Annotated in this window: 52 protein-coding genes, 1 other RNA gene and 1 pseudogene (1 of these 54 cut by a window edge); 17 read left to right on the forward strand and 37 right to left on the reverse strand. The window is 34.9% G+C overall.

Going from position 1 to position 57,671, the window contains the following annotated elements; translation table 11 throughout:
- Positions 1–46: 46 nt before the first annotated feature.
- From TYM08_RS13725 to TYM08_RS13735, 3 genes are all read right to left on the reverse strand, one after another.
- Positions 47–682, reverse strand: a complete 636-nt coding sequence (locus tag TYM08_RS13725; RefSeq protein WP_422379717.1) for a class I SAM-dependent methyltransferase — start codon at positions 680–682, stop codon at positions 47–49.
- 75 nt (positions 683–757) lie between these two features.
- Positions 758–1,411: a DUF6998 domain-containing protein gene (locus TYM08_RS13730; protein ID WP_422379718.1), complete on the reverse strand. Its 654-nt coding sequence runs from the start codon at positions 1,409–1,411 to the stop codon at positions 758–760.
- Between the two features lie 78 nt (positions 1,412–1,489).
- A complete protein-coding gene (locus tag TYM08_RS13735) occupies positions 1,490–1,660 on the reverse strand; it encodes a hypothetical protein (RefSeq protein WP_422379719.1) in 171 nt (56 codons plus the stop codon).
- 225 nt (positions 1,661–1,885) lie between these two features.
- Here TYM08_RS13735 and TYM08_RS13740 point away from each other — a divergent pair, with 225 nt between their 5' ends.
- Positions 1,886–3,157: a hypothetical protein gene (locus TYM08_RS13740; protein WP_422379720.1), complete on the forward strand. Its 1,272-nt coding sequence runs from the start codon at positions 1,886–1,888 to the stop codon at positions 3,155–3,157.
- A gap of 315 nt (positions 3,158–3,472) precedes the next feature.
- Here the strand turns inward: TYM08_RS13740 and umuC are convergent, their stop codons facing one another.
- The 3 genes from umuC to TYM08_RS13755 all read right to left on the reverse strand — a co-directional run bounded on the left by umuC (position 3,473) and on the right by TYM08_RS13755 (position 6,552).
- A complete protein-coding gene (gene umuC / locus TYM08_RS13745) occupies positions 3,473–4,735 on the reverse strand; it encodes a translesion error-prone DNA polymerase V subunit UmuC (protein WP_422379721.1) in 1,263 nt (420 codons plus the stop codon).
- A gap of 4 nt (positions 4,736–4,739) precedes the next feature.
- Positions 4,740–5,174: a translesion error-prone DNA polymerase V autoproteolytic subunit gene (gene umuD / locus TYM08_RS13750; protein ID WP_422379722.1), complete on the reverse strand. Its 435-nt coding sequence runs from the start codon at positions 5,172–5,174 to the stop codon at positions 4,740–4,742.
- A 646-nt stretch (positions 5,175–5,820) separates the two neighbouring features.
- Positions 5,821–6,552 (reverse strand): sterol desaturase family protein, encoded by a 732-nt coding sequence (locus tag TYM08_RS13755; protein ID WP_422379723.1) that lies wholly within the window; start codon positions 6,550–6,552, stop codon positions 5,821–5,823.
- Between the two features lie 192 nt (positions 6,553–6,744).
- Here TYM08_RS13755 and TYM08_RS13760 point away from each other — a divergent pair, with 192 nt between their 5' ends.
- The gene (locus tag TYM08_RS13760; RefSeq protein ID WP_422379724.1) at positions 6,745–7,929 is read left to right on the forward strand and encodes a serine hydrolase domain-containing protein; all 1,185 of its coding nucleotides are present in this window, start codon (positions 6,745–6,747) and stop codon (positions 7,927–7,929) included.
- Positions 7,930–8,120: 191 nt separating this feature from the next.
- Here TYM08_RS13760 and leuA read toward each other — a convergent pair whose 3' ends face one another.
- On the reverse strand, positions 8,121–9,833 hold the full coding sequence (leuA, locus tag TYM08_RS13765; protein WP_422379725.1) for a 2-isopropylmalate synthase: 1,713 nt from the start codon (positions 9,831–9,833) through the stop codon (positions 8,121–8,123).
- Positions 9,834–10,127: 294 nt separating this feature from the next.
- Here leuA and TYM08_RS13770 point away from each other — a divergent pair, with 294 nt between their 5' ends.
- Both TYM08_RS13770 and TYM08_RS13775 read left to right on the forward strand, forming a co-directional pair.
- Positions 10,128–10,595 carry an Lrp/AsnC family transcriptional regulator gene (locus TYM08_RS13770; RefSeq protein ID WP_422379726.1) on the forward strand — a complete coding sequence of 156 codons (468 nt, stop codon included), beginning with the start codon at positions 10,128–10,130 and terminating at the stop codon, positions 10,593–10,595.
- Positions 10,596–10,769: 174 nt separating this feature from the next.
- Positions 10,770–11,018, forward strand: coding sequence for an Lrp/AsnC ligand binding domain-containing protein (locus TYM08_RS13775; RefSeq protein WP_425325070.1), 249 nt, complete (start codon positions 10,770–10,772; stop codon positions 11,016–11,018).
- Positions 11,019–11,489: 471 nt separating this feature from the next.
- On the opposite strand, the gene TYM08_RS13780 is transcribed toward TYM08_RS13775, so the two are convergent.
- Together TYM08_RS13780 and TYM08_RS13785 are read right to left on the reverse strand one after the other, a co-directional pair.
- Positions 11,490–13,028 carry a M12 family metallopeptidase gene (locus TYM08_RS13780; RefSeq protein ID WP_422379727.1) on the reverse strand — a complete coding sequence of 513 codons (1,539 nt, stop codon included), beginning with the start codon at positions 13,026–13,028 and terminating at the stop codon, positions 11,490–11,492.
- Between the two features lie 486 nt (positions 13,029–13,514).
- On the reverse strand, positions 13,515–14,330 hold the full coding sequence (locus TYM08_RS13785) for a hypothetical protein (protein WP_422379728.1): 816 nt from the start codon (positions 14,328–14,330) through the stop codon (positions 13,515–13,517).
- A gap of 327 nt (positions 14,331–14,657) precedes the next feature.
- Between TYM08_RS13785 and TYM08_RS13790 the strand changes: the two genes are divergently transcribed.
- Complete coding sequence (locus TYM08_RS13790; protein WP_425325071.1) at positions 14,658–14,906, forward strand: Lrp/AsnC ligand binding domain-containing protein; 249 nt, start codon at positions 14,658–14,660, stop codon at positions 14,904–14,906.
- Positions 14,907–14,964: 58 nt separating this feature from the next.
- Here the strand turns inward: TYM08_RS13790 and TYM08_RS13795 are convergent, their stop codons facing one another.
- From TYM08_RS13795 to TYM08_RS13805, 3 genes are all read right to left on the reverse strand, one after another.
- Positions 14,965–16,167, reverse strand: coding sequence for a hypothetical protein (locus TYM08_RS13795; RefSeq protein ID WP_422379729.1), 1,203 nt, complete (start codon positions 16,165–16,167; stop codon positions 14,965–14,967).
- A 94-nt stretch (positions 16,168–16,261) separates the two neighbouring features.
- Positions 16,262–16,783 (reverse strand): endonuclease V, encoded by a 522-nt coding sequence (locus TYM08_RS13800; RefSeq protein WP_422379730.1) that lies wholly within the window; start codon positions 16,781–16,783, stop codon positions 16,262–16,264.
- A gap of 782 nt (positions 16,784–17,565) precedes the next feature.
- A complete protein-coding gene (locus tag TYM08_RS13805) occupies positions 17,566–19,317 on the reverse strand; it encodes a protein adenylyltransferase SelO (protein ID WP_422379731.1) in 1,752 nt (583 codons plus the stop codon).
- A 284-nt stretch (positions 19,318–19,601) separates the two neighbouring features.
- Here TYM08_RS13805 and TYM08_RS13810 point away from each other — a divergent pair, with 284 nt between their 5' ends.
- Positions 19,602–19,778: a hypothetical protein gene (locus TYM08_RS13810; RefSeq protein ID WP_422379732.1), complete on the forward strand. Its 177-nt coding sequence runs from the start codon at positions 19,602–19,604 to the stop codon at positions 19,776–19,778.
- Here TYM08_RS13810 and TYM08_RS13815 read toward each other — a convergent pair.
- The 10 genes and pseudogenes from TYM08_RS13815 to TYM08_RS13860 all read right to left on the reverse strand — a co-directional run bounded on the left by TYM08_RS13815 (position 19,740) and on the right by TYM08_RS13860 (position 29,818).
- The gene (locus TYM08_RS13815; RefSeq protein WP_422379733.1) at positions 19,740–20,051 is read right to left on the reverse strand and encodes an ISAs1 family transposase; all 312 of its coding nucleotides are present in this window, start codon (positions 20,049–20,051) and stop codon (positions 19,740–19,742) included. The two genes, TYM08_RS13810 and TYM08_RS13815, sit on opposite strands and share 39 nt — an antisense overlap.
- Positions 20,052–20,668: 617 nt before the next feature.
- Positions 20,669–21,589, reverse strand: coding sequence for a transposase (locus TYM08_RS13820; protein ID WP_422379734.1), 921 nt, complete (start codon positions 21,587–21,589; stop codon positions 20,669–20,671).
- A 551-nt stretch (positions 21,590–22,140) separates the two neighbouring features.
- Positions 22,141–25,740: a DUF2339 domain-containing protein gene (locus TYM08_RS13825; RefSeq protein ID WP_422379735.1), complete on the reverse strand. Its 3,600-nt coding sequence runs from the start codon at positions 25,738–25,740 to the stop codon at positions 22,141–22,143.
- A 303-nt stretch (positions 25,741–26,043) separates the two neighbouring features.
- Positions 26,044–26,763: a spermidine synthase gene (locus TYM08_RS13830; RefSeq protein ID WP_422379736.1), complete on the reverse strand. Its 720-nt coding sequence runs from the start codon at positions 26,761–26,763 to the stop codon at positions 26,044–26,046.
- Between the two features lie 198 nt (positions 26,764–26,961).
- Positions 26,962–27,591, reverse strand: coding sequence for an alpha/beta fold hydrolase (locus TYM08_RS13835; protein ID WP_422379737.1), 630 nt, complete (start codon positions 27,589–27,591; stop codon positions 26,962–26,964).
- Positions 27,592–27,611: 20 nt separating this feature from the next.
- Positions 27,612–28,088: a GNAT family N-acetyltransferase gene (locus tag TYM08_RS13840; RefSeq protein WP_422379738.1), complete on the reverse strand. Its 477-nt coding sequence runs from the start codon at positions 28,086–28,088 to the stop codon at positions 27,612–27,614.
- Positions 28,089–28,262: 174 nt separating this feature from the next.
- Positions 28,263–28,580, reverse strand: a pseudogene (locus TYM08_RS13845) (DUF6693 family protein).
- Between the two features lie 94 nt (positions 28,581–28,674).
- Positions 28,675–28,845, reverse strand: coding sequence for a hypothetical protein (locus TYM08_RS13850; protein ID WP_422379739.1), 171 nt, complete (start codon positions 28,843–28,845; stop codon positions 28,675–28,677).
- A 59-nt stretch (positions 28,846–28,904) separates the two neighbouring features.
- Positions 28,905–29,039 (reverse strand): hypothetical protein, encoded by a 135-nt coding sequence (locus TYM08_RS13855; RefSeq protein WP_422379740.1) that lies wholly within the window; start codon positions 29,037–29,039, stop codon positions 28,905–28,907.
- Between the two features lie 68 nt (positions 29,040–29,107).
- Positions 29,108–29,818 carry an MBL fold metallo-hydrolase gene (locus TYM08_RS13860; protein ID WP_422379741.1) on the reverse strand — a complete coding sequence of 237 codons (711 nt, stop codon included), beginning with the start codon at positions 29,816–29,818 and terminating at the stop codon, positions 29,108–29,110.
- Positions 29,819–29,949: 131 nt separating this feature from the next.
- Here TYM08_RS13860 and TYM08_RS13865 point away from each other — a divergent pair, with 131 nt between their 5' ends.
- Both TYM08_RS13865 and TYM08_RS13870 read left to right on the forward strand, forming a co-directional pair.
- The gene (locus TYM08_RS13865; protein ID WP_422379742.1) at positions 29,950–30,321 is read left to right on the forward strand and encodes a winged helix-turn-helix transcriptional regulator; all 372 of its coding nucleotides are present in this window, start codon (positions 29,950–29,952) and stop codon (positions 30,319–30,321) included.
- Between the two features lie 121 nt (positions 30,322–30,442).
- On the forward strand, positions 30,443–30,766 hold the full coding sequence (locus tag TYM08_RS13870) for a hypothetical protein (protein WP_422379743.1): 324 nt from the start codon (positions 30,443–30,445) through the stop codon (positions 30,764–30,766).
- A gap of 10 nt (positions 30,767–30,776) precedes the next feature.
- Here the strand turns inward: TYM08_RS13870 and TYM08_RS13875 are convergent, their stop codons facing one another.
- Positions 30,777–31,394, reverse strand: a complete 618-nt coding sequence (locus tag TYM08_RS13875; protein WP_422379744.1) for a hypothetical protein — start codon at positions 31,392–31,394, stop codon at positions 30,777–30,779.
- A 607-nt stretch (positions 31,395–32,001) separates the two neighbouring features.
- On the opposite strand from TYM08_RS13875, the gene TYM08_RS13880 reads away from it, so the two are divergent.
- Positions 32,002–32,241 (forward strand): hypothetical protein, encoded by a 240-nt coding sequence (locus TYM08_RS13880; RefSeq protein WP_422379745.1) that lies wholly within the window; start codon positions 32,002–32,004, stop codon positions 32,239–32,241.
- A 253-nt stretch (positions 32,242–32,494) separates the two neighbouring features.
- On the opposite strand, the gene TYM08_RS13885 is transcribed toward TYM08_RS13880, so the two are convergent.
- The 3 genes from TYM08_RS13885 to TYM08_RS13895 form a co-directional block, all read right to left on the reverse strand.
- On the reverse strand, positions 32,495–33,307 hold the full coding sequence (locus TYM08_RS13885) for a DUF4261 domain-containing protein (protein WP_422379746.1): 813 nt from the start codon (positions 33,305–33,307) through the stop codon (positions 32,495–32,497).
- Positions 33,308–33,745: 438 nt separating this feature from the next.
- On the reverse strand, positions 33,746–34,180 hold the full coding sequence (locus TYM08_RS13890) for a hypothetical protein (RefSeq protein ID WP_422379747.1): 435 nt from the start codon (positions 34,178–34,180) through the stop codon (positions 33,746–33,748).
- A gap of 58 nt (positions 34,181–34,238) precedes the next feature.
- Positions 34,239–34,742: a hypothetical protein gene (locus TYM08_RS13895; protein WP_422379748.1), complete on the reverse strand. Its 504-nt coding sequence runs from the start codon at positions 34,740–34,742 to the stop codon at positions 34,239–34,241.
- A 722-nt stretch (positions 34,743–35,464) separates the two neighbouring features.
- Here TYM08_RS13895 and sohB point away from each other — a divergent pair.
- Both sohB and TYM08_RS13905 read left to right on the forward strand, forming a co-directional pair.
- On the forward strand, positions 35,465–36,496 hold the full coding sequence (gene sohB / locus TYM08_RS13900) for a protease SohB (RefSeq protein ID WP_422379749.1): 1,032 nt from the start codon (positions 35,465–35,467) through the stop codon (positions 36,494–36,496).
- A gap of 5 nt (positions 36,497–36,501) precedes the next feature.
- Positions 36,502–37,923, forward strand: a complete 1,422-nt coding sequence (locus tag TYM08_RS13905) for a protein adenylyltransferase SelO (protein ID WP_422379750.1) — start codon at positions 36,502–36,504, stop codon at positions 37,921–37,923.
- 286 nt (positions 37,924–38,209) lie between these two features.
- Here TYM08_RS13905 and rnpB read toward each other — a convergent pair.
- The 3 genes from rnpB to TYM08_RS13920 form a co-directional block, all read right to left on the reverse strand.
- Positions 38,210–38,570, reverse strand: an RNA gene (gene rnpB / locus TYM08_RS13910) — RNase P RNA component class A.
- Positions 38,571–38,659: 89 nt separating this feature from the next.
- Positions 38,660–39,349: a sensor histidine kinase gene (locus TYM08_RS13915; RefSeq protein WP_422379751.1), complete on the reverse strand. Its 690-nt coding sequence runs from the start codon at positions 39,347–39,349 to the stop codon at positions 38,660–38,662.
- Positions 39,342–41,015 (reverse strand): response regulator, encoded by a 1,674-nt coding sequence (locus tag TYM08_RS13920; protein ID WP_422379752.1) that lies wholly within the window; start codon positions 41,013–41,015, stop codon positions 39,342–39,344. The genes TYM08_RS13915 and TYM08_RS13920 overlap by 8 nt, the downstream gene beginning before the upstream one ends.
- A 103-nt stretch (positions 41,016–41,118) precedes the next feature.
- Here TYM08_RS13920 and TYM08_RS13925 point away from each other — a divergent pair, with 103 nt between their 5' ends.
- The 3 genes from TYM08_RS13925 to TYM08_RS13935 all read left to right on the forward strand — a co-directional run bounded on the left by TYM08_RS13925 (position 41,119) and on the right by TYM08_RS13935 (position 43,688).
- Positions 41,119–42,315: an NAD(P)/FAD-dependent oxidoreductase gene (locus TYM08_RS13925; RefSeq protein ID WP_422379753.1), complete on the forward strand. Its 1,197-nt coding sequence runs from the start codon at positions 41,119–41,121 to the stop codon at positions 42,313–42,315.
- A complete protein-coding gene (locus TYM08_RS13930; RefSeq protein ID WP_422379754.1) occupies positions 42,315–42,929 on the forward strand; it encodes a 1-acyl-sn-glycerol-3-phosphate acyltransferase in 615 nt (204 codons plus the stop codon). Before TYM08_RS13925 ends, TYM08_RS13930 begins: the two co-directional genes overlap by 1 nt.
- Before the next feature lie 189 nt (positions 42,930–43,118).
- Positions 43,119–43,688, forward strand: a complete 570-nt coding sequence (locus TYM08_RS13935) for an ElyC/SanA/YdcF family protein (RefSeq protein WP_422379755.1) — start codon at positions 43,119–43,121, stop codon at positions 43,686–43,688.
- A 191-nt stretch (positions 43,689–43,879) separates the two neighbouring features.
- Here TYM08_RS13935 and TYM08_RS13940 read toward each other — a convergent pair whose 3' ends face one another.
- Positions 43,880–44,647 (reverse strand): EAL domain-containing protein, encoded by a 768-nt coding sequence (locus tag TYM08_RS13940; protein WP_422379756.1) that lies wholly within the window; start codon positions 44,645–44,647, stop codon positions 43,880–43,882.
- Positions 44,648–45,912: 1,265 nt separating this feature from the next.
- Between TYM08_RS13940 and TYM08_RS13945 the strand changes: the two genes are divergently transcribed.
- Both TYM08_RS13945 and TYM08_RS13950 read left to right on the forward strand, forming a co-directional pair.
- A complete protein-coding gene (locus TYM08_RS13945; protein WP_422379757.1) occupies positions 45,913–47,529 on the forward strand; it encodes a hypothetical protein in 1,617 nt (538 codons plus the stop codon).
- A 461-nt stretch (positions 47,530–47,990) separates the two neighbouring features.
- Entirely contained in the window at positions 47,991–48,245 is a 255-nt protein-coding gene (locus TYM08_RS13950; RefSeq protein WP_422379758.1) for a hypothetical protein, read from the forward strand.
- A gap of 46 nt (positions 48,246–48,291) precedes the next feature.
- Here the strand turns inward: TYM08_RS13950 and TYM08_RS13955 are convergent, their stop codons facing one another.
- From TYM08_RS13955 to TYM08_RS13975, 5 genes are all read right to left on the reverse strand, one after another.
- A complete protein-coding gene (locus TYM08_RS13955; protein WP_422379759.1) occupies positions 48,292–49,725 on the reverse strand; it encodes a hypothetical protein in 1,434 nt (477 codons plus the stop codon).
- Positions 49,726–52,089: 2,364 nt separating this feature from the next.
- Positions 52,090–52,245 carry a hypothetical protein gene (locus TYM08_RS13960; RefSeq protein WP_422379760.1) on the reverse strand — a complete coding sequence of 52 codons (156 nt, stop codon included), beginning with the start codon at positions 52,243–52,245 and terminating at the stop codon, positions 52,090–52,092.
- A 152-nt stretch (positions 52,246–52,397) separates the two neighbouring features.
- Positions 52,398–53,615, reverse strand: a complete 1,218-nt coding sequence (locus tag TYM08_RS13965; protein ID WP_422379761.1) for a cellulose binding domain-containing protein — start codon at positions 53,613–53,615, stop codon at positions 52,398–52,400.
- A gap of 582 nt (positions 53,616–54,197) precedes the next feature.
- Positions 54,198–54,731 (reverse strand): hypothetical protein, encoded by a 534-nt coding sequence (locus tag TYM08_RS13970; RefSeq protein WP_422379762.1) that lies wholly within the window; start codon positions 54,729–54,731, stop codon positions 54,198–54,200.
- Between the two features lie 19 nt (positions 54,732–54,750).
- The gene (locus tag TYM08_RS13975; protein ID WP_422379763.1) at positions 54,751–55,200 is read right to left on the reverse strand and encodes a hypothetical protein; all 450 of its coding nucleotides are present in this window, start codon (positions 55,198–55,200) and stop codon (positions 54,751–54,753) included.
- Positions 55,201–55,368: 168 nt separating this feature from the next.
- On the opposite strand from TYM08_RS13975, the gene TYM08_RS13980 reads away from it, so the two are divergent.
- Positions 55,369–56,139 (forward strand): glucosaminidase domain-containing protein, encoded by a 771-nt coding sequence (locus TYM08_RS13980; RefSeq protein ID WP_422379764.1) that lies wholly within the window; start codon positions 55,369–55,371, stop codon positions 56,137–56,139.
- 57 nt (positions 56,140–56,196) lie between these two features.
- Here TYM08_RS13980 and cobW read toward each other — a convergent pair whose 3' ends face one another.
- Together cobW and cobM are read right to left on the reverse strand one after the other, a co-directional pair.
- The gene (gene cobW, locus TYM08_RS13985; RefSeq protein WP_422379765.1) at positions 56,197–57,267 is read right to left on the reverse strand and encodes a cobalamin biosynthesis protein CobW; all 1,071 of its coding nucleotides are present in this window, start codon (positions 57,265–57,267) and stop codon (positions 56,197–56,199) included.
- Between the two features lie 175 nt (positions 57,268–57,442).
- Positions 57,443–57,671 carry the end of a precorrin-4 C(11)-methyltransferase gene (gene cobM, locus TYM08_RS13990; protein ID WP_422379766.1) on the reverse strand. Its footprint extends 560 nt past the window's final position, so 229 of the gene's 789 nt are visible here — the last part of the coding sequence; its start codon lies off the right edge, out of view; its stop codon occupies positions 57,443–57,445.

Below are 57,671 nucleotides of genomic sequence, written 5' to 3' on the forward strand. Positions count from 1 at the left end.
ATAACGTAAAAGATATTTAATAATGCCAGCGAATGCGTCACAAGCATCAAACTCGACGACTCACAATCGCCAACCAAGGCTGCTGCTCTAAAGGTAAACCTTGAGGGCGATAATAGTGACTCAATACTTCAAAACCCGCTTCATTCAAACAGGCACTCGCCTCTTCAAACTCAATATAATTACCATAACGCCCATTATTCATACCCTCACCACTACCACGTGGATTAGAGCTAAACAAAATTCCACCTGGTTTTAAACTGTCTTTTATTTGAGTCAATACGTTAACCAACGATTGTTTAGGCACATGAAACAACGACGCATTGGCAAACACGCCATCAAATTGATTTCGAGGTAAATCCAACTCTAAAAACGACTGATTTAGAATCTCACAACCTGTCAATTCACGCGCCATGTCACAAAATTCAAGACTGCCATCAAGCCCCACAACCCTGTGACCTAACGATTTAAAATAACTTACATCTCGACCCGGTCCACAGCCAAAATCTAATATGTCTAACTTTGCGCCCGCATCAAACTGAGTCAACAACGCTGCGTAGTTTTGCGTCACATCATGATCTTTTGTGCCCTGCCAGAATGATTGTGCATTTTGGTTGTAATGACTTAATGTAGTTTGGCTCACCATATTAAGCTGGCTGTCTGAGAGTGTGAGTGTCTTTTTCATAAGTTCTCTAAAATAAGGTACAGATTAAATATTGTCATTAAACAGTTCTATGAGTTGCTGTAACGTAACGCTTTATTAAACAATGGAATTAATGATGATACTTCCTAAAGTACGAGTATTATGTTTATTCCCATTTGCGTTTAAAATTGAAACATTTAAAAAAGAAGCTATCTCTCTTAACACCGGCTTAGCAGGAATCATCATTTCGTCATTTTTATAAACAACAATACTGCCATTTTCATGTTCAACTAACTTATAATTTTTATATTTTGCTTCTTTTACAACTGGTATATTTTCTAAATCAATATTCTTTCTGTCGCTTTTTAAGAGTTTGCTGTAAGCAATTTTATCTTTATGCATCAGCGCTTTAGCGTTATCAATTGAAGCATCAAGTAATACTTCAATTTCAAGATCTTCGTTAATTCGCATAATCATTACACGATCAACAAATTCAAGAGTATTTGAATTAAACTTAGCACTGCCTCCTGACGTCATTGCTGTCGTTTTGACACTTATGCGTTCACCAATACTTGAAACTACGTCATATCCTTTTTCATTAGTATTGGGCGCCATCTGACCATTGGTAATAACACAGGAATACAATTCACCAATACGACCTACTAAATGTCTTATTTCTGTGGCAGCAATCCCAAACACCTCTACCTCTTGTTGTAGCATACTAAGGTTATTTGCAAGAGATTGAATGGTTTGCATCTGATTTAAAGCCATGTTTATTTATTCCTAGAATGATAATCAATGTTTAACTTGTCATGCACATATATGAGTACGAGTTCAGTAATCATTGTTTTAATCGTTCTTTTCGATACTGATCGTTATGTTTTTACTTGTTCCAGCAAACCATTTTTGTACATACAAAGACCCCACAATTGGCGCTTTGCCTTCTTCGGGTACTTCTTTATAACGTACGCTGTTTTTGGTTTCTTTTTCGAACTCGAATTTTACTTTTGTTTGGGACATGGTTGCTCCTGTTAACTACTTGTCGTTTTAATGCTTGTTATGATTAGAGGAAATTAAGAATTGGATAATACCATTCAATATTTAGCATAACCATATAGAGTTTGATAACGATTTAAGGACACTATATCATTCATCGAAATAATTATTTTTACAGCACACAAACAAGTCAGCATCACATTAATAGCAATCTGCATTGTTTACAAATAACTTCCATAGGACATCAACATGAGTGGTATTGATTCAGCATTTGCACATTTAAAGTTTTACACCCTTTATATCCAGCCTAATAATATGAGCATGTCTTATTTCGAACCCAATGCCCATACAGAAGCCACGCAACAACTGTTAGAAGTGAGCATTCCTTTTGTAAAACTAATTAATGCATGGCTGACCACTCAAAATATTGAATTAACCTGTGATACTCAGCCTGAATGTTTAACCCAGATTGATCTTACTGAGTGTATTCAAACATTGAGTCAAGACATTCAACTTGGCGGTCAATTTAAAATCAATTTAAAAAGCCAAACACCAATAGATGCTGAACAGACTAATTCGTTAGCCGTAGATTTATGCACTTATATTCAAAACAATTATTCAAAACTAATACAAAGTGATGGCGGTTATTACCAACTCAATGACTATTACGTAAAACCAAAAGCAGTGTCTAAGCAATTCAACTCATTTAATATGACAACCATATCCTATTGGATTTCAACGGATTTAAAAGAAGCTTGGAATCTACAAGTCCAGCAAAATATTGAGCGATCAAGTGAATTTATTAGTACAATCATTAATCAGCTAAAAGAAAGATTATCAATCAAAATTTGTGCACAGATGGATGAAACGCTGACAAGTGTCGAGCAAAAAGATTGGTTAAGTTTTGACTGTTACTTTGAAAACATCAATGTCAGCGGATATTTTAATGAAATATCGGATTATTTTTGGCAAGACTTTCGCGAGCTAATTGCACATAAAATCAATCAAGGAGCTTACGACAATCACATTATTCAATCATTACCACAAACGACGATCGACTATTTTAAAAACAACAAAGATCAAATTATTTTGTCTCCCAAGCAAAGAATAGAATTAAGATCGAATCTTGTCATGCTTAAGCAGAATTTTTCCGACACGTTTAAACCCTTTGATATCGAAGCCAACTTTAATATCAATACCGACATTGAATATATGGAGTATTTACAATATTTCATTAAGTTTTCAGATCACATAAATAACATGACAGCCTTCGACACTGAATTTGGTAATAAGCTAAAAACACACAATGTTAAAAGCATCAGTTTAATGCCATTAACAACTTTAAGCTCATTAGCCCACCCTTTTACAATGAGGGCAAGTTATGAAATACAGATCAACCAATCAACTTACTCTACAAGCCCGATTGATTTTCATAATGATTTGGAACAAGGTTTATTTGAACATTTTAAAACATCCGTAGAAAAATGGATTGATATAGAAAAAGTAAAAAGTATTCACTGATATTCATAGATTTTGGCGTTGTACTTTCCATTACACATTACAAGTTTTCTACTGTAATGATATTGTAAATATTTAATTTTAAAAAAATAGATACTAAAAAAATAGACACTAAAAAAATTAAATTATTATTATCCATGCTAAATTATTAATTTACAGCAACAAAGTTTTTGTTACTGAGTGCATTCAAAATTTTATCAATTGAGTTGCTGTTAAATACGTTTTGACTGTTATTTTAAAAATATTAATGCCTGTGGTTATCTTAATGAAATATCCGTCTACTGTATTGATTTACACCTTTCTTATTTTGTTTTCTATTTAACGCACCCAAGCCAAGTCACTCCATCTTGTTGTGTACGCAGGGGAAAGCATTTGCTGTTTCATGCTCCAACCTTTTTGTAATCCTTCTGCGGCAAAGCTTACTTTTCCAATGCCTGTTTGATTAATTTCATCTAATACTTTCATCAAATTTGGGTGGCGTGTTTTTTGCGTAGTAGGCTCAAACAAATCTTCTTGGTGAATCACTTGTCCATAAAAATCGCAAATCATCACCCCTGCTTTGGCATAACGATATCCATCACGCCAAATTCTGGGTAATAGTTGACTAACCAATTCAATAAAATCTCGTGTATCGTCACTGGCAATTTGCAGTTTTCCTGTAATGGAATTGGCGTATTGTTTGTCGTTTTTAGAAAGTGCGCTGGTACGTAACGAAATACTGATCACTTTTGCGCTTTGTTTTTCTTGGCGTAATTTTTCTACTGCTCTTACGGTATAACTGCACATTGCTTCGCGCATAGATTGATAATCCAATACACGTTCACTAAACGAGCGACTGCATATTATTTGTTGTTTCGTATTAGGCACCTCATCAAGCTTGAAACACACAATACCGTTTAATTCTGATATGGTTTTTTCGATATTCACTGAAAATATTTTTCGCATCAATTTAGGATCACTATCGGCTAAATTTTTTGCAGTATAAATTCCAATATCGTTAAGCTTTTTTGATATTTTCCGCCCGACTCCCCACACATCTTTCACCGCAACCAAAGCCAATAATTTTTGAATTCTTTTTTGGCTGTCAAGGTATACCACTGATTTTGTAGCCGGGTATTTTTTAGCAGCATGGTTAGCTAATTTTGCCAATGTTTTAGTCGGTGCGATTCCTACGCAAACAGGTAACCCTACGTGTTTATAAACGGTGTGTTTAATTTGCAAACCAAACTCGGTGATGTCACTATTTTTTTCAAACCCGTTTAAATTTAAAAACGCTTCATCAATGGAATACACTTCTACTTCACAGGCCAGCTCTTCTAAAGTTTGCATCACTCGTGCTGATAAATCCGCATACAATGGATAATTTGAAGAAAAACACACAATACCGTGTTTTTGAATAAGGTGACGCAACTTAAAAACCGGTTGCGCCATGTTTATATTTAATGCTTTTACCTCCGCCGAACGCGCAATAATACAACCGTCGTTATTTGAAAGTACCGCTATGGGTGTGTACTTTAAATCGGGACGAAACAATCGCTCACAAGAGGCATAAAAATTATTGCAATCTACCAACGCAAACATATTGTTATTGCTTAACTAAATTGCGTAACACATTTGTGACCACGCCAAATATTTCTAAATCCGCCCCTTGTGGAATCACAATTGGGCTATATTTTTTATTACGCGGCATTAACTTTAATACAGGTTTTAAACACAGCTGTTTAACAGTGAGTTCGCCCTCAAATCCAGCAATCACAATTTGGTTATGTAACGCGGTTAATGATCGATCCACCACAAGAATATCCCCCGTATAAATACCAGCCTCAATCATTGAATCCCCTTGCACACGCACAAAATACGTAGAAGCAGGATGCTCAATGCAAAGCTCATTTAAATCCAATCTTTGTTCAATATAATCTTGAGCAGGCGATGGAAAACCTGCAGATATACGCTCTAAAAACATTGGCAATTTTAACGCAGGCAAAGACGAATCCGCCCTGCCAAGTACCCAGACACTCATACTTGCCCCTTTTTACATATACTGGATGGATATACAGTATATATTCTTTTTTAGGATTTGCACCAGAGATTTTGTCAATTAATGTGAACAAACTTTAGTTGTATCCATTCAACACAATCCGTAATTACTCAAATTGTGCTCGCCATGATGCTTAGTTGATCAAGTGCAGCACAGCCTAATACTCATCTTTGCTCATTTCAAAAAGCGCAAGTAAGGACTCAGGATGTTGATACAATTGCACTGGCAAGGCTCTTTATTATGCTTCTGGGGTGCTGGATTTTTTGAGAAAAACGATTGTGACCTACTCTTATTGATAATCGCTATATTTACAATGCATAGATGATACGTGCTCGGGATGCATTTTTTTAGTGAGGTATGAGGTCGAGATTTGAGCTCGTTGTTTTTAAAAAGAATGCTAACTGCCTTCGTCATTTTCAACTGATTTATCGTTGGAGATCCAGCGGCTTTTGTTTGTGCTTGATGGTTAAAAGTGGCTGCTTTTTTATCCATTCTACTCGTCATCTTCATCGGCTTAATCGTTGGAGATCCAGTGGCTTTGGTTTGTGTTTAATGATTAAAAGTGGATATCCTTTTTGGTTTTATTTTAGGTTTACTAAGCAGAGTAATCTAACAGCTGAATTAACGATTACTTATATTTTGTTTTAAATAACCGATCTAACAATTGATTAGTAAATCCATAATTTTTATTACCAAGTTCATGATGATATTGATGAAACTTAGTAAATACATTCAAGTGATTAACAATTTTCACTTTAAAGTAAAAATCAAAATTTGAATGAATCATAATACTAAACACCATCCCAATAATATGTAAAGTCAAAGCTACACCTAAGCTCAAGGAAAACATAAACATAAAAAGTGGTGCACTGCAGGCAATTAAAAAAGCCTCAATAGGATGTACACTATAGGCAGTCCAAGGTGTGACTGTCATTGAACGATGGTGAACACCATGCGCCTTTCTAAAGGGTTTGAAATGCAATACTCTGTGAACAAAATAAGAATACACTTCATAAAACACTGAAAACATCACGACTTGCAACACAAAATCTATTATTGAGCTTGGCCAAACATCTACGTGCCATATTCGAGTTAACAAACTTAAAGCAGCAAAAATAAAACAAGCCAACATTCCATTTTTAAACTCAAATTTCTTTTGGCCATCTTTTAACGGACGCTTATCAATGTATTCACCAAACCCGACTGCTTTATTTAAATAGTGTGTGAGCCAAGTAATGCAAAGCGCGCAGATGATAAACACCCCCATATTCACCAGCGTCGACATAGCCAAAGCAATCAGCCAATGTGTATGCACCCAAAAGTTTAATAGCTGATTGATTGTTGATAGAATTGTTTGCATGCTTATTTACTTGTCTTATTAAGGAGTAAGGTCTAAAGGGTATGATAAACCTTCATTAGGATTGTGCAATGGTCTGTGTTAAATGTCATGTACTTTTGAATCAGTTGCTGTCATCTACGTTTTAACTTATTCTGAGACTACAAATCGATCTACACTGGTCGATAAACAAAGTATAAACAGGAGCTTAATACTATGAATTTTCAATTAAAAAATTTAAAAAAGCAGTCGTTATTAAAAAAGACACTGATTTCATTTGGTTTATTAGGCTGTATTTTAGGTGCACAGGCACAAAATCAATTACCTAACTTTAAAAGTGAATTTGGAAAAATAACAGGTGATATGCCCGGCTGTGCTGTGGGAATTATCCTTGACGGTAAATTAATTCATGAACAGTATTACGGTATGGCCAATATCCAGTACAACGTGTTAAACGATAAAAAAACCCAATTTAATATGGGCTCAATCAGTAAACATATTACTGCAGCGGTAATATTCAGATTAGAAAAAGATGGCGTAATAAACACAAACGACACGCTAATAAAATATTATCCAGATGGCCCAGCATGGTTTGATAAAATCACTTTATCTCATTTGATTGAACATAAAAGTGGTTTACCCGATTATGTAAATGATCCAGTGATGACTACAGAGTTATTTAAAGCCATAGGTCAAACACCCGAAATCACAAGTGCATTGCTAGTGGGGTTACCCGTTACACATGAACAAATTGTTAAAGCGGTTCTACAAGAACTAAATAACTTTCCTTCACCCACTTTTGAGCCTGGCACTTATGCGACTTATAGTAATACTGGGTATTTATTTTTAGGCGATATTATTAACATCGCTACAGGAAAAGATTTAAACCATTGGGCAAATCATTATATTTTTGAACCCAATAAATTAGAAAATATCACAGTGCACAATAATTCTTCTTCTGAATTAAAATGGGCTGCGACAGGATATTCTCCTTCTCCTTATGGTAACGGTTATTCAAGTTTAGTAGAAACACTAGTATCTTTTGGTGACACAGGTGTGATTACATCATTACACGATTTTACAAAATGGATGACTGTACTTAATCATGCAAACGATAGTGATTCTGTATGGAATGGATTTTTAAAAGAATATTCAAGGGATAAAACTAAAAACTCATCTATAGGTTTATATGATAATGGCTTTTTTATTAAAAAACACAAAAACAATACTATTTATGCGCATAATGGGCAGTCATTAGATCTTATGACAAGCGATTTTTGGGTGTCACCTGAGCAGAAAATTGGATACGTTCAAATGTGTAATACTGAAGTTAGAAAAGTGCCTAGTAAATATAAAATTTTTAAATATGTCGAAGAATATTTAAAATTAGAAGAGAAGTAACACGCAATAAATTCTGAGTTTTATTGATTGTTCTGGGATCGTGCAATGACTAGGTAAATTGCAATGATTAGAAACACCCAAATACTTTTTTCGTATTTGGGTGTTTCTGGAGGGGTTGTCGAAAAACCCTTTTATTTACTTCAATTATTTATAGTTTGTGATGGCGGATATGGAATCCGCGCCCTACATATTCAAACAACAACCTCACAACGCCCAAACGCATTCAAAACCGCTTGCATCGATGCAGTCACAATATCACCACAAATGGCTGCCGCACAATATCGATGTCCATTAATGCTAATTTGCACATACGCCACCGCTTCTGCCTGTTCGTTTTGTGCGCCTTGTTTACTTGGCAAAGCGTGTTCATTGTAATCAAGTAACACAATGTCATGGCCAATTTTGGCGCTTAACGCTCTAACAAATGCATCCAAAACCCCTTTGCCTTTGCCACTAATATCAAAGCTTTGTTTGTCTAGGGTTAACTGCGCGTTTAATGTGTCGGTATTGCCTTCACGCTTAAGCTGATACCCACCAATTTTCGGCGCGGTTTTTGAGTGTAAATACGTATCACAGAAAATTTCATGAATGGCTTTTGAGCCCACTTCTGTTTCGCTTTTTTCAGCAAAGACTTGAATATACGGGCTAAAATCTACCTGCATCCAACGCGGCATTTCTATTCCGTAGTCTTGATCAAGCACATAAGCCACCCCTCCTTTACCCGACTGACTATTAATGCGAATCACCTGCTGATACGTGCGCCCTAAATCACGAGGATCAATAGGCAAATACGCCACTTGCCAATGGGCATTGGCATCCTCTTTACGCTTTTGTGTATCAATTGCCATGCATTTATTAATGGCATCTTGATGGCTACCTGAAAACGCAGCAAACACTAATTCGCCCGCATAAGCATGGCGCGGATGCACCGCTAATTGCGTGCAACTTTCAACCGTCGCAATGATGCGATCCATATCAGATAGGTTTAATTCTGGATCCACCCCTTGGCTATAAATGTTCATGGCCATCGTCACAATGTCCATATTACCTGTGCGCTCACCATTACCTAATAATGTGCCTTCAATTCGATCCGCCCCTGCTAACACACCTAACTCAGCAGCTGCCACACCACAACCTCGGTCATTATGGGTATGCAAACTGATTCTGACACACTCTCGATGACTAATATTATCATTCATCCATTCTATTTGATCCGCATACACATTGGGGGTCGACACCTCAACCGTAGCAGGCAAATTGATGATCACTTTGTTATCAACGCTTGGTTGCCAAACATCAATCACGCCATCACACACCTCTAGCGCATAATCCATTTCTGTACCCGTAAAACTTTCAGGGGAATACTGAAAAGACCAACGAGTTTCAGGCTGCGCCGCTGCCATATCACGCACCCACTTTGCGCCTTGAATCGCCATGGCTTTAATTTCGTCACGTGATTTTTTAAACACCTGCTCACGCTGTACCGTCGAGGTAGAATTATACACATGCATAATCGCTTGTTTCGCGCCTTTTAAGGCTTCAAAACTGCGAGCAATCAAAGGCTCTCTTGCTTGGGTTAACACCTGAATCGTTACGTCTCCAGGAATCAAATCCTCTTCAATTAATTGTCGAACAAAATCAAAATCAGGCGCCGAAGCCGCAGGAAACCCAACCTCAATTTCTTTAAATCCCACATCCACTAATAGCTTAAACATCTCAAGCTTTTGGCTTGGACTCATCGGTTCAATTAACGCCTGGTTACCGTCTCTTAAATCAACGCTACACCAATCAGGTGCCACATTAATAATTTGGTTGGGCCAGCGTCTATCGGGTTTTTGAATAGGAGCAAACGCGCGATACTTATTATGGTTAAAGCTGTTTGATTGAGAATGATGAGTTGACATAAAGCGTACCTAATTTTTTTAATCGAATGAATGTGTAAAACATAGTATGAATGAACGAGTTGACTCAACATGGTAAGTTTATTGTCACCCGCTTCTGGGTAAGAAACCTCGCTCGTCATTCATAGTTAAACTATACGCCATCTTAACTAGAGAATGATTGCAAATTCATTACTAAAAGCACATAGTTAAGCAATTATTCACTACATTTTATATCAACAGTAGTGAAATAACCTAAACATACAATTAATGATGACTAAACTCATTAAAATAGACCAAAAGAGTAGCTAGGCCAAAATGATTAAACTAGACAAAACAGACAAACAAATATTACAACTGATGCAAGACAATGCACGCATCAGCAACTTAGAACTGGCCGACAGCATTGGCCTGTCACCTACGCCCTGCTCACGCCGAGTAAAACGCTTAGTCGATTCAGGCCTCATCAATAAACACGTCACACTACTAAACCCTGCAGAGCTGGGCTTAAACCTAACCGCCATGATCGGCATCACAATGGACCGACACACACCCGAACGCTTTGAGCATTTTGAAGACGCTATTAGACAGTTGCCTGAAGTTATGGAATGTTTAATTGTGACCGGACAGTCTGCAGATTTTTTATTAAAAGTGGTGGTGAAAGATATGCAACATTATGAAAAGTTTTTGCTTGGGCATTTAACGAAATTAGAAGGCGTGACTGGAGTGCATTCTAGTTTTGTTTTGAGGGAGGTGGTTAAGAAGACGGCTTTGCCTTTGTATTGATGTTTTTGGTTTTTTTGGTTTTTTTGGTTTGGTTTGAGGTCGGGGTTTGACCTCATGTATTTATAGATTTTAAAGTTTTCTAATGACCAATTTACTCTGACCCCATTGGTCTGCGTCACACTACTAAACCCCGCAGAGCTGGGCTTAAACCTAACCGCCATGATCGGCATCACAATGGACCGACACACACCCGAACGCTTTGAGCATTTTGAAGACGCCATTAAACAATTGCCTGAAGTCATGGAGTGTTTAATTGTGACCGGCCAGTCTGCAGATTTTTTATTAAAAGTGGTAGTGAAAGACATGCAACATTATGAAAAGTTTTTGCTTGGGCATTTAACGAAATTGGAAGGCGTGACTGGGGTGCATTCTAGTTTTGTGTTGAGGGAGGTGGTTAAGAAGACGGCTTTGCCTTTGTATTGATTTGGTTTTTGTTTTTTAGTTTGATTTGAGGCCAGGGTTTGACCTCGTTAGTTTTAGGCTTTTTAAAGTTTTGTAATTACCAATTTACTCTGACCCCATTGATCTTTAATTGGTAAAGCTTCAAGTATTGAGAAGAATTTCAGTAAGTTTGGACTATCTAGAGCATGTGGGTGGATAACAGCGCTAAAAGTTTTAGGGTATTAGAAAAAATAAAATCAGATTTTTTTATAACATATTCCAAAAGCAGGAAGAATTAGCCTTGCTTGTTAATTTTATAATTCATTATTAACATATCTTTAATTAATAATATAACTTTTAACTTTCAAACTAACCTCTGAATTTCCTATTTTTTAATTCACTTGGATGTCCATAGTAAATATTGTAAATATTGGGGAATAAAAAAGCCCCACAAAAATTAATTGTGAGGCTTTTAAATATCATCAGATATTATAAATCTAATAAACTTTTAATTTATCTCAATTTATAAGTGGGTATAAAATTCCAAGATTGCCTAGAAAGCTCTTCGCTCCATTCACATGCTGAAGCTAACATTGTTCCACCATTGCTTGTTTCTTGGCCTTGAGCAATCTCTAAACATTGACCGGTTTTGGCAATCATTAATTTCGATCCAGCTTTATTCCAAACTTGATCTTGGTTATATCCTGCAACACAATCTTCAACAATTACAATACTAGGGATATGGTAAGAACCACTTGCTTTAATGGTTAAACATTGGGAATTTCCATTCACTATTTTATTATTATCAGCATAGGTCCAATTTTGTAATTTATTATTTACGTCACAATCCCATGATTCAACAAGAGGTTCATCATTATTTAACTCCCATTGTGGAATATTTAGACAGTTACCATCTTTATTTTGTAAAACAAAATTATCAATCACATCTAACTTCCATATTGTATTGGATTGACTATTATCTGTTGTAGTATAAACATCCCCTAAATTATTTGCTAAGTACACATCCAACCATCTATTTTTAATTTGATAGTTATCTCCAGATTTAACAAGCTCCCACATTGCACTCCACCAATGATTCTCAACAATACCAATATCTAGAGTCTGGGATTCCATATGAATTGATTCACCAGAACTTCTATTTTTAAAATGAAAGTATTTTTCATTAATTGGCTCCAATTGCCATTGAGAAATCCAGCTTCCAGAAAATTCCTTTTCAGAATTGATTACACTTCCATTTATCTGCAATGCTTGTTGAGAATTTGAAATTGGGCTGAATGTAAATGGACGTTTGTAGTGCGTGTTAACTGTAAGAATATCACCAGCACTTAATTTTTCACGACCGCTTTGAATTGTGATAGATGGATCATTAGGAATGACATGATTTTTATAAATCATAATAGAATCAAAATCAAATGGTCCTACTCCATTTGATAAATCCATATTACTGGCATGTGGGAAGCTGACACGAATTTTCCAATCATTTAAATGAGCCCCCGTTATTCCTGCTGCATCAATCGCACTTTGATCAATTGTGACATATTCGTCACGGTCATTACGCTGCTGCTCATGCATTAATCCAATTACATGTCCAAGTTCATGTAAATAAGTGCTCATTCCACTATTTGCTAAAACTTCCATTTTAGGTAACCCAGAAGTGGGATACGTGTTAAATCCAGTTGTATTCGTTACCCCACCTCTATTCGGATCTGTAAAAGTAGTAACGGTTAAATACATGCCATGACCAAAATCAAATGCTTCTGGGGATCCAATTTCTATAAAATCAATATTTGTTTTAGACTCCCACTCAAGTATGGCAGCATCTAGATTTAATCTTTGAGTAGAGTTAAGGCTGCTCGCTTGAAAAGGAATGACCCCATTAGGCCATGTTTTATCTTGTCGAATAAGTTGGGTAGGCCAATTTAAATTGCCAAGAAAATATAATTGTTCTTTGTCTCCAACATTACCTGCAATGGCGCTAATTGAAGTAGAAGTTAATAATACTGTAGAAAGTGAGAGTAGTAATTTATTCATGTTATTCCCTTTTATAATTAATATAATTTTTTATCATCTCAAAAAATGATCGATAGAGCTTATTGATTTATTTTACATATATCAATATCACTCATTAGATAATTCGTAATTTCATGACTATTGGCATATAAATTAACTAATCTATAGGGTCGTAGGAAAGTTTATTTATAATAAACTCACTATATTAATAATCTAATATAATAGATTAAAGTGAGTACATTGAATTAATACTTAAATATAACAGTCAAATAAACCCAATGGGGTCGAGTCTTGACTTCGGACTGCTAAAACCCGATGGGGTCTAAAACCCGATGGGGTCGAGTCTTGACTTCGGACTGCTGTGGGGTATGAAGTCAAGATTCCCCCCCTAAGTTACTGCTCAATTAATTACCAAAGTCACTGGATCTCCAACGATGAAACTGTTGAAGATGACGGGGTTACGCAACTTTAGGAAAACTACCACTATCAAAAGGACAACTAGTTATTTTAATTAGTTTGCACCAACCCAAAGATAACACCAAACGGATCTTTAATAATTGCGTTTTGATTGCCATCTGAATCTATATACGATTTAACTAATTGAGCATCTGTTGATTTAAGTGCCAGTAAACTTTCTTGTATATCACCTACTAATAATTTAATAATCCAAGCAGAAGAAATCCCTTCATCTTCATCGAGAAAATTTTTGAAACTTATCATCTTGTTGGCTGGTTCAGAGTTTTTATTATCATAAAGTTGAATGCTATTTTCTGCAGAGTTAATATGTTCACTAAGACCTAAAACGTTTTGGTAAAATCGACTTAATTCTTTGGCTTTTAATACACTGGCATTTTTAGATTCATCTTGAGAATACATTTCAACGCTATGTATACAACCAACTTTTGTGTTTGAGCCTTGCTGGCTTTTCAAATAGGGTTCTAAATTTTCATTGTTTATTTGAGGGATTAAACCAAAAGTAGAACTATTTGGATCAAGAATCACAGCCCAATTACTACTGCCATCATCATTTTGCGAATGCATGAGATCCTTGCCGCCGCTTTTAATGGCTTCATTTAAACTTGCAGAAACATTTTTAACTTGAAAGTGTGGCATCCATTGATTGGGTAAATTCTTATAGGTAGCGGTTTTTAGCCCTATACCAATGATAGGTTGCCCGACATTATTCATTAGATCATTTTGCCAAAGAGCATTGGCTCCAGCGCCTAATACTTTTGCATAAAATTCAATAGCAAGTTCAACTTCACCTACTGCAATGTCGGCTGAAATCACTTTACCAATTTGAGAGCTGAATATTTGAGTCATTGAAAGATTCTTGGTTACTTAAATTTGAATTATATCATAGCGTAAAATTGTTTAGGTGGTATTACTAAGACACCCATAACAACTCACTCCAATTACCACATTAGTAATCTCAACTTATCGATTGTTTGACAAATAACTACCAACTTCTATTTTAGCTGTAACATTTATTTTCACTCACCTCACACATCAGTGGATGTCTTATTAATCTGATACACCCTGTTCACGCCGAGTTAAACCCTAGTCGATTCAGGCCTCATCAACAAACACGTCACACCACTAAACCCTGCAGAGCTGGGCTTAAACCTAACCGCCATGATCGGCATCACAATGGACCGACACACACCCGAACGCTTTGAGCATTTTGAAGACGCCATTAAACAGTTGCCTGAAGTCATGGAATGTTTAATTGTGACGGGGCAGTCGGCGGATTTTTTATTAAAAGTGGTGGTGAAAGATATGCAACATTATGAGAAGTTTTTGCTTGGGCATTTAACGAAATTGGAAGGCGTGACTGGGGGGCATTCTAGTTTTGTGTTGAGGGAAGTGGTTAAGAAGACTGCTTTGCCTTTGTATTGAGTTGTTTCGGGTTTGACCTTATGGTTTTAGTAACCGATGCATCAAGCATTCTAAAGAATCAAAAAATATGATCAGAAGGTTTCTTTAATCTGTAATGCAGAATTTTTTCTTTCATGGGCTTCGAATCACTATTTGAATAACATGCTCTATATGTTTTACCTTCTATTACATATTCATAGACATGGGTGTACCCTTGCTTCTTATCAACTACATTTTCATTAAATAATTGACCGACTGTTTGAACTGTTGATTCAAAATTATATGTTTGCTTAAACACCGCCAAAATAGTTGGCCATTGTTTTTTTACTTTAGCAATTTTAACCTCTAGATCCACTTTTCTTTTATCTATGCTTGCTCGCTTCTTTTCTTGTGATTTTAAAAAAACATTAGTTTTGTATTTTGTATTAATACTTGAATCTTCTATTAACTTAATTAAAACCCGCTGTGCCAATTCAGATGTAGTACCCATAAAACCACCTTCTTCGATTTGTTTTTTTCTCTTACTCAGTGTAAGTTTTCGAACTAATGGAATAGCGTCTTTATAATTTCTGTGTTCGATAATAAATAATGCCGACTCTGTGACTCCCACTATTGGATGCTCTAATAACGAATATAATAATGCTTTAGTTGATGAACAATTTTCATCCAACCTTTTATTCAGCCATTTGAATAGTGGATATTCAACCAAATTAAGATTCTCTTTTAACAAATTGTAGGTCTGATCAAATAATTCCTGATCATCATAAAATATATTTTCATCTTCTCCTTTAATTGAAATCACACACTTACCCGTCAAAGAATACAAATTGGTAAAGTTATTCTCTGATTCATATATTCGTTCCCCAGTTTGAGCCCAGAGACTTAACTTCCATTTTGGTTTTGAAATAACTTCTTTTATTAGTATTCCTTGTAAATTGAAATTTCTTTCATACAATTTATTTGAATCTTGATCATATTTTTCTACAGACTTAATTTGACCTGATTCATACCATCTTTGTATTTCCCCTACTGGCTCATCTTCGACATAATACCCATCTTCAACAAGTGTCTCGTCAAAATACACCTTAACGCAACGCCCTTGACGTAAACCATTTACAAATGAGTCCTCTGTCGTAATGCCCTGCAACTCACTCCAAGCTACTCCAGTAAATGGTTTACCCTCTAAATAAGTAAAATACTGATCATAATCCGATTTATCCTCAACAAATTCCAGATTGTCGTAGTGAGTTCGAAAAACACATTTTAGAAAAGATTTAATCAATTAAAAACCCCATTATTATTAGCCTAAAACTTAGTTCAGCGAATGAATGCGCCGTCGACATTTACTATTTTAATATAATTCAAAACAACAGTTATTACATTTCTGAAACAGTCTCTTGCATAGTATCTCGGCAAAGTCTATCTGCTTTTTTCAATAAAACTGGATGCCGATTTTTACCAGCCATATTAGCAATAGACGTGATTGAATAGTCTAATTCTACACCTACACAAGTGACATAAAGTGGCTTTACACTGTCCCCTCTTAATAATTCGAACTTAGAAGTTATGCCATCAAACCTTCTTTTAGCGACACCAATAATCGGGATTTTTTTATCTAACGCATCAAATAAATGCGCTCCTAATCCAGCTTTAGTTGAACCGTCTAACCAAACGAATCCATCTACCACAATTACATCGGGATTTAATTTATGCTCTTTCAATAACTGAAGTATGCAAGGTAACTCCCTGCGGTAAAAGTTACCAGGCTCATACTCTTCTATATCATTTATAACACTTGTAAATACATCACTTTCAATTTCATCCGTCCATTCATTAAAAGTAACCCCTGCAATTACTGCTTTAGAATTTTTATAATCTACATCAACAGCTAATATCATTTACTTAATTCCTAAAATTAAAATTCATTTGGCGAAACCAATCATGTAATGGGTCAATTCGATTGCTTGATTATACTTTTCATACACAAAAAAACCAATTGGTCGAGTCCGCGCCGTTACCTGCAATATATCTAGCAGGTTAAAGTCCCGCCTTAGGAATTACTCATTCACCTAAGTAGTACTGAAAAGCAGTAAATCAATGGGGTCAAATCAATGCAAATCAATGGGGTTAAATCCTAATACACAAGGATGTAAGTTACATGTCAATAAACCAGAAAGGCCCCCTCGTGACGTACATGGATGAACTAATGCCGTGAATACATCCCTACATGGATGTAAGAAATTAGAAAAACGCAGGAGCAGTTTTCGTGGATGTAATGGAACGGTCAGATTATTAACAAAGCCTTTAATTTCTTCATGGATGAAGAAATAAAACTTAAAAAGTCAGCACATGGATGTGCGCTTGCGACTTAGCAATCAAGAAAGGTTTCCTTTCACAGTATTGCTAACAAAGCTTTTAATTTAAAAAGGGACCTTTAAATTAAATTAAATTAAACTTAAAGAGAAGCACATGGATGTGCGCTTGCGACTTAATAAACCAGAAAGGTCCCCTTTCGAAGCTTTATTAACCAAGCTTTTTATTTCTTCATGGATGAAAAAATAAAACTTAAAAATTCAGCACATGGATGTGCGCTTGCGACTTAGCAATCAAGAAAGGTTTCCTTTCGCTAGATTGCTAACAAAGCTTTTAATTTAAAAAAGGGACCTTTAAATTAAACTTATCAAGAAGAGCAACTCACAAACGAAACTCCCGCCACTTCAAAATACTTTGAAGGTTTTAATCGATAGTATTTATCCTCAATCTCTTTTGCTTGTTCATCATAAGGATTCGTCATTACGTCTTGCAGTTCATGAATTAAAGTATAATCGCCTTTTGCAGCTTGCTCATAAGCAGGCACTAAAAACCATTCGCGTAAAATGTATTTGGGGTTAACCAACTTCATTTGCTTTGAGATTTGTTCATTAGTTCTAGGTGTCGCTGATTTTGTTTCATTGCTGCTTAGTAGTGATTTCCATTTTTCTAGCCACGCAGTCCAGTGTGTATCTATTTCTTTATTATCTTGCTGTGCATAGAAACTTTTCTTCAACGGTTCAATATCATTTGGTATCGATGAAAGCTCTCTAAAAAACAGGGTGTAATCAACTGGAGTATGTTGCATGAGTGTCTGTAATTCAGTTAACAGTTCGTTAAAAGCCAGCTCGTCCGTTTCATTCGTTAATGGGTTAAGACCCAACTTGGCCAGCCACATTTTATTCATTTGCGTGTCTAAAACTTTTGAGAATTCATTTTCAATTTCGTTAAGGATTTGTAAATGCTCTGGATGCGAGTCGAGCAATACTCTTAAGGCTGAACAAAACATGCCGTAGTTTTTTTGCGCAGCATTACCTTGATTCATAAACGCGAAGTGTTGGCCGCCTCCTGTCCATGATTGGTAATGAGGATCGTACACATCACAAAAACCAAACGGGCCATAATCAAGGGTAAAGCCACCTACTGCACAGTTGTCACTATTGAAGTTACCTTGGCAAAAACCCACTCGAATCCAATTTGCAATCATTGATGTCAGGCGCGTTTGAAACTGGCGTGCTAGCTCTATTATCTTTTCTGGATTGCTTGAATGTGTGTCTATTACATCTTTGTATTCACGATCAATCACATGTTGCACAATTTGTTCAAGCTCTTGCATGGAGATTGTGTGCTCATTAATGCGAGCTCGTCGAGCGAATAATTCTATTTGCCCAACACGCAAAAATGACGGAGCAACACGTGTTGAGATTGCCACTGGCTCCGATATCATCCTGTCGGGATTTTGTGACATTGAGCCTTTTGAAAACCAAGGACGCTGAACCGTTTGGGTTTTAGACACATACAAACTTAAAGAGCGGGATGTTGGGACACCTAACGCGTGCATGTGCTCTTGCGCTAAAAACTCACGAATACTCGAGCGCAATACAGCACGTCCGTCTGCACCACGACAATATGGCGTTTTGCCGCCGCCTTTTAATTGCATTTCCCAACGTTGATTATTAATGACAGCCTCAAGCACAGAAACTGCACGACCATCGCCATAACCGTTACCCGTTTGAAACGGACATTGCTGAATATATTCAGTGCCATAAATAGAAAGCGCGTAACCTGTTGCCCAACCTAATTTGCTCATTGGCGTTGGCACTTGAGATAAATCACCAGTGAACATTTGCATAAACTCAGGGGTTTGTGCCAATTCATCAGCAAACCCTAATTCATTAAAGAAGGTTTTGCTGTGAGCAATATACTCAGGGTTTTCAATTTTTGTAGGGTTCACAGGCACATAATGCCCCGAAAACACTTGGCGTGGCTCATAGTCTAGCCCGTGTGATGTTGAATCAGGATCACGGTTTAGCGAGTCCATCAGCGAATAGTCGGCTAGTTTTGCTAGATCGTTAAGCGTTGATATTTTGAGTGCTGTTTTTGGAAGGTTTTGATCTGTCATTTTTTTACCAAGGCTTGTAAGTTTTAATGGGGGTATCTTACCTTGTTATGGATTTGGGTTCATCGAAGTTGTTTTGATGACTTCATTATCCTTATACATGAACAAACGATACATTCGATTACGCGATACTTTTCATTTCACCACTTCGCTTAGTTTCTAATAGGCTACTTATATTTTCAAAACATTAATACCCAAGGTATCGAAATATTCAACTTTTCTGATCACTACTTAAGCGAACAAATATCTATGTTAAGATGAATTTATTGACCTAAAGAGAAAGTGTTATGAAAAATTCAAGAAGCCAAATATTGGATTGGGCTGAAAAAGGATTAATTGAACCCCATAAACTGGATGATGCCATGAGCTTAACTGGCGCTAAGCCGAGTAAACTTCAGTGGCGATCATTTTTGCTGCAATGTTTATTATGGATGGGTGTCTGTGCAATTTTTCTGAACCCATAAAATGAATTTTTCTTGAAATTCAACAGGGTCTAAAAGTGAAAAAACACGAGAGATGGTATCGTGTGAAGGTACTCCGCTGCTCATATCTAAAAAGCTAGACAGCCATTCAAATTTTGCATGTCCATAGTCTTCAATTGAATCCCAATCATCTGCGCCACATAAAGTTGCGCAAAGTGTAATCGTGATAATATTAACTAATGGATGTTTAATTTTCCCTGACTGTCTAAAATCAGTAATGGATGAAAATTGATCAAATATATTTTTAGAATTCACGTTTTAAGTACTACTATCTCTGAAAGCCCCTATTTTAGCGGATTTTTCATGCGTTTGCCCTGAGAGGCACCCTTCTACTTTAAATAGCGTTCTACTATCTAACGCCTTCATCAAACAATGATTTTTTCAAAGCCACTATCCCCACGTCCAAATCTCGATACACTGGAATATTGTATTTATTTGCCACTACTTCCACATTACCTACTCGCCAAAATGTTTTAGGACAGACAATGATTAGTTTATTGCTGTCAGCATGAAGACCTAATTCTAAAAGAGAAATTGGCGATTGGCTGTTAGGTGCAAAAAACCTACAAAGACAGACTGATTAAATACTACTTGATATTAATAAACAATATTCTCAAAGTTGATCAAAAATCATCTATAAACTCAACGCATTTATTGACAATAACAACCTACAAAGACAGACTGATTAAATACTACTTGATATTAATAAACAATATTCTCAAAGTTGATCAAAAATCATCTATAAACTCAACGCATTTATTGACAAAATATTTGAATTTTCTAAACGAGCGTAGAATAGCTGTTTTTTAGACACGCGAATTTACTAATTAAACGAATTAGTATTTTGAGATTGAAACCAGGAATATTTTTATCTATTTTGTGGATTTACTAAAATAATACAAACAACTCGATACATTCAATGCGCGTTCACGCCCAAAGTTTTTTACGGTATCTATTATAGATAAAGATTCACCCACAATACCTTTAAAGCTTGATTCAAAACTCGATGTGATATGCATCCATTTAACTGGATCTATATTTAACCTTGTCATCAACTCAGGAATATCGGTATTAATTTTACCTAATTTTCCTTTTCGTGATTGTCGACCTGTCCATTCCACCAATTCAATATAAGTGGTTAATCGGCAAGGAATCCCTTTTGGCATATCTTTTCTAGCACAGCCTGCAAAATTCATTAAACTATCAACCTGTTCTTTTTGATTATTAGGTTTATCGCTTTTTAAAGATTGTTCGATGCGTTTTTTAATACTGGTATGCGCCGATTTCTCCGGTGTTTTTGCCATTTTAGCTCTCACCGGATTTAAATCCACATAAGCCATGCAGGCCAATAATGCTTTTTCATCAAGTAATGCTTGAGACTTAAAACGCCCCTCCCAAAATTTACCTGTGCAGTTATCTTCTTGATTAGCAATGCGCGCTAACGGCTCATTAATACATTTCATGAACCAACCCAAATCCATTAAACGGCTACGATATTCATCGGCACGCTCTTGTACTAAATCCATTTCAATTTCTGATAAAACCTCACCTTTCACGTATTTTTGAGTTAACACTGTGCCTTTGTAAACCTTATGCCAGCGTTCGATTACCTGAAGATCGCTCAGTTTTTTAGAAGCATCAAGGTCTATAAATACAACTAAATGGAAATGATTTGACATAATCGCATAGGATGCTATTTTTATATTAAAGATCGTTGGCAATTCTTCTAAACGATTTTCAATCCATTCTTGCCTGTGTGAATAATCCTTTTTGGTGACGGAATCTTTACCCAAGATAAAGCATCGCCTGCAACAACGACTTACCAAATGATAGTATGGTGTAGCCTCAATAGATACGAGTTTCTTTCTGGCGATTGGCATAAAAAATCTCCTGTAGACAATCATTTCTTTAATTATTTTTAATTAATTAAATAATAGTTTATGGAGGTAAAATCGCTATTTTATTTTTGTGACGTTTTGTTGCTTAGGTTGTGTGTCTATGTAGTTATATTAGTGTGTCTATGTAGTTATATTAAACAAAACAACATAAATGGATATGCAATCAAAAATGTATAGATAACAGACAAAAATATATAAATACCTACTCCATTATAATACTCACCAGAAGGTAGTATTGAAAAAACAACAATTAATACAGGCATACAAACTAGAGGACTTATAAACAGAGTTTTTAAATAAGCGATGGTGACATTTGATACGACTTTCATTTTAATTATTCCTTTCAAAAAATGTACAATCACACATTCCTAATATTTATTTTAAATTGCGCCTGTCAAATCATTACTACTGACAGGCACAACTCAAACTTATCCACATCTATAATTTCAGACTATTTGTTGCGTACTTTTTAATCGATACTTTTGAAACACATATGCCCCTATCATCAATATACTGCCCATCATCATTAATGCTATGACTTTTTCTATATTGCTGGATCCTGCCAAGTCATAAATTAATACCTTAGCGGCGGTGAGTACGTATAACGCTAAGCTGAGTTTTATTAAGGATTTATACTGTTCTTTTAATGTTAAAAACAGCACGAATAACGCCTGCAGTAATAGTAATATTGAGATTAGAATTGACCAGTCTGCTAAGGCGTAGTTGATAAAACCAATATAACTTAGGGCTAACATAACATGGAAGATCCAATAAAATATAACCTGTGTCGTTACTTTATTGTTTAAGAATATAAGTGTTTGATTGGTTGTAAAACAAACTAAATACCCCACTGTTAATACCACTAATAATGCCAATACCATGAAGATACTTTGTACTGACATCAACTCGCCATTGGTTTGAAATACACTGCCTATAATGACGATTGATAAACAAAATACCATAGACACATATGCCAGCGTTAAACTTGGGCGAATAATGTGTTTAAGTTGAGTGTTCATTATTAAAAAATACAACGCAATGGATGTGACAGCCAAGCTTACAAATACATGCCCTAGCACAGCAAAACTTAAAGCAAATACTGCAAATAGGTAGAAATACGGGCTTTGTTGTAATTGCATTTTATAATCGGACACACTGTGTTTGGTGATGCCTAAAATATTTTCAAATTTGTTAATGACAGTAATAATGACAAGACCCACAACAATTGCGAATAACCCTGGTAACTGAGCGGTACCTGTTAGGGCTAACGCGGCAATATACACCGTGGCGAATACTGCACAGTAGAATAAAATTTTAGTTTCAATCAACAACGCTTTGTATTTTAAGACTCGGTGTAAAAACCAACTAATAAAGAATGAAGCAAAAATAGCCACAGGCAAGAATTCAACATACGATCTTGCGACTTTACCTAAAAATAGTAATGGTAAAAGGATGTATATAAATAAACGCACCCATTTTGAAAATTGATACAAACTGGTTTTAAAATTGAGCTTTTGATAGATGGTTAACATAAACCAAGCATTGAACATTAGCTCAGCATATCCGATCATGACTAGATAAGGTTGATCTGAGAAATGGAACGTGTTTACTTGTGAGTATCCATAAAGCGCCATTACTCCATAAAATATAAATAATCCCCAAGCTAACTTTTCACTAATCAGTAAATTGAATTTCAACGATCTATATAGTGTTGCACAGATGACTACTGGCATTAATATAAATGTCCACGCATCGATCAAGATATAGCTGGTATATAAAAAGAATAATGCGGCAAAGAAACTGACACTTTCGTTTAACATATATTTTTGTTTTTTAATGGTATCGCTGTTAATCCAATTAGCTTGAATGAATAACGACCCGTATAAAACAGCAAAACTTACCAGTATAACCAAAAGATCAAACCATAGAGCATCAAAACTTGATTGATTTAAAGGATTTGAAATATGATTAATGATATTCATTGTGCTTAATAGAGTTAATGCGATTGGAACGCCATACACTACATACTGCAGGGCAAGCATTAAATCATTTGACCAGATTTTTACTTTAAACTTCAAAAAGAATATATGCCCAATCCATAGACTTGCTAATAATTCGATGATCATCACCCAAGCTTTAAAGCTTTGTTCGATATAAATTGGAGACGTAATTGCGCTAAATAGATTAAATAATATTGTGCCTAATAATGAAAATAAGACCACGGGTCCCGCTTTAACTGAAAACAATTTAATATTTAGTAAGCTTAACGCTATTGGAATAAACAACCATAATTCCATAGATTGGACATATATAAACAAGATTGAACAGATGAAAAATACGGAACTAAATGAGTAAAGTTCAATAAATACTTGTTTGATTTTATTTTCTATAGACGTACTAGTAATAGAGTAATGCGCCACTATTTTATACAACGCATAACTAAATAATGTAAAAATCGCTAGGCTAATCAAATAATTCACATCGCTGTTTGTAATTAATTGCATAACCATCATCCAAACAAGGCTTCCCATTGCGTAAATAAAGAGTAAATACCCCTCTAAACGAATAAGCGAAAACTGATATTTAAACCCGATAAACAACAGCATTAACGCCTCTAATAACCACAAGACATTGTTTAATTCAGCCGGTGCCAACACAAAAATAATACACGCAGACAGCAGCGCGATAAACAAGATGAACATAGGTGCGATACTGGATTTTAAAATACTGAATAATCGAACGGTTGCGATTAAAACAGCAAGTACTAAAGCAAAACAAACGGCGACTAACCACGAATGCTGCTGTATGGAAAACATGGCGTAGATGAAGTAAAAAAGGTTGGCTACTAACAGCGTTAATGTTTTTCGATCCAGTTTTTCTTTGAGCTGCAAGCCATTAAAACTGAAGTAATATACAAACACCAAAAAGGTAATACTTAAAAACAATACAGCTAAATATGGATGAACCTGTGCGCTTAATTGTAAATATTGTAGCATCGACAGACCTATAACAAAGGTAAGTTTACCCAATGCCGACCATTTTATACTGATGGATAAATACAAATTCACGAACATCAAAACAAATAAATAAACAAAATACACCCAAGAACTTTCATCTATTTGCCCTGAAATAACCGGCATTAACAACCCACCAATTAACGTAATGGCGGCCACGACTTTGGTTTCGAATATTTTAGCTAATAAAGTTGAATAGCAGGTAATTGAAATAAGCAAAATAAAACTCACCACAGGCGAGACTATTTGATAATAAGGGCCGATAAAATAAGCGGTTAAGTAGTTAAATATTATTCCTAAGGCTATGACACTTGCGCCATACTCGCTAAATTCAGTTTTCTTAACCGATAAATACATCCCCAACACACTGATGCCACCACCTATGACAAACCCTGTTATGGCTTTGAGGGTGTCGTTAAATAGAGAGTAAAATGCATATTGTAATAAATAGCCAAAGCCAAAGGTTAATGTGATGATGCCAGCCACTGTCATTAAAAATACAGGAGCCTTGCCTTGTTTGTGGTAAAACTCGTATAACGAAATAATTTTATTAAACACTTCCATTACGGGAGCGGCGACTAAATTGAATAGCCCGATAAGTTGCGTGATTAACGAGCGACCTAATTTGTCTAAGATGCCGTCGCTTTTTTCGATTTCTTTAACAGGTTGATTTGCTTTAATAACGATGTCTGAAGTGTTCTCTTCCACTTTTTCGGCTGTTGTTTCTATTTGCGCTTTTTTAGAGTCTTGTATGGATTCTGGTTCAGCGTTAAGTACTTCTGTTTTTTCTATTATTTTTTCTTGCTTGGTCGCTGTGGGTGCAATCGTAGTCGGTGGTGAGGGTACGCTGGCTTTTTCATCTTTCAAAGGGACACCTGGTTGCATAAAACTATCAACGATTTGTTGTTGTTTCAAATCGTCTAAATTTTGCTGCAGTGCATCCACCCGGCTTGAAAACTCTAAGCGAGTTAAGCTAATTTTTTGTTGGAGCTGCTCTATTTGCTTAGCTAGCTCTTTGTTGTTTTCACTCAAAATTCAATTTCCTTGAACATTACATAGTGGATTAAAGAGCTGCATTATTACACAGTTAGCATGGATAAAAAACGAACGGTTTTTTAAAAACAGCTGACGATTGGTTTAAATAAGATCAACTAACCAGTTTATTGGTATATCACGCCATCCTGTTCTAAAGCATTATCACGAATTTATATTAAAGCTTTCGACTTCACGGCAATTTGCTCGGCTTTGCCATCCTGCGTCGCTCTACTAATTACTTCCATTTGAGAGTCCTGCATTATTCTAATTAACTACGTCCTGTAGTTATAAATATCGAATCTATCGAACCACGCAAACATAAACCGAATTTGTCGATTCATTATTTTGAAACGGATTATAAAAAGACACGACATGCGATTCAACCGAAGCAAACACGGTGCTTAATAATGCTTCAAATTTTGGATCAGGCAGATTTTGTGACCACATGGCAAACACACCTTTTGACTTTAATTGTTTGGCCATTAAGGCTAATTTTTCAGTGGTATAAAAACTGGCGTTGGATGCATTCAAAAATTCATCGGGTGAGTGATCTATGTCTAACAATATCGCGTCGAACTTTTTGTTTGGACTGGTTGCATCAAAACCGATTTCTTGATCGCATGCTAAATCAAAAAAACTGCCTAATACATATCGATTTCGAGAATCGGAATTTAGCACTTTACCTAAAGGCACTAACTCGTCTTTGTGCCATCCTATGACTGTCTCTAATGCGTCCACTACTAGTAATTCTTTAATACGTGTGTCTTTTAATGCGGCGACGGCTGTATAACCTAATCCTAAGCCACCAACAACTACGCTCAGATTATCGCCCTGTACTTTAGCTAAACCCAAATCCGACAACGCTTCTTCTGCTGCTACAAACATGCTTGACATTAAAAACTCTTCGCCTAGTTTCACTTCATAAATATCGATATCACCAAATACGGGTATACGACGTTTACGTAGGGATATTTCACCTAGGCTGGATGCTTGGCTGTCTATTTCTTCGAACAATGGCATGTTGGTTTCCTGTTTGAGGCAATTCGAAGAAGGATTCTGCGTATTGGGATTTGGAGTTTAACACTTTGTTGGTGATTGAAGTAAAGATGTTCTGGGTAACACCTAAGGGCAGAGCAGTTTTAGATTTGAATTCACGAATCATTGAAGCATTAATGTTTGCTGGGGACGGCATTAATAAATGACGTGCTGAAGCACGACCTACGAATTCGTGCTTTTATTTAAAAATGTTTCGATCTTTATTGCAACTTCACTTGCAAAAACATTCGCTAAGTTATGTTCACCCCCAAGGATAATTTCTAATTTTGAACCCTTGATTAAAGCGTTTAAACGTTCACCTATAGTAACAGGACTAATCGGATCTTTATCCCCCCATATTAATAGAACTGGAATATCTAGGGACTGTATTTGTTCGGTTAAGTCCTCATCAAATTCCACAAAATATTTAGCAAAGGTTGGATTTGTTTTTATATACCCTTCGCGCCAGTCTGTAGGTTTAATATCACTTACGTTTATACCTGCCGAAGTCACACATAATACAAGATGAGTAATGAGCTTGGGATGTGTTGACAATACTTGCATGGCAGTTTTTACAGCCACCATGCCACCCATAGATTGTGCAATGAGCACACTGGGTTCGTTAATATTTTTAGATAGTTTCATAACTAAATCATCAACGGTTTCTATTGCAGGATCGGGCGTTACCCCAGCAATACCCGGCCATTCAATAAAAACGCGCTTAGCTTCAAATTTTATTAAATTTGAAGCAGGCTGCCAAAACGATGCATTACCTGCCGCCCCTGGAAGAAATATTAGTTTTGTGGGTTTCATTTTATTTTTCACTATTGTTTTTATTGTTTTAATGACTGTCTCATTTTTCGGCCGCCAACTGGAGTTAATCCATTTTTTTGATAGAAGTCTAAAACGCGTTTAAATTCTGGTAGCGGTGGTGTACACAACTCTATACAGGCCCAGTCATTTTGCAAGCCATGTTTGCGCACTTGCTCTACCAGCTTTGCGCCTACGCCTGTAGAGCGATATTCGGGACTCACATAAAATTCTTGAATCAACCCTACTTTACCAGCAGCATATAACGCATGTGTTTGTGCCAAAGTAACAACAGCAATAGGAGTCGAGTCTTGAAACCCTAATATGGCCGAATAAAAGCCTTGTGTGAGTAAGGATTCGCATTGTGCCTGGGTGTTTTTTACATCAATATTAAAATGTTGAGTTTTGGTTATTTCACAAATTTCATCGGTGAGTTTGACTACAAATTCAGCAATGATTTTTGAATCTTCTGTTTTTGCTTTTCTAAAGTTAATGTTCATGTTTTGCTCACTATATCAAATGATAGACGGGTAAGTGTTTATCTATAGTAATAATTAAATATGTGTTTTCTATGTGATTTCTATGTGATTTTTTATGTGATTTTTTATGTGATTTTTTATGTGATTTTTTATGTGATTTTTATGCTTGTAGTGTGTGAATTTTAAACTAACGATTCAATATATCATCGTATAGTTTAAATAATAATTCCACACTTTATAACAATAAAAAGCGTAACCCAAACCAACCGTTAAGACTGAAATAATTATCCACAATATGACATGGCCGAAATGCCCAAATATATAGCTGTCAAAGACCATCAATCTGGCTTTGACTTAGTCATCAATTACTTCAGGTTGATTAATAATAAATCCTGAAAATGAGTAAGGCAAAAAGAAAAGCGCAACGCCGAGCGTGACCATCATTAAAATAAACCAAACGATTAGGCGAACCAATATTGTAAAGGTGTTTACTTTTGCTTGAATTCTCGTGATTACTGCGAATGAGTATTTAAAATATGATGCCGTATTTCAACTTAATTCACTGCATTTACAAAATAACCCTCCCCTACTTTTTGAGTCAAATCAATTAAAATAGACTGACCATCAAAACCATGGAGATTGCATATTTTACATACACAATCACTTTTGTTATTTCTTCAGGTATTTGAATGCCGTATTTACTTCGAGTAAACGGTTGTTCGTTGCCGTGTGGGTGAGCTAAAACTCTTTGGGCCAATTCGTTTTTTGGCTTGGTCAATCACTTCACATGTATGCGCATAATGCCTCCAACTTTGATCATTATGTAAAACACTCACATTAAAACACCAGCTTTTTTTCACTTTGCAAAGTAACTACATTCGTTACCTGATTAAAATCCAGAGATGCGTTAACTTCACGTTCAGCAGCAATTGCTACTGATGTGATTAGACTTAAAACAAGCAGTGCTTTCATTTTAACCGTTCACTTAAATTAATATTCAAACAGTGTGTGATTGTTTTTTAAATTTCAAGTTTTAGACTTTAATTTAATTGATCTAAATTTATACAATGACTTTCAATTTGTTTTTTATTTAATGGCCCGCCGTGTCCTAAATAAAATTTATGACAACCACAATTATTTAAAGCTTTAAGTTGTTGACTCACTAAAGCTGGATTGTCTTCAAAAGGTGGGCGTTTTGGTCTATTTTTAAACATGATGCCTCCAATCAATATACCCGATGCGACTAAATCTCCAACAATGGCATGTTGTTTATTTACAATAACTGAAATGGATCCATCAGTATGTCCATGTGTAGGAATTACTTGAATATCAAGTTGATCAAATGTGTAAGTTTCGTCATCTTTTAGCAAGATATCAGGCGTAAATGTAGGATATTTTTTGCTGACGGCTCCTGTTTTAAAAAATAATTTTGCAAAAGTGCTAGTCGGGCAAAATGTCATTTTTTTATTGCCTTGGTAATAATCTAAATCATTCACATGGGCGATAATTTTCGCTCCACTTAATTGTTTTAATTTAAGAGCGTTTCCTGCATGATCAATATGGGCATGAGTGATCACTATGTATTTTATATCGCTGAATTTAAGAGTATATTTTTTTAATGTTTGCTCCACTTTTTGTTCGGTATTGGGTAGTCCTGAATCGACTAATATACATCCATCAGAGTATTTAATTAAAAAAGCATTCACAATACCAAGCGGTAAAATGGGGATTGTAATTATTTGATAGTTCATTTTTTATTCCTGTTTGCTCACTGGAAATTGAATATTACTGAATTTTTTATTTTGCACAATTAGTTACCTTTTGGTTACCACCTGCAAACAGTGATACAGTATTTATATTTCATTTATCAAAGAATGCGCTTATGAAACAAAATCCGTATTTGGATTTATCAAAACCCTGTCCCGTTGCTGCCTCGTTAAATTTAATTAATCGAAAGTGGTCGCCGATGTTGATGCATTGTTTGTCACAGTCAACTCAACAATTTGGTGAAATTTTAAGAGTGCTGTCCCCAATAAGTAAAAAAGTATTAACCGATGAATTAAAACGACTAGTTGATGCAAAGCTTGTCATGCGTAAGCAATGCCACAATACGGTAGTGACCGTTGAGTATTCATTAAGTGATAAAGGCAAAAGTCTATTGCCTATTTTAGAAAGTTTGACTCACTGGGGATTGGATAATATTGAGCATAATCAGTTGGATTTAACCTACATTAATAAGCTAAATTCTGGTTGACGAAAAGTGGCTGGCATTAATATGCAACTTAGGTTTACTCACTTTATGCACTTTTTTTAGTTGAATCTATGCGATAATGCCAAGCATTTACTTCAACTACCTTTAACAAAAGAAATTATCCATGAAACTATATAACACCATTGCAGAACGTATTGAAATTTTAGAAGAGAAAGTAGCACTATTAAATGATGAAATCGCCACATTACAAACCGCACCTAGAAATGATCGTGAAAAAATCATTTTTAAATTTCTAGAAACGGGAAGTACAGGTAAAACTAAAGATTTTGTAAGGGAAATGGGAATTAAATCTTCCCGCGGTGGGCTATATTCTTCAGGAGATGTATCAAAACTGATCAAAGATGGCGCTGATGATATATCACCTAAGTTACTTGAGTTGGCTCGACTGCTAGCAACTGGACACAATAAAAATGGCCCAAGTCGCTAATTGTTTTAATTTAGAAACTGTAACCGATGCTCGCTTCAACAATAAATGTAAATGTTACGTAGTCAGTTGCATCTCTGATATTTAATTTTGTGTCATCTTTACAGTCAATTTTGGCATCAATGTACATGGATGTATGCAAACCCGCGCCTAATTTAGTCACAATATTCGATGGGTTTTCACGAAATGAATACCCCGCTAAAAATGTGCCTCCGTACCCAAGAAAATTGCCTCGACAATTTTTAGTCTCTGACTTGGTTTTGATCCCTTGAATATCTAGGCCTACCGAACTGTAATAACCGTCTGTTTTAAATCCTAATGGGGCTTTTTCTAATCTCACCCCCAGTGCATATTCCGTAATGGTGTCGGCATCTACTGTGTCTACAGTATCTAATCGATCAAAACTGATCATTGGACCAATGGCAACATCATCAGTTACCGCATATAAACCATTAAACATATATTGTTTGCCAAAAATTCCGTTTACGGGATTAAAATTAATTTCATAAGGCGCAATCACTTTAGATGCTGCTGGTGTCACTTCTTCAGATACAGCGACTAATTCAGCTGAAGCAAATGGACTGATTGAAAATACAGCAAGACTTGGCAATAGCCGTGCAAAAACATTCATATTGGCACCGTTTGATGATTTAAAAATAAAGTTGTGTAAAAAAGTGAGTGATTAAAAAAGGGCTATTAAATCAAATTTATGACGTTTTGAGGAATATCATTTACTTAAACCTGACAAAACTGCCAATCAGAGCGTGTAATTGTGAACCAGTAGAAACACTTGTTACACAAAATTACAGTATTACGGGTGAATGTCCGATTTTTGAACAAATCAACATGATGGAAAATTGCATTTTTTTAATCAGACTTGACTAAAAAGCCCAACCAAAATAGTGAACACCCACTTACAACCAATCAACTTAAAATACTCACACTGTAATATTTATACCCAAATTAAAATCAGAACAATGAAGCAACATATTAAGCCCCTTAGCCTTACATTTTGGATTTGTCTGCTGTACAAAGCACACTCATAGAAAGTGCTTTAGAGAACTGCATAAGTTGGATGTAATAAGCTCGATGTGAAAAGTTGGATTTAAATTCGAGCAGATTTTGATGTGCATGTTCATTGAGTTCAGTTAAAGTCTTCAATAAAAGTGAAGGGCAGTTGTGGTCATTAGTTATAGCCACGCCCAGGTGATTTCAAGCAACTGATTGAGAGCAACTGATTGAGTGTCACTAAATACAGATTTAATATTAACAAACAACAAGAAAATGGTGATGAAATGGAAATACTTTGGAAACTAATACATTCTGGCGCAGCAGTGATGATACTTGGTGCTGTAACTGCAATAGCCTTTGCTGCACCTACCAAAAATAAAGATAACGAAAAACGCAATGAACGGATTCAAATTGCTCTGTATCTCGGCAGTATTGTAGTGGCTTTGTATTTTATTTGGTGGAAATAATGTATCTATTCAGCACAATCCGTAACTGTTCAGATTGCGATAACAATGTGCTCCTGCATTGCGCTAATAAACTAATCCCAGCTTAGACAAACCCCAGCTTAGACATACATAATAATTAAATTCTAACCAAGTAAAAACTCAATACTGAATATTAATATAATATTTTTTCAAATATATGGGTTTTACTGTAGAACACTAAGTTAGTAATTAGAAAAGTGTATCAATCTTGTGTGTCTGACTAGTATTTGAACTTTTACCTGTTTCCAGCCGAATAATCAGCACCAGGATTGAGGTCGAGAACATCTCGATGCGGTGCAACCAAAGATTCCTCGAATTGTACTTTCCAGCTTTGCTCATTAACGCCAGCAATAGTATGGCCGTTCTCAAATTCTGGGACTTCATCAAATATGTAATATGCAATGTTGTATAACTGAGATGAAACCTCATTGGGATCTAGGTCAACGTAGTGACACTGTATGTCATACAACCCTAGAGCCGCTAAACCGAGAGAGTCCATTAGAAGGCCTTGCTCCCCGGCATTGAAAAATCTAATATTTACAAAACTTAACAAAGGATTGGAACTAGCCTTTAATTCTTCGGCATCAATAATTAGCTGGGATCGCTTATTTGCTACTCCAATACAATTAGAGTGTTTCGTAAACACCCTTAGTGCATTTGAAAGAATAAAGTGCCTTTCTTTTGGCTCTAAGCCTGATGCCATTATATCTGTGAGAAGCACTTTGTATTTTGTGCGACTAACGATTTCAGAGGCATTTGGAGTCTGCCAACTCTGCTGAATTTCTTCTTCCAGCGAATCCTGATCTTTTTTGGGATCAGCATGTACTAGCATGAGTTGACTAGGAACTTGTTTTTCACCCTCGTAGGTAACCTTATGATCAATAAGAAAAAACATGTTTTGGTCGCCACTTTCTTTATGGTCAACTGAACCAATACTTGCTTCAAGCTCTGCTACTGCGGCTTTAACATCTATTCTAGGGTGGCTATCAAAAAGTAGCTCCACACCGTATGTTCTTGCAAAGCCATCCTCAATAATTGTATCTGCCATGAATTCTCCTTAAATTAACGAGGCTGTAGAAAAATTGACTTTCTTCAACACTCATTTTTAATTTAATTAATTTCAAACAGTATATTCATTCTCACAAGATATTTGAAACGTTAATTTTAAAACAATATTATATGACACTGAATTAATTATGAATTACCCAAAAAAAAGGAAACAGTAGGATGAAAGTAAGGGTGAGAGTAAGGATGCCTCTCAAATTTTAAAAATGGCAAAATTGAAAGAAGCCTACTCACAGAAAAGAAAGTCACTGAAAAAAGTCACAGAAAAGAAAACCACTATAAATGAAGACCGGGGTAGACGCGCATGGATGCACTAATGGCATGACAGCAGGATGCTTTGGAATGACCAACAATAGGTTAATTTAAATCAAAGTAGTTGCGGCTACGCGCAACCTATTCTTATTTATTATGCTTTTTTGAATTATAATATTCCATTAGAAATAAGAATTTTTTCAAAAGATATAGCTCGCTGTACATCTTCTATTATTACATCGTACCAGCTAGTGGAATTAAAATTGAATTCTATTGAAAAATCTGAGGTTCCAGTTCCGATACAGATATATGTTTTGTACCCGAAACATTCGCATTCATTTTTATACTCAATCCAATACTTAATTTCCTCCACATCAAAAGGTGGAGGACACCAACATTCTGGTTTTTCTTTATGTAATAAGTAGTCTGCCCCTATAGCGTCTAACCCTTCTAACAATAATTTTCCGTCGGCAAAAACCAATTCCCCCAGCAATTCGAACCCGTCATTATAATGCCCTCCCCTTGGATATTTAAGACGAAAAATTTTACACTCTTTAAGGGTCTCTCTAAATTCTTGGCTTTGGTAAAGTTCAAATTGCGACACTACTAACTCCTTTTTATTTCTATTTATTAGACCTGTATTAGACGCACCAAGCAACGCCTCAAGAACCGGCGCTGCTAGCAGCGTCCGTGTTGCTTGACTTGTTAGAGGCCCTTTGATTTAAAACTTTAAGACCACATTCATTTGGGTTCTGTTTAAAATAGTCTTGTAATTTATTCATTGAGATTCTTCTATCGGCCGCCAATAGTATTTTAGTAAGGCCAAATAGATCTTCTTCAAATTCTTGGTTTAAAAGCTTGTCTTTTGGTGTATCTATGTAGTCTCTAACCAATAGATTAATCTCTGAGACCGAGTATTTCCAAGGGTTACCATCAGGCCATTTCTCAAAGCTTGGCTCTTTGAAGTCTTTTGGAAAGTTCCAAATTGTTTCTTGATTCAAATTTACGAAATAGTTGCCTAATGAAAGCATGGAAAGACCTTCTCCCGAGTTACCGTTTTTGGCGTCAATTGATCGATTCACATCAACGCAATGTAAATCTAATCTTAGCTCTGGCTCAAACAAAGATTCGATCTCTTTTTTGAGCTTACTCCATCGCTTTGCCATCAGTGCCCTCTAACATGTTATTAGACGGAAAAAATCTGTTTTAAACATTTTAAATAAAGTCCATCAGTTGGTTTAAGGCCACACTATAACCAGTTATTTTCTATTTTCAAAATTTTACTGTCTATTTTTTGAGACTAATACAGAGAATTTGATATGCAGGAATGCATTAATGCAGTGAGTTCAGGACGAACAGAAACTGCCCACTATTTGTCATCGCCCTACTTCATTTTACTAGGCGCTGTGTTTTTGCTGGATTTACTATTTTTTTGGCCGAATCTGTATATCCAGTCATTACTCATGATAGGTAAAAAATATGTAATGCCTTATTTTTAATGATTTGGATAGTTTTTTCCGAATGAATCCGGAACCTACAGTGAGGTTAATTTCTGCATCGAGGATTACTTGTGGGTGTTATTGTTTTCGTATTAATTTGGTTAGTTTTTTCGTAATGAATCACGAACCTACAAGCCTAAAGTGACACCCACTTTTGTACTTTTGTGAATAATGCGAATCTCCCAATCAATCTTTAAGCTCTAGTCTATATCTACTAAAACTGGGGTTGCCGTCATGTTGTTATTTTGCAATATGCTCTGGTGTTATTAATTTTCAATAATCGCGCAGCTTTGCCTCGTGTAACACCGAAGGGACTTGGAGTCTCTTGACAGTTGTTAATCAGCCCAAGCTTGATAGAATACTCGCTTTAAATCTTAGAGCGATCCCCCATGAATGAATATTTACAATACCTAGCACAAACAGCAACTTGGTTAATTGCCATTATTATTTTAGTTGCTGTGGTTGTCGCCATTTTAGCAGGCGCTGCTGCAGGCAACCAAGACAATAAAAAGGAAGGCATTGTCTTAAAAAAATTAAATAAGAAAATTGAAAAATACAAAAAAAGCTTCGAAAACACTATTCTTGACAAAAAAGAATTAAAGCAATTAGAAAAAAACCGAAAGAAAGAGAAAAAAGCCAACAAAAATGAATTACCTGAAGCCAAGCATAATGTGTTTGTCTTAAACTTTAATGGTGACATCAAAGCCTCTCAAGTTGAAAAGCTTCGTGAAGAAATCAGCGCAATATTGCTTTATGCAAAAAAAGAAGACCAGGTTGTTATTAAATTAGAAAGCCCTGGCGGCATGGTTCATGGCTACGGTTTAGCCGCATCACAATTGAAACGCATCACAGACAAAGGCATTCCTCTAACGGTTTGTGTTGATAAAGTCGCTGCCAGTGGCGGTTATATGATGGCCTGTATTGCAGATAAAATTGTATCGGCTCCTTTTGCTGTAATTGGTTCAATCGGTGTAGTTGCACAGGTACCTAATATCCATAAGTTATTAAAAAAACACGATATCGATGTTGAATTACATACAGCTGGTAAATACAAACGCACATTAACCATGATTGGCGAAAACACAGAAGAAGGTCGCGAGAAATTCAGAGAAGATCTAAATGAAACACACGAGTTATTCAAAGAATTTGTTCACCAAAACCGTCGTCGTTTAAATATAGATGAAGTGGCAAATGGTGATGTTTGGTATGGATCTCAAGCCATCAAACACAATTTAGTTGATGAAATCAGCACCTCTGATGAATACCTAAACAATTGCTGTGAAACCCATGCTGTTTGGGAAGTCACCTTTAAAGTCAAACAATCTCCCATGCAAAAATTTGGTAAAAGCGTTGAAGTCGGTGTCGAAGGCGCTATCAACAAACAACTTCAGCATCATATTGCTAAGTTGTGGATGAAATAATTTCAATGCTTTCATACAGACAATTAGGTCATGCGTTTTTTAGCGATCAAAACCCAACGCCACTGCCTAATTGTCATTATGTTTATATCAATAAAGACCTTTCTAAAAACTTAAATCTAGATCACCTTACTAAAGACGATTTCAATAACATCCTTTCTGGGCAAGCACAATTCGGATCATCCACCCCACTGGCTATGAAATATTGTGGCCATCAATTTGGTCACTATAATCCTGATTTAGGAGACGGTCGCGGATTATTAATTGCAGAATTAACCGAACACAAATTTGCTACTGCTATTATCGATTTACACTTAAAAGGCGCAGGTCAAACACCTTACTCACGCCAAGGTGATGGGCGTGCCGTTTTACGCTCTACCCTTCGCGAATATTTAATGAGCGAGGCTATGTTTCACTTAAATATTCCAAGCTCACGCGCTTTGGCCATAGGTTCCTGCCCAGAACCTATTTTAAGAGAGCAGTACGAGCCAGCAGCAACGATGATACGCACAACCGCCTGTCACATTCGCTTTGGCCATTTTGAATACGCAAGTTACCACTTACCCCGCGAAAAACTAAAAGAACTGGCCAATTACTGCATCCACCGCTTTTATCCCGAGTGCTTAAAAGCGAAGGATCCTTATGTCAGTTTATTAAAAACCATCATCGCAAAAACAGCCAAATTAATAGCGCACTGGCAAGCGGTTGGGTTTAATCACGGCGTGATGAACACCGACAATATGTCAGTATTGGGTGAGACTTTCGATTATGGCCCCTTTGCTTTTTTAACGACTTACAACCCAAGTTATGTGTGTAATCATTCAGACACTCAAGGTCGTTACGCCTTTGATCAGCAAGCTCAAATGGGGTTATTTAACAGTCAATGTTTAGCGCAAGCCATGCTGCCTCTAATAACAAAAGAACAGGCTATTGATTGCTTAAAAGTGTATGAGCCGACTTTTAATAAACACTTCAATTATTTATTTGCGCAAAAATTAGGTTTAAATGAAATAAGCGAATCGTTTATTGAATTAACCCTAACAATGATTCATCAAAACAATATGGATTACACCGACTTTTTTAGACAGTTAACGTATTCATTTGATGATAAAAACGGACGTGGACGAAACATCGCACTGGATTTAAACCAGTTTGATTCATGGAATGAACAATACGAAAACCTTTTAACTAAACAACATATTTCCCATAAACAAGCAAAAACCACATTACAGGTAAACAATCCCAATTATATTTTGCACACGCACATCATTCAAAACGCAATTGATCTGGCCTATCAAGGAGATTATTCCGAGTTTGAAACCCTTTGTGAAGTTGCAAAAAATCCGTTTACTCAAAACCCAGATTGGGTAAGATTTGAGAAAACCAAAGACAGTAACGATCCAGACATGTCACTTAGCTGCTCATCATGATTGTTTCCGTTTTTCTATTTTTGCGAAAGCGCAAAACAAAACGACATTCTATACATCAACAGGTTTACAAAAAAAAACAATCAACTCATTTTTACATTACTCGGTTTATATCAGTGGATTAATCCAGAGAACATGGATTATAAGCAGTTCTGGCAGGCGTTATTTCAAAGTGATTTAAATACACGATTACAAGCAGTTGGATTATTAATCGATATATTTGAGAATTCAAGAAAGGTAGAGTTAAACCAATATTGCTTAATACTTAAATAATATTGGTTTAGTAAAAAAAGCGAGTTGGCCGATAAGCCGGGTTCTGTCGAGGACAATCATTCATCTAGGCCTTAAATTGCTCTAAGGCTCAAGCAACCTACCCGGTTCCGGCGCGGGTCACGCCTAGTGGAACCCTATTTGGTCTTGCTCCAAGTGAGGTTTACCTTGCCACGAACAGTTACCTGTCGCGCGGTGCGCTCTTACCGCACCCTTTCACCCTTACCGTTATCATAAAGATACTTAGGCGGTCTACTCTCTGCTGCACTGGCTGTGGGTTTACACCCCCCAGACGTTATCTGGCACTTCACCCTATGGAGCCCGGACTTTCCTCCCCCTCATTTGCAAGCAAATAAAGCGGCGATTGCCTGGCCAACTCGGCGCGAAGAGTACGGATTTTACTTATTGGTTTCAAGTGTTATTTCAGAGTTTTAAAAAATTTATAGCTTTGTTTGGGTGTGTATTTCGGTCATGGCAAATATAAGCGAAATACTGCACCATGGGTTTGCTCATCATTTAGTAACTCAATGTACCCTTTTTTATCATCAACACAATGCATTTGAGCAATTTGATTTGAAAAATATAAACCCAGTCCAGTGGAGCCAGATTTGAAATTCATTTTTGTTTTGGGTTGTACAGATTGTATCATTGCATCAGGATATCCGGCGCCATCATCTCTTATTTCAAGAACTAAATACCCATTTTTTTCATAAGTATTAAACACCATTTTACTTTTGGTATATCGAATTGCATTGGTTATAACATTACTTAAAATTCCTTCAACTAATGCCCCATCAAAATGCCATATCAAATCCTCGTCATGTAAATTCACTTCAAATTCAATATTTAGTACATTTAAACTGGATACAAATTTTGACTTAACATCATCAATTATGTCCATAACAAAACATTCTTCATCTGTTGGACTAAGCATGCCTTCTTTAAGGCGATATAAGCCAAGCATATGAATTAGACCATGATTAATTCTACCTGCCTCTAAACTTAATTGTTGTAATTTTATTGCGGATTCAGGGGAAGATTTAGCTAATTCTGGCACCATTGCCTCAACTTGCCCTTGAATCAAACCCAACGAATTTTTAACATCATGAACAATACTAGCCATGATTAATGTTACATCTAAATCTTTATGATCAATCATCGTATTTTTTCTTAAATTGATTTAATTTAGTTACAATATTACTGTAACGCTGATATTGATAATGATCTTTTTCCAAGAAACTTAATCGATCAGCAAATTCTAAGCAGCTATTAATTACACGAATTGGATGATCTTCTTTACTCACCAATTGCATTCTTGATTGAATATAATTCAAAATCATACCCGGATGCCGTGGTGAAATCTTTAATGCTTTTTGGAATGTCTCACTTGCTTTTTCATAGGATTTTTCTTCATAGTATTTACAAGCTTCAATATTTAACTTTTGTGCAAACCCTCTTTGTTTTTTACTAACAGGTTCAGCTTGAATCGCATCTAGTTTTTCTATGGCTTTTAATTCGTCTTTATGAGATTCTTTTAAGTTTGTAATCAATTCATCAACATCAGAATAACGCTCTTGTTCAAATAACAATTGCACAATTTCTTCACCAAACTCAATTGAAATTTCCTCTGAATTTAATAATGCAGTTTGTAAAAAATCATCCATAAGACTTTTTTTCACTAGATCTGAATTTGATGTATCCAATTTAAATTGAAAAACCTTACAAAATAATTTAACAGCATCTCGACCTTGATATTTAGAGGAAAACTGTTTAACTTGCTTTTGCATTTCCGATAAAACTTTTCTTTTATCTGGATCATTATCTTCCATTTGATCAAATTGCACTTTGAGAGAGCGGACTAAATTTTCATAATTTTCAGGGCTATCATGCATCGTAGAATCTGACAGTGAAACAACTTCTTTAAATGCCTTACTGGCACTTATAACATCATCTAAAGCAACACTGACTTCTCCCAAACATTTTTGTCTTTCTATATTTCTTGGTGATCTCTGTACGCCTTTTTTAAGCACATCTTGAGCGCGTTTTTCGTCATGCTTGACAAGATAGCACTGTGCTAATAAATCATAAGCTCCTACAAGATTGGCATCTTTTGCAATAGCATTTTTTAAAATTTCAATGGCTTGGTCGTTTTTATTTTGCAATATTGCGATTTGCGCTTGGTATACTTTTGTCCAAGATTGTTCACGATTTTTATTTATTTCTTCGATTAATTGTAGCGGTTCATTAAATTGTTTTAATTCTATGTAAGACTCAATTGCTTTTTTTTGTGCATAAATACGAAAACGTGGCTCATTTTTAATAACGATTAATGAGTATTCAATGATTTGTTCATGATTTTTGTCATCCAGTGCTTTAAATAATTTATCCATTTTCTTTTGACGCATAAACCAACGCACTATTCTTTGTTTTAACGTTTCAAAAGCAAAGGGTTTTGCAAGATAATCATCAGGTTGAAATTCAATCGCCCCCATCACCATATCTCTAGAAGTTTCTGCTGTTATCATGACATACACAGTTCTAAAAGATAATGTGCCGTTAAACCTCACTTCTTCTAATAATTGTTGCCCGTCTTTTCCTGGGCCTAAATTATAATCACAAATCACAACATCAAAATGGTTATCCCTGATTGCTACTGCAGCATGATTCGCACTTGATGCTTCGGAAACTTGCTTAATACCGATACTATTTAGCATCCCTTTAATGGACTTTCGCACATTTGGAAAATCGTCAACCACAAGAATTCGCTTGCTTTGTAAAACTGCAACCTCTTCTTGGGATAATGGTAAATTAATAACCTGAGCCATGATTTTCTTAAATTATGATTGATTCAATTTTAACTATAGAAGAAGAATTTGGCCTTTTGGAAAAATATCCTTACAATTCTCTTTTTTTTATTAGTAATTAGCTTTGAATATTCAAAATAACAGCAACAATTTCGACTGTATTATCATTGGAGCGGGCGCAGCTGGCCTGTTTGCAGCCTATAGCGCAGGTACTCGAGGCAAAAAAGTCTTAGTGGTGGATCACGCTAACAAAATTGGCAAAAAAATTCTAATGTCAGGGGGCGGTCGCTGTAATTTCACCAATTACTATATTGAGCATGATCGATATTTAAGCAAAAACCCACATTTCTTTAAATCGGCACTGGCACAGTTTACTCAGTGGAATCTTCTAGATTTAGTCACCGAACATGGTTTAGAGCATTATGAAAAAGAATTGGGGCAGTTATTTTGCCAACACAAATCCAGTGACTTTTTAGACTTTTTAAAAGCACTCATTCAGCCCTTAGATGTTGAAATAAGAACATCTACCTCAGTGACGAAAATTCAAAAAAACAAATTATTTAACCTTACTTTAAGTGTTAACGATAAAACCTATAGCACCTCAAGTTCGTCTCTTATTGTGGCAACAGGCGGTTTAAGCATTCCAACAATGGGCGCAACGGGTTTTGGTTATGAAGTGGCCAAACAATTTGGTCATCCTTTGTTACCCACTCGCGCAGGTTTGGTGCCGTTTACTTGGAACAATAAAGACAAAGAGCGTTTAAGTGCATTGTCAGGTACTGCTATTCCAAGTGTGATCAGTATCCATAATCAAAGTTTTTCACATCAGATTTTATTTACCCATCGTGGTTTAAGTGGCCCTGCTGTTTTACAGATCAGTAATTATTGGAATGAAGGCGAAAGCTTAGACATTGATTTTTTACCAGAGCACCGACTTAGCCAATGGTTGGCCGATCAATCTAGTCAAAAATCATTAGGCACGGTTTTAAAACTATTATGGCCTAATAAGTTTGTACAAATTTGGTTTGATCAATTTGACTTAACCATGCAAGTAGCTCAATTGAGTAACGCGCAATTACATGAGTTAGATCAAATGGTGCATCACTGGGTTTTCAAACCCGGCGGCACTGAAGGTTACCGTACCGCAGAAGTTACTTTAGGCGGCGTAGACTGTGACGAGGTTTCCTCCAAAACCCTTGAAAGTAAAAAACAGGCTAATCTGTATTTTGTAGGTGAAGTATTAGATGTGACTGGACATTTAGGTGGATTCAACTTTCAATGGGCGTTTAGCTCAGGCTTTGTAGCGGGACAAAATTGCTAATGACAACTCAAATACCAAACAAAAAACAAAACACGATTTTTGATTCCAAAATCATATTACCCATATTGTCGTGGTTATCGTCTTTGATTTTATTTGTATTTCGCTGGAAAGTAGCGGGAGAGATACCCAAAGAAAAAAAATACATCATCATCGTTGCGCCCCACACAAGCAACTGGGACTTTTTTTGGGGTATGTGTACCGTACTTAAAATGCGCTGGAGGGTTAATTGGGTAGGCAAAGACAGTTTATTCACAGGGTTTAAAGGCGGCATCATGCGTTGGTTAGGTGGCACGGGGATTGATCGCTCAAACGCATCTAATATTGTCGACAGCTACATTCAATTGGTTGAAAAATCAGAATCCATCAACATCGTCATCACCCCCGAAGGCACAAGAGGTTATGTCGACAAATGGAAGACAGGTTTTTATCGCATCGCAGATGGCGCCGACATTCCCTTAGCCTTAGCGTTTATTGATTTTTCTAAAAAAGAATTAGGCTTTGGTCCCATGATGAAAACCACGGGCGACTACGAACAAGACAAAGCCAAAATCAAAGCATTTTATCGCCCGATCATAGGTAAAAATCCTGAATCCTATTGTGTTGATTTTGATTAAAAAGGATCACTCATGTTTTATATAAAATGGATCGTCGGAAGTTTTCTGACACCCATTCCACTCATGCTATTTTTCATATTAATTGCATTTGTACTGTTACTTAAAAATCATAAAAAGCTAGGTAGCTTTTTATTCATAACGTCCCTTTGCACTTTTTATTTATTGAGCTTAAAGCCTGTCGCATTTTTAATGTTAGAACCACTGGAATACGCGCACCCAAGCTACACAAATCAAAGCGCATCATTCATACATGTATTGGGTAACGGTCACATAGAAGACGATTCATTACCTATAACCAGCCAATTAACCTATGTATCAACCGTACGCATGACCGAAGCGGTTCGCGTGTATTATCAAAACCCAACTGCAAAATTAATACTGACGGGATACGCTGGCGCCAATACAGAAATATCCACCGCCAAAATGCATGAGCAATTAGCACTAGCTTTGGGTGTGCCTGCGCAAAATATAATCATTAACGAAGAACCAAGAGACACCCAAGAAGAAAGTCTGGTTGTAAAATCCATTGTGGGTGATCAACCTGTGATTGTGATTACCACCGCCAATCACATGCGACGCGCTATGGGGTTTTATGAATTAGCAGGACTCAATGCGATACCCGCCCCTACTATGCATCTGAGCAGGCAAGGTAATGATATGAAGTTTACGGATTTATATCCTCATGCTGAATTTTTAAGAATGTCGCAGTTTGCGATTCATGAGTGGATTGGGATTTTGTATCAGAAGATTCAAGGATAGCTAGAAAGTTCGTCGTTTTAATTCGCGTTTTTCATGAGCAAATTAAATAACTGGAATTGAAAATCGACGTCCTGCATATCAACAAATTTAAAACACAAAATTAAAATAGTTTCCGCTTTTTTAGCGGTTATAGAAAGTGTAAAAGCTGGCGCTTTGCATGCCCTACTCACATCAACCTCACGGACTAGATCCTAAACCATACTAAAATCAACTTGAGGAAGACTTTCAAATCCTGGCTTGGCAAAGAGATAACCTTGCATTAATTCAACGCCTAAATCCTGTAAAAACAGAAACTCTTCTTTGGTTTCTATCCCTTCTGCTAGTGGCGTGATATTTAAATCATGAAATATATTTAAACAGTGTTTAACTATGGATTGGCGAGCATGATCGGAATCAATATTGCGAATCAGCTCCATATCCAGTTTTACAATATTCGTTTGAAAATCGGCCAACAACCCTAACCCTGCGTAACCTGAACCAAAATCATCAATTGCAGTTTTAAATCCTAATTTCTTATAATATTCGACGATGCTTTTAACGAAATGACTATCTTCAATTTTTTCCACTTCTGTAAACTCAAACATAATTCTATCAGCTGGAAAATTATATTTTTTGGCCGCATCTAATGTCGTACGAATACAACGCTCTGGTTTATAAATGGCATTTGGCAAAAAATTAATACTTAACATAGTATCAAGCTTTAATTTAGAGGCTAACGCGATCGCTTTCACTCGGCATAGTTGATCAAACAGATAACGATTATCATCATTTACTTTAGATATAATAGAGAATGCCGATTCATTATTTAAACCTCTGACCAAAGCTTCGTAACCGTAAATTTGACTTGTGTGGCAGTTGATAATTGGCTGAAAAGCCATTGTAAAATCAAAGTCTAGACTCCCTTTATTTGCACAATTCTCACATGAAAATCGATCATAAATCATAGTTTCTTCGTTCATTGCTATTTCCTTTGGTACAAATTTCTAAAATCATTACCCTAAATACATAGTTTTTCGCTAGATAATCAACGGATATAAACCATGTTTTTTATGTTTCCCACTGTAATAAATAATGTTAGTAGATTTTTTGGCGATTGAGAGAGATTATTCAGCCATCCATAATACTTATAGGATTTACCTTGGGTACCTTGACTAATCCTAATTTTGAAATTTTGGACAAAAAAAGGCTAATCTTTTTGGGATTAATCTAGGTTTTACTTTGGACGTCTGAATTAGTTGCTTTTAAGAATGTCGCAGTTTGCGATTCATGAGTGGATTGGGATTTTGTATCAGAAGATTTCGAGGTAGGTAGAATATTAGATTTGGTGCTTTTTCTTCATTTAAGAAATTCGATTTACGGGTAATCGAAACATCCAAATTAGTTATAGATACCATTTGTGGCATTATATTGAATACAAAAAAGGATGAGATAATTTAATATCTCATCCTTTTTATTAACTGTTATGTAAATTGTAAAACCAGACCCCATTTATCCGATTCAATTAAGATACGAAAACTCAAAGTGAATCATGAATTATTGATTACAACGAATCTTGAACCAAAAGAAGAAAGTAAAAATTCCTTAGGGAAATTATATAAAGATCGCTGATATATTGAACTTGATTTTAGAAATTTAAAAACCACATTAGGGATGGATATTTTAAGTTGTAAATTACCAGAAATGTGTGAGAAAGAAATGTGAGTGCATGTATTTGCACATAATATCATTCGATTATTTTCAGTACAGTCAGCCGTTATTTTTAATTTAAAACCAAGAAAAATTAGTTTCAAGCATTGCCTGCAAGTATGGATGTCATATACTCAATAAAATCGTCAACCTGATGAACATATGTTTAAATTAATATCAAAACGGCTAGTCGGCAATCGACCCGGAAGAATAGAGCCAAGAGCGATTAAACGAAGGCCTAAACCCTATAAGTTATTGACCGTTACACGAGAATCTGCCAGAGAGGATATTAGAAAAAAATGGCCACCCTAAGAAACAGAAATAGTAATTTATTAAAAGGCTTTATCGCTTAACTAAGTGCCATTCTACTCTGACTCCATTGGTCTAGCAGGAAATAAAATGAAAAAACGATTTAAATCACTTGAAAAGTGGTGGGTGTCCGTATACATCAGAGTTATTGTTGGGTAAAAATACTGCTTTTTTATTTAAGTTAATACATAATGTGATTGTTAGACAGGTAAAAAAATAGGATTCAAAAATGGGAAAAGTACTAAATTCGATAGTCGTTACATTGGTGCTGATTATATTGGCAGTTTTGTTGTGGATTGTGTTGGATACAGCAGAATTCGACGATAATCAGAAATTAATCAATAATAATGATAATGATAATCAAAAGATTGAGCTTAGTTTCGAGACTGGTGTTGGTTCTGGCAAAGCCTCGGTAAGTGAATTGAAAACTTCAGATTTATCAGATGCATTACTAAATGACAAAAACAGTCAAAAATTACAAAATAATAAAGAAAAAAATCAAAAAGAAAAAAATCAAAAAGAAAGTGATATTAAAGAATGTATACTAAATCAAACTGAAAATTTTGAAACTGAATTAAAACCCTGTCCGTTCATTCCTGCATTGGCATCAAAAAGACATCATCATATTCAAAATCTCATTATTCAAATGCCTTTCGAATTGATTCAATCAGGAAAACCATTAAAAGAAATTGATGAATTTGGTGAAATCATAGAATCAACCAGTCATATTCAAGTTGAAAAAATTGGGATATCAGATTTAGGGGATATTTATATTTTGTCTGGTTATAACTATGTTTTTCCAGCGTCTGAATATTCATATGAACAAACTATTGAATATGATGAAGTGTGGGTAGAAAAAGGTGAGCACATACAAATATATACGGATGACACTAAGAAAATACATTATTCCATCTCAGGTACTAGGGAGTATTATGAACAATTTGATGAGTTAAAACCTAATTGTCCGGATATACATGATAGTCGTGTTATCGTTGCCAGAGGCGAATATAGTATTGATTCGCAGCGGTGTGAACAGAAAGAAGATTTAGAGAAAATAGGACAAGAAATTGTTAAATTTTCTGATATTGAATTGGAAAAATGTATTAATCGATCCCTTGGGAGAAGTGTAAATTTAAAAATTAAACAATATGATTTAAATCAATTGGTAGAATTGAAATGCATTTCTCAAAAAATTAGAAATTTAAATGGAGTATCAAAAATACCTAATTTAAAGGTGTTAATCTTAAATGTTGAAAATATTGGGAATTTGGAAGAAATAAAAAAACTAAAGAGTATTGAGGCTTTGTTATTAAGAAATGGCGATTCTATTGATATTGAAGGTTTACTGGATTTCGATCAATTAGTTTATTTGAAGTTAGAAAAAATTGAAGTTGAAAATTTAAACATGATTGGTGAATTAATAAATTTGAAGTCTCTAGTATTGCTAAAAAATAATATTTTGGATGCCACCTTTCTAGAACATGCAGGTGCCATAGAGAATCTAGTAATTAAAGAGAATGTAATTGATAGTTTTGAATATTACCCACAATTAGCATTAAAATTCTTAGATTTGTCATTGACGAATATTTCAAACGTCGAACAAATTGCACAGTACTCAGAATTAGAAATATTGCGTATACAAAACGCGAGATTAGTTAATATAGATGCACTTTATGGAATGCCTAAATTAAAGGTTTTGAAAGTAGAGATGAATAAAATTTCACAAGCGAACATATTTGCAAATGGTGCTAATAAATTAAATGAATTATATTTAGTTAATAATCCAATTGATTGTGACTATTCCTTGTTGAAGGATCTGGATTTTGTATCTTTGGATTGTCGTTAAGGATATTTGTAAAAGTAGATGCCAGTATTGGTATGGATTGTTAATTATTTAAATTTGAGGGGGGCTCATTTGATTGAATTGATGGTAAAAATAAAATTATCAAGATATTCAGAATAAAGATACTGTGATATTAACAATATCTAAATCAAATAGAATTTAATTATAACTTTTCAGATTAAATTAAAGCAGACTATCAAGATATACGATTTAAAATCTTTGTGATATTAAAAAATCCAAAAGTGACACCCATTTTTGAAACCCCCATTAAAATCAAAGAGTTACCAAAACCTCACAATATAATAAAAAATAGCCGCACTAAAAAAACACACAATATCAAATTTTTTAATTTAATATCTTGCATTTGGTGTTTTTCATAAATATTTTTAGACACGCATTTGACATGTGAAGTATGGATCTTCATAAATGCATATTAACTTTAATTATTTTACGAGGAATTAAAAATGTTAGAACTAAAAATTGAAGATTTAGAAAATATAAGCGGAGGTTACAGTAGTGGATATAGCTCAAGTGGATCAAGTGGAACTTCGTCTCACAGACATAAGTTCATTATTTATGAAAAAAGATATTATACAGGAAAGGGGTATGGTGTAATATTAGGGACATGCGCTACCGAGCAAGCTGCTGGGAGAATTAAAGTGACCGCTTCTCAAACTAATTTTAATACTGCCTGGAGCAATAGATCCTACTTCAGTTGATGATAAAATTGGGTAATTCTATACATTCATAGAATTACCCAATCTTTTATTTGCAATTACTATATTCAGAAAAATACCGATTTACCTGATAAGTACAGTCGATTGGATTCCCTAGCAACTTTAATTCACCTTCCCAATTTTCATCAATTGATGGTATTTTTGTAAATTGATTAAATTCCAGATTTAAATACTTTAAATACATCATTTTTTTTATTAATGGTATTTCAACAATACTATTTTTTTTAATATTTAGAAACTCAATATACTCAACAGATCCTACTTCAGGAAATTCATCTAACTCCATGCCTATTAACTCTAATTTTTTCAGAGAAAATTGAGATTTTAAAAAAACCAATTCCCCACCTACTTTTACACGTTTTAAACTTAATCTTTTTAATTGAGATATTCCCTTAGAATATTCATCAGAATTAATTAGAGTCCCCTTCGAAACAATCAAACTTTCTAAATATATTAATTCAGAAATATTCGACATATTAAATATGGTATTATTTTTAATTTCAATTTCCCTAAGATTTTTCAATTCATTTAAAAAGGTATGATCAGAATCATTACTCCCTATAATAATTGATTTTACATTTCCAAATTCAGATACCTCATCAATTCCAATTCCTTTAATTGATCCACACTTAAGAATCTCAACTTTATTTGGATCAACATAATAATTCGATCTATAGACTCTGCCGAATATACACTCCCTTAGATTTTTATCATGAACCTCTATTAAATTAACGTTATGATACCCATTTATATATTTAGAACAATTTTCAAAATCTTTTAAGTCCAAATCACTTTCACTAAACATTTCAAACTCTAAAGTATCCAAACAAAGTTCAGGCTCCAAATTCAACTTATCAAACTTAAATTCTAACTTATTTAATATTCTGATATCTAAATACCTCCCCCCCTCATTATCAATTACTACATCTTGACTTAAGAAAGAAAATGACCATTTTGGTTTATTGGAATTTAAGAAATAACCTTCTTGGGATTCATCCCCCCCGTCAAAATCCACAAAATAATAAATAGGACCTTGATCAGAAATCCCCAATTCATAAACAATAAATCCTTTATGTCTTTTAATTATATTTGAACCATTCTCGACCATTAATCCAATATCAATATGAATTCTTAAATTTGAGTATTCAGATAATCCCATATTAAGCAGATATTTATATTCTTCACATTTAACAGTTTTGATAACTCCTTTATCTATCACACACACTTCTTTTTCATTTTCATTTTCTTTTTCTTTTTCTTTTTCTTTTTCTTTTACATCGAAATATTCCTCATAACCATCACTATTATTTTCAATTGACAACTCATTTTTCGTATATGATTTAACAACTCCCTCTGTCTCATTATTCACCTTATGATCAACAATACTTTTATTTAGATCAATCTTTAACAAAAAAACCATTAAGAGAATTATTACACTCACTAATATTAAATAAAAACGCATCGCCCCCCCTAAAATATTTATATATAAATAGCTCTAACGAAATGAATAAAAAATCCACTAAAAATTAAAAAACTAAAATTTATTAGCATACATTACTTATAGCGCAATAATAAAGAATACTTAAATTCACATATAAAAATAGTAGTGAAACAACATAATTTTATCAATATGCCACATCGCACAAAAATATCTAACAACATATACCTCAACCCAGGTAAAACTTCAAATCTTTTGGCTGTCTTAATTTTTTAGACAATATCTTTTGGCCTATCGCAGTTAAGTCACAAGCATGCCATCTTTAAAAAACACCTTTCGAATTCTTGAGGTCGCACCTTACATTTGACATAGGTATTCAAAGAAACAAGTTATATATTTAACTTTCAATACTTAAGCAAGATCAAAACATTGATATAAATCCCCCCCTACTAAACCATTTTAAACCAACAATTTATCATCAAAACTACCCAACGCATGACTTTCAACTAAGACTTACATAATAATCAAAATCAAGCCAATTATAAATACCGTAACTTTGTGTAACCAAAACGAATTAAAATCTGAACAACCAATTGAAAATGATATAATTACTTTCATCTCCCAATCATTAGGAATGTGGAAAAATGTCACTTAAACGCTTTTATGTATAGTATATTTAAATCTACTACAAGTTTTGTACTTTTAACTTTTAGGTCTCTAACGATGTTCAGCTGCGGCGGTAATGGCGGTTCGGCTTCTGAAACTACACAAACCGATACGGGCACAATCACCCAGATCAAAAGGGACGATCAAAAGGGACGATCAAAAGGGACATCCACTTTAGTGTTATTGAGCTAAAGCTCAACCCTTCGTTTTTAATTTTAATATTCGGGTCTGATCCAAAATTTGCATTAAATTAATTTAAGCTAGCTGTGAAGGCAGCCATCACCCACATTTTGTCTGACCGATAACCAAATGGAACACTCACTTTCAATCATCGGCAGATACTATAGACACTAGATATCCAACGATGAAGAAGTTGAAGAAGACGTTATTAATTATCACTGTTATCTGGGATGGGCTTTATATTTGACATGGACAATATTTAAAACTAAATATTTTCTACAATTCCAATATCAGCTGCTTAGAAAATGGCGGATATCCCGCCCCTACGGTTACCAATACCCCTATATCACCCACAAAATCGCCTTACACTTTACAAAGTCACCCAAAACCAAAAAGACAAAAAAAACCAACATTTAAAAAAAGCATCGGTTTTAAATAAGGCAAACATTCAACTAGCTTAAACGATCTCTAAGCCTTAATTTCAGACAACGGTGCATCCCAAAGGCGCACCAGATTCAGTCAAACCAAACATGGTTGATTCACTTCAAATGCTTCTTAGACATTCAAAGGCCGATGTACAAAGATATATAACGCTACACTTTTAAAAAAACACATTTTAGAACTACAAGGATTTGGCGTATCATGAAAAGATAGTTGCATAACAGTTGCATACAGGTACTTAACAGGTGCATCGATAAAAATACAAAATGCCTGAATTAAAACGACATCACGACTTTAAAGCACTATTCAAAAACATCAAACAACTGTATTTTTATATGTAGAACATCATTTTAACTACTATTTAACTACCATATAAGTATGATTAAAATTACAACCACTATTTATACAAAAATATTTTTGATACCAAACTGCACCAAATTTCCTTTTATTGATAATAATCGACATTAACTATGAACACTTTAATAAAAAAAATAGTAAGCCTCAAAATAAATGATTTGTTAGAAACTGATTATGTTGTATATTACGCGTGTTAAAAACAAATCAAATAACTACAAAACAATACAAAATTACCGTATTTCTTGCATAGTTTATTCATATGCTAAAATTGTAAAATTGATTTTTTGAAAGAACTCAACTTAAGGTGATGAGTGATACATGGATGTAAATAAAATCGCGGGTTAAGTGGTCACTTAACCCGCCTTTTTATTGTTTATCCTAATCTTTACTTCCCTTCAAATTGTACTCACAATTAATAACCATAAAACAACCAATATGTGACTAAACATAATAAATCGAATTTAGTTATTATGCAGTCTACTGACCATTAAAGAATTAAATTTATCACCCAATTATTTTAATTTTCTAGATATTATAAATTTCATTGACTGCTTTAATTTCAATTATGCCGATTGAAATTTTAAAAAAGACAATCGATATTTTATAATCTTCTACATCTCGAAATCCACATACTAAAATATATTATTACTATTTTTTTAAATGTTTTTTCAAGTATTTTAGTTTCAATACCATCAATACTTTTTTGATTATTTTTTCCCAATAACGTTCATTCCCATCATCTCCTTACTTAGTTGCCCAATCGTTCAGTTGGTCACGACTGCCATCAAAATTATAAAATGGCACCGACATACCACAATATTTTTGAACAAGATCCACCGACAAATCAAATATTTGTCTCGCTCCTGGAATCAAATCAAAGTGATCTGACAACCCACTCACTGAGTGGTCATTTTTATGAATTGCTTTACCCTGACATAAAACCTTTTTACTTTCAAAGACATAAAATTGATAAATAAAAGAATTTTTGAATAAAAAAAGGCTTCCGTATAGAAAGCCTTAAAATAATTTAATTTAATTTTTAAAACTAAATATTAATCAACAGCAACATTATTTAATGAATATTTTTTAATTGCTTGAATTTGAGTCACAGGCAATTGGGCTAAATCTGCTGCTTGCATTTCAAGTGCATCAGTATTATATGCATACTCCAAATCGTTACTATAGAAAATTTTATTTGAATCAATTCCACTTACAGAAGACGTAGGTGCATAAGAATTAACAAATACGGCTTGTATGTTTGCATTATCAGCAATATCTAACACGTAATTTAATGAATGATAAGTACTCAAGAATAAAATAACAGGTTGAGCGGTATAATTAACTGTAATATTTATTTCATTATATAAATCTGACGATTCATAACCTGCTACAGTCACAATTTTTGCATTTTTCGCATCAAACTGTGTGAGAAGCTCAGCAACTTCCTCTGCAGTAGTATTTTCATTTTGAGTAAATGTCACATTAATACCTGATGTATGCCAATGATTATGATAATCTAATCGAATGTCGTGTTCACCTTCAGACAAATTCAATTCAATGCGTTTTTTATGTCCAAAATAACTTTCTATTAATTGACCATCTAAATAAACATTAATATTTGACCAAGACACGTCAATATTCATATCAATTGGCAAACTCGCATCAGCAACATTAATCACACCTTCCCAAGAAGCATAAAATTCATGTGAGTCGATGTTGTGAAAATTACTATATGAATAATCAATTGCCATGTAATCAACTACATCTTGGGCTATTAAAGTTTGAGTAATTGCTGGATCAAATCCGTCGGTGCCTTGACCAGATTGTAACCCATCATTTTCTGCAAAATATTTCACATCGAATTTACTCAGTGTAAATGCTGTCTCTTCTTCTTGAGGACAAAAACTAGATGTCAGTTCAAGATCCGAAACTAAAGAATTATTACCAGTTTGTGCCACAATATATAAATTTTTAGACTGTCCAACTAATACAGGTTGCTCCCAACTTGCATTTACCACATCAACTGGGTTTTGACCCACTGCTGATCCATCCCCCCAATATGATTGAATGAACCCATTTTCCAAGCTCAACTGTGCATTCCAATCTTGCATGGTTTGCTCTGAATCATTAACCAAGGTAATTTGTGCAATAAATCCAGTATTCCAATTATTAAACACATTCACATCACAACTTGCATTTGACTGAGTACTCACCATAGCGCTCAATGAAATAAGAGGTAAAGCCAAAAGTTTGATTTTGTTATTAAACATAATTTTTATTTCCTAGTTTGTAAATTATCCTGCCTTGAATAAGGCAATTTGATTATAAATACATAACTATTGAATTCAACTTAAACTTAATATTAATAATTCGAATTTAAAGTGCGACTTCCTAGACTTAAATTTATCCATCTTTGCAAAATCATCGCAAACCATTTAAATTAATCATTTATAGTTTTCTTCACTAATATAGTAACCATTAAGCTTTGCAAGACGCGAGCATAATCATAATTTACTTCAACTAAAAATACTTTTTTACATTTATTGATTTACTTAAGGAAACTCTGATCTAGAAAGATAAATTCAGGCTTTCAGAAATTTCACTAATCGAGGAACGGTTTTTCAGGAATAACTAGTTATTTCGAAAAATCGTAACGAATCGGTACAGGACGTACCGTAGTAGAACTTTGCAGAAGCACAAAGTCGAGAGTAGTGGAATTTCTGAAAGCCCAATAGGGCGAGCCCCTTTAGGTCATTCAATCGTAGTTAAAGTTAATTTCAAAACAAAATTTTGATCGTTTTTTAGAACCAAATCCGTACAAACTTGTAATTTAAACCGACTAATTACTTCAATTATTGAATAGATAAAGATTCAACCAAAACAATTTTGTGGTTCGAATGTGCTATATCTAATGACACACCAGTAGCTAAATTTTCAAGCTTATTACTTTGACTAATTCGTGCGGTCATTACAAAATTTCTTCCTTCTTTTATTTCAACTAATTGCTTTTGAACATTTTCATCCGCAGTAATTAAATGATAAAAAACAATCGAACCTTCCACTTTTGTTTTATATGAATAAGCATAATTTCCGTCACCCTGATGACGGACACTTACTAAACTAGAATCATTGTAATCTTTAGTAGTAACCACCCAGTCAAATGTAATTATTGGAAAATTACTGCTATTATGCCTATCCTTTCTTCTTAAAAATCCAGAAATCTGTTCTGATTGGGATGACCAGTCGGTAACATATTGCACACCATCGAATTCAACTACACCTTCAAAATTCATCGATGCTGTAAATTTTTCAGCTGCAGGTAGTTGCAACCAATACCAAATTCCCGCTCCTAGCAAAACCAAAATTATAATTTTTTTACTATTCATAGAAAATCCGAAAAATAGTTTAAAGTTCTATATCTGAAAGTTCATAATACATTTCAAAACTTTCATCAATGGTTTTCAATCTACCGTCAGAAGCATCAATATAGGCGGCGACACCGTCATATGTATTTGATTTAGTCAAATAAACCGTAGAATCTGCTTTATTCCCTATTACTTTACCTGTATCTCGATTAATACTATATCCGTTTTGTTGTTTAAATATATTCACATATAACTCAAATAAATAATCAACACCTACATCCTGATTATTGATTTTTCCTATCATTAAGTAGTTATTTGAAGTCTTACTTTTATACAGCAACAAGTTCATATCACTTAATGAGTCATTTTGATCTATTGGATTTAAAAAGGTCTGCCCATCAAATTCAATAGAGTTCGGGTAAGAACTTGACTGATTAAAGATAAAGTAACCTGTTACGATTAATACGATTGCAACTAATATATATTTCATTTTTTCCCTTAATTACGAGCTATGATCACGTCACAATACTACACGTCTCACTGATATTCCACCTATTTAGTTTCGTATTATTTTGATATCAAAGTATATATAAAATGTGCATTTTAATAATTTTTAATTTATTATCCGTGGTACTTCTCACCCCCTTACGGAAATTATATGCGAGTCTTTAAATATTTATCTGTTTTTAGTTATGCCATTTTGATTACAGCGTGCAGCAATAAACAACCCTCTAACTCCGATATCATTGAGCTCCCCAAAAAAGCCCCGAAATTTGCTGATTTTTCAGATGTAAATGAAAAGAAAAAAGCGTTTTTTCATTATATGTTCGCTTTCGTGGTTCATGCTAATTTAGATATCAAAAAAGAACGTGAATTTATTTTAGCAATTGAATTTGATGAGAAATCATTAAACAAAAAACAAAAAAAGCAATTAACTGCAATCTGTGAAAAATATTCCAACACCTGTGAAGATTTATATCGAGCAGATTTAAAAGTTGAGCTTTTAAATGAAGTAAATTATGTACCAGCAGGGCTTGCATTAGCGCAATCTGCCAATGAATCATCTTGGGGTACCAGCCGATTCAGTAAAAAAGGCAACAATTATTTTGGTCAATGGTGTTATCAAAAAGGCTGCGGTATTGTGCCAAACAGCCGTAATGAAGATGCAAATCATGAAGTAAGAAAGTTTGAGTCTACGTTAGATTCTGTTGTGGGCTATATGTTTAACATCAATACGCATTCTGCTTATGCTGACTTACGAGAAAAACGCGAGCAATTAAAGGGCAACCAATTAGATTCGAATTTATTAGCGCAAGGATTAATTCGATATTCTGAGCGTGGGGAAGAATACGTAGATGAAATACAATCGATGATTCGTATCAATAAACTGACTGAATATGACCAACGTTTAATGGAATATTTAAAGTAAAATTATAAATAATAAATCGTCATCTTCAGTAAAAATGAAGATGACGATTTATTTAATTTAACTATTTAATACCGCTTCAATTTTAGTTTGATCTAAGTCTTTTCCAATAAATACCAAAGACGTTTTCGCTTCACCTTCCTCCCATTTACGATCAAAGTAAGTATCAACTCGCTTACCTACCACTTGAATTACTTGACGCATCGGTTTACCAGTATTGACAAACCCTTTGATTCTGAAAATATTGTATTGCTTAATTAATGTTTCAATATTGGTTTTTAAAGATTCAATATTTAATTCACCTAAGTTCAATACAAACGAATCAAAATGATCATGGGCGTGTTCGTGATGTGCGCCGTGTTCATGATGATGATCGTGATGATTGTGAACATGATTGATATGATCTTCTGTTTTAGCATCAATACCCATTAGTACATCAAGAGGTGCTACGCCCTGCTCTAGATAAACAACTTTTACAGAATCACTTAATTTTTCTTTTAAGATGGCTTGCACATTTTGTTTTTGCTTGTCATCTAATAAGTCATTTTTGCTGACAACCACTAAATCAGCGGCACTTAATTGATCATCAAGTAATTCTTTTAATGATGGGTCATGATCCAAGCTTTCATCTGCTTCACGTTGTTGTTGAACAAGCTCTGGGTTATTAGCAAAACGCCCTTGGCTAACTGCAGGGCCATCAATTAATGTGATCACCGCGTCAACGGTGCAATGTTGTTTAATTTCAGGCCAGTTAAAGGCTTGTACCAATGGTTTTGGTAATGCTAGACCACTGGTTTCAATTAATATGTGATCGATGTCGTCACGACGTTTTACTAGCTCTTGCATGACAGGCAAAAACTCTTCTTCTACGGTACAGCAAATACAACCGTTGGCTAATTCGTAAATACCGTTTTCACCAGCGATTGGTGATACGGCTTCTTCGTCGTCACAATCTAATGGACAGTTACGTAATAGATCCGCGTCAATGTCTAATTCACCAAATTCGTTCACAATTACGGCAATGCGTTTGCCTTTTGCTTGTTTTAGGATGTTTGATAATAGCGTTGTTTTTCCGCTGCCTAAAAAACCGGTTACGATGGTGGCGGGTATTTTTTTAAGATTTGTTGTCATGTTTTTGTTTCCATTGTAGGTTCGGGATTCATTGCGAAAGATATTTGATGATTTTCAAAATGAATCCCGAACCTACATTTTTAGATTGTTTTATTTTTCGTAGGTCACCCTTTAGGGTGTCAGACAAACCTTTTTTGGTTTATTTTTTTTCGGAATGAATCCCGAACCTACAGTATTATCGTTTAACGGTTCTGGGTTTGGCTGGTTTTAATTTTGGTCGATACACATGTGCTTTGTTTTCATCATATAAATACGAATCATCAAACTCATTGGCGTTTAAAACCTGCCCTACAATAATTAATGCGGTGCGTGTTATTTTTTCAGCGCGAACTCTTTCAACTATGTGCTCTAACGTACTTGTGATTTTTTGCTCGTCAGGCCATGAGGTTCTATAACACACCGCC

Origin of the sequence: Marinicellulosiphila megalodicopiae, from assembly GCF_045862395.1 — a bacterium.
In the GTDB taxonomy this organism is placed as follows: domain Bacteria; phylum Pseudomonadota; class Gammaproteobacteria; order Pseudomonadales; family Natronospirillaceae; genus Marinicellulosiphila; species Marinicellulosiphila megalodicopiae.

What these genes read in the sequence shown, in the direction of transcription:
- TYM08_RS13725 (WP_422379717.1), bottom strand. Translation starts at nt 682, where the DNA reads ATGAAAAAGACACTCACACTCTCAGACAGCCAGCTTAATATGGTGAGC.
- TYM08_RS13730 (WP_422379718.1), bottom strand. Translation starts at nt 1,411, where the DNA reads ATGGCTTTAAATCAGATGCAAACCATTCAATCTCTTGCAAATAACCTT.
- TYM08_RS13735 (WP_422379719.1), bottom strand. Translation starts at nt 1,660, where the DNA reads ATGTCCCAAACAAAAGTAAAATTCGAGTTCGAAAAAGAAACCAAAAAC.
- TYM08_RS13740 (WP_422379720.1), top strand. Translation starts at nt 1,886, where the DNA reads ATGAGTGGTATTGATTCAGCATTTGCACATTTAAAGTTTTACACCCTT.
- umuC (WP_422379721.1), bottom strand. Translation starts at nt 4,735, where the DNA reads ATGTTTGCGTTGGTAGATTGCAATAATTTTTATGCCTCTTGTGAGCGA.
- umuD (WP_422379722.1), bottom strand. Translation starts at nt 5,174, where the DNA reads ATGAGTGTCTGGGTACTTGGCAGGGCGGATTCGTCTTTGCCTGCGTTA.
- TYM08_RS13755 (WP_422379723.1), bottom strand. Translation starts at nt 6,552, where the DNA reads ATGCAAACAATTCTATCAACAATCAATCAGCTATTAAACTTTTGGGTG.
- TYM08_RS13760 (WP_422379724.1), top strand. Translation starts at nt 6,745, where the DNA reads ATGAATTTTCAATTAAAAAATTTAAAAAAGCAGTCGTTATTAAAAAAG.
- leuA (WP_422379725.1), bottom strand. Translation starts at nt 9,833, where the DNA reads ATGTCAACTCATCATTCTCAATCAAACAGCTTTAACCATAATAAGTAT.
- TYM08_RS13770 (WP_422379726.1), top strand. Translation starts at nt 10,128, where the DNA reads ATGATTAAACTAGACAAAACAGACAAACAAATATTACAACTGATGCAA.
- TYM08_RS13775 (WP_425325070.1), top strand. Translation starts at nt 10,770, where the DNA reads ATGGACCGACACACACCCGAACGCTTTGAGCATTTTGAAGACGCCATT.
- TYM08_RS13780 (WP_422379727.1), bottom strand. Translation starts at nt 13,028, where the DNA reads ATGAATAAATTACTACTCTCACTTTCTACAGTATTATTAACTTCTACT.
- TYM08_RS13785 (WP_422379728.1), bottom strand. Translation starts at nt 14,330, where the DNA reads ATGACTCAAATATTCAGCTCTCAAATTGGTAAAGTGATTTCAGCCGAC.
- TYM08_RS13790 (WP_425325071.1), top strand. Translation starts at nt 14,658, where the DNA reads ATGGACCGACACACACCCGAACGCTTTGAGCATTTTGAAGACGCCATT.
- TYM08_RS13800 (WP_422379730.1), bottom strand. Translation starts at nt 16,783, where the DNA reads ATGATATTAGCTGTTGATGTAGATTATAAAAATTCTAAAGCAGTAATT.
- TYM08_RS13805 (WP_422379731.1), bottom strand. Translation starts at nt 19,317, where the DNA reads ATGACAGATCAAAACCTTCCAAAAACAGCACTCAAAATATCAACGCTT.
- TYM08_RS13810 (WP_422379732.1), top strand. Translation starts at nt 19,602, where the DNA reads ATGAAAAATTCAAGAAGCCAAATATTGGATTGGGCTGAAAAAGGATTA.
- TYM08_RS13830 (WP_422379736.1), bottom strand. Translation starts at nt 26,763, where the DNA reads ATGCCATTGTTCGAAGAAATAGACAGCCAAGCATCCAGCCTAGGTGAA.
- TYM08_RS13835 (WP_422379737.1), bottom strand. Translation starts at nt 27,591, where the DNA reads ATGAAACCCACAAAACTAATATTTCTTCCAGGGGCGGCAGGTAATGCA.
- TYM08_RS13840 (WP_422379738.1), bottom strand. Translation starts at nt 28,088, where the DNA reads ATGAACATTAACTTTAGAAAAGCAAAAACAGAAGATTCAAAAATCATT.
- TYM08_RS13855 (WP_422379740.1), bottom strand. Translation starts at nt 29,039, where the DNA reads ATGAAAGCACTGCTTGTTTTAAGTCTAATCACATCAGTAGCAATTGCT.
- TYM08_RS13860 (WP_422379741.1), bottom strand. Translation starts at nt 29,818, where the DNA reads ATGAACTATCAAATAATTACAATCCCCATTTTACCGCTTGGTATTGTG.
- TYM08_RS13865 (WP_422379742.1), top strand. Translation starts at nt 29,950, where the DNA reads ATGAAACAAAATCCGTATTTGGATTTATCAAAACCCTGTCCCGTTGCT.
- TYM08_RS13870 (WP_422379743.1), top strand. Translation starts at nt 30,443, where the DNA reads ATGAAACTATATAACACCATTGCAGAACGTATTGAAATTTTAGAAGAG.
- TYM08_RS13875 (WP_422379744.1), bottom strand. Translation starts at nt 31,394, where the DNA reads ATGAATGTTTTTGCACGGCTATTGCCAAGTCTTGCTGTATTTTCAATC.
- TYM08_RS13885 (WP_422379746.1), bottom strand. Translation starts at nt 33,307, where the DNA reads ATGGCAGATACAATTATTGAGGATGGCTTTGCAAGAACATACGGTGTG.
- TYM08_RS13895 (WP_422379748.1), bottom strand. Translation starts at nt 34,742, where the DNA reads ATGGCAAAGCGATGGAGTAAGCTCAAAAAAGAGATCGAATCTTTGTTT.
- sohB (WP_422379749.1), top strand. Translation starts at nt 35,465, where the DNA reads ATGAATGAATATTTACAATACCTAGCACAAACAGCAACTTGGTTAATT.
- TYM08_RS13905 (WP_422379750.1), top strand. Translation starts at nt 36,502, where the DNA reads ATGCTTTCATACAGACAATTAGGTCATGCGTTTTTTAGCGATCAAAAC.
- TYM08_RS13915 (WP_422379751.1), bottom strand. Translation starts at nt 39,349, where the DNA reads ATGATTGATCATAAAGATTTAGATGTAACATTAATCATGGCTAGTATT.
- TYM08_RS13920 (WP_422379752.1), bottom strand. Translation starts at nt 41,015, where the DNA reads ATGGCTCAGGTTATTAATTTACCATTATCCCAAGAAGAGGTTGCAGTT.
- TYM08_RS13930 (WP_422379754.1), top strand. Translation starts at nt 42,315, where the DNA reads ATGACAACTCAAATACCAAACAAAAAACAAAACACGATTTTTGATTCC.
- TYM08_RS13935 (WP_422379755.1), top strand. Translation starts at nt 43,119, where the DNA reads ATGTTAGAACCACTGGAATACGCGCACCCAAGCTACACAAATCAAAGC.
- TYM08_RS13940 (WP_422379756.1), bottom strand. Translation starts at nt 44,647, where the DNA reads ATGAACGAAGAAACTATGATTTATGATCGATTTTCATGTGAGAATTGT.
- TYM08_RS13945 (WP_422379757.1), top strand. Translation starts at nt 45,913, where the DNA reads ATGGGAAAAGTACTAAATTCGATAGTCGTTACATTGGTGCTGATTATA.
- TYM08_RS13950 (WP_422379758.1), top strand. Translation starts at nt 47,991, where the DNA reads ATGTTAGAACTAAAAATTGAAGATTTAGAAAATATAAGCGGAGGTTAC.
- TYM08_RS13955 (WP_422379759.1), bottom strand. Translation starts at nt 49,725, where the DNA reads ATGCGTTTTTATTTAATATTAGTGAGTGTAATAATTCTCTTAATGGTT.
- TYM08_RS13965 (WP_422379761.1), bottom strand. Translation starts at nt 53,615, where the DNA reads ATGTTTAATAACAAAATCAAACTTTTGGCTTTACCTCTTATTTCATTG.
- TYM08_RS13970 (WP_422379762.1), bottom strand. Translation starts at nt 54,731, where the DNA reads ATGAATAGTAAAAAAATTATAATTTTGGTTTTGCTAGGAGCGGGAATT.
- TYM08_RS13975 (WP_422379763.1), bottom strand. Translation starts at nt 55,200, where the DNA reads ATGAAATATATATTAGTTGCAATCGTATTAATCGTAACAGGTTACTTT.
- TYM08_RS13980 (WP_422379764.1), top strand. Translation starts at nt 55,369, where the DNA reads ATGCGAGTCTTTAAATATTTATCTGTTTTTAGTTATGCCATTTTGATT.
- cobW (WP_422379765.1), bottom strand. Translation starts at nt 57,267, where the DNA reads ATGACAACAAATCTTAAAAAAATACCCGCCACCATCGTAACCGGTTTT.